Here is a 57,671-nt window from a genome sequence, read left to right as displayed (position 1 = left end):
ACTCTTAACAAATGTGCGGATTTGAATTAAGGTTATGAAAGACAGAAAGGGGAAGATTTCCTTGATTCATACTTGTAAAATTCTATTAGTGGACGATGAAGAAGCGATTATTAAGCTAGTCCGCACGGTCTTGCAAAAAGAAGGCTTTTTACATATAGATGAATGCTTAACAGGAGCAAGCGCTCTTAAAGCAATAGAGAGAAAACAATATGATTTAATCGTGCTCGACATCATGCTCCCTGATATAAGCGGATTTGATCTTTGTCCGCTTATCAAACAAAAAACAGATGCGCCAATCATTTTTTTAAGCGCAAAAAGCAGTGATCTCGACAAATTATCAGGCTTTGCATATGGCGCTGATGACTATATTACAAAACCTTTTAATCCTCTCGAAGTTGCGGCACGCGCTAAAGCCCTGTTAAAGCGCACGATGCCTCAAATCAATCAAAAGACTGCTGCAGAAGAGCGGTATGAGTACGATCGCTTCACACTAAATGTTTCTTCAGCGGAATTAACCGTAGGAAATCAGACGGTCGACTGTTCGGCACAGCTCTTTCAGCTGCTGATTTTCTTCTGCAAGCATCCAAATCGCGTATTTACCAAACATCAGCTTTATGAAAACGTCTGGAATGAACATTACATGGTTGATGACAATACGGTTATGGTCCACATCAGAAAGCTCCGCGAGAAAATTGAAGAAAATCCAAGTCAGCCGCGCTATATTAAAACAATCAGAGGCCTTGGCTATAAGTTTGTAGATAACAGGGTCAAACCATGAACTTAAAAAGAAAGCTAACGCGTTTTTTCATTTTTCATATGATTGTCTGGTTTATTCTGTTTTTAACCATTACCGGAGTATCACTTGCGATCTTGATGTCACAGGATTTCAATAACATGCTTGAAAAAGAAGTGAAACGAATTGACCCGCTGTATATTGGAGATATCTTTCATTTTTCTGATGATAATGCCATATCGCTTGACGAGTCTGCCAGAGATGCAATCAAAAAGCAGAATGGCTGGCTGCAGGTCATTGATGAGGAAGGACACGTTGTCTTTTCATACTTGACACCTTCTTCTATTCCCAAAAACTATTCCCTGGACCATTTCTTTGCAGATGCGGAAAAAGCCTTTCATTATGATCAGACGTATTGGATGCTCCATCAGGAAGAAGAGTCCTATATTGTCCTCTACGGAAAGCATTCTGCTAATACGGACCTAATGACGAAACTTATAGAGAACGGCATTTCTTTCAATCAGGAGCCAGTGCTCTCAAAAGAATTGCAGGCTGAATTTTCAAAACAAAAAGCCTGGCTTGCGGTATATGATTCTGAGTACTCCTTAATTTACTCCCACAATAAACAAAATAAAAATCTGCCGAAATACTTTGAGATCCTGTCTTATAAGAAAGAACCCTGGAATCACAAAACGTCCATATCCACTTATGCAGATCCGGCAACCGGCTACAAATATATCATTGGGTCCCCAAATAAGGAGTACTTCCCGGATGATCAATTTGACAACAGTCTCATGATCTCTTTATTCAAATGGATTATCGTTTTCGTTCTTTTCACTGGAATCTTATTTTTCATTATCTCTATCTGGTATTCAAATAAGCTTGGAAAGCCGCTGCTTCATATGATTCTATGGCTTGAAAATCTTGCGACAGGCAGATATGAGGAACCTCTTTCTAAAAAAGGCGTCCGGGCAAGCTCACGGCAAAACGGAAAATTGAAAAATTCGTTCAGAATCTATCATGATATTATCTATTCACTCAACGTGCTCACCTCAAATTTAATTCAAAAGGATAAAGACCGAGCAATGATGGATGAAAGAAGAGAAGACTGGATTACCGGCCTGTCTCATGATTTGAAGACGCCTTTAAGCTCTCTGTACGGCTATGCTTACATGCTGGAGTCCGAACAATATGACTGGACAAAGGAAGAAGTTCAGGAGTTCGCTTGCATTATGAAAGACAAAGCAAGCTATATGACGTCTTTGATTGAAGACTTCAATTTGACCTATCGCTTGAAAAATAATGCACTTCCGCTTCAGATTGAGACAGAGGAAATGAACGAAACAATCAGAAGATCCATCGTGCATGTTTTAAATGATCCGCAATATCAGGAGCGGGAAATCGATTTTCACCCTTCGGATGATGAAATCTATTTCCCTATCGATAAAAGATGGTTTCACCGTATTATTGAAAACCTTGTCGCTAATGCGTTCAAGCACAATCCTTCTTCAACAGAGGTTGGAATTTCCCTGAAGAAAGAAGAAACATTCTTCTCTGTTCTGATAAAAGACACCGGCAATGGGATGGATGAGGCAACAAAGGATAATCTGTTTGACCGTTATTTCAGAGGAACTAATACAGAAGAATCAACAAAAGGGACAGGACTCGGACTTGCGATTGCAAAGCAGCTGATTCTTGCTCACCATGGCGAGATTGCTGTCTGGAGCGAGCTTGGAAAAGGGACAGTCATTACACTTAAATTCCCGCTTTAATTTCTTTCGAGCAGGTCTGTTCCATCTTATTAAAAATAGAGCAGTTCTATAGCTAAAAAACGTCCGTCTGATGTAAACCAGACGGACGTTTTTTTAATGATAAAAGGTTTATTTGTAAATAATAAAACAATTCTCAATCAAGAAAAAAGAAATCGAAGGGGATAAACAATGGAGAGAAATTATGCAATAGACTTTATTAAATTTTTTGCGATATTTGCTGTAGTAGTGATCCATACTTTTCCATTAGACAGTCAGATTGAATTGTTTATTCTTGATAACCTTTCTAGATTCGCTGTACCTTTTTTCTTTGTTGCTTCTGGCTATTTGTTTGGAAGTAAAATCATCAATACCCGGGAGTCTGTTGTATATTTCAAAAGGTATGTTATAAAAATTGTTAAAGTCTACGTCTGCTGGCTCATTTTTTATACAATATACGATGTTCTCGTCATATATCTAAGTGATTCTAATGTGCTTCAGAAATTAATGAAGTATTTTGATGAATTTACAGTGCTGAATCTATTCTATTTTGGCAAAGGAACCAGCGGATATCAATTATGGTTTTTAACGTCCTTAATTTGGAGTATCATCATTCTATTTATTATTTATAGACTAAAAAAAGTAAATGTCCTATTAACCTTTAGTTTCATTTTGAACATCATTGGCCTGTTCGGACAATCTTATTCAATGTTCTTTAAACTTCCGTTCAGTACCAGAGATGCTGTATTCTTCGGATTATTTTATACAACGTTAGGATTTTTCTTTGCTTTACATTCACAACTGATTAAATCTCTGAAAATAAACACAGCTATTTATTTATATTTATATTTTGTCTTTTCATGTCTCCAAGTGATGGAAGGCTACATTTTAGAAAAGAAATTATCTGGCAGTCACGGAGAATATTTTATCTCCACCATTTTTCTAACCGTGTTTTTATTTTCCTTTGCACTGAATAGCAGCCAGTTAGGAAAAGGTATGCTTATAACAAAAATCGGCAGTAACGCCCTTGGTATTTATATTATCCATGTTTTTTTCATAAAAATAATGGACATGGGAATAAATATTTTGGGACTGAAAAGCATGACAGAAAATTTAATTTGGCCACAGCTTTATTCTCTGTTTATTTTTGTCATTTCGTATCTTGCATATAATGGTATTCAATCTTTAAAATTGGCATTCATAGAGCAGAAATGAAACAAAAAAGAGGTACCAGCAAAGCGGTTTCTCTTAAAAGTGATATCAGGCATTGAAATAAATAGACTACATAGCGATTTGCTCTTAGTTCAGCAAGCTTATACACGCCGAGCTGTCATTAATATAGACAGTTCATTGCTTCTCTGCAAACAATAGGAAGAACCCTTTAATAGAGCTTCGTCAATATACGCTGGGTGGCACATTACTTCAACACAGATATCCCCTTGATAGTTCTCTTTTAATGCAGAAAAATAATCCGGGTTTAAATCATCTCCGTAAAAATCAAACAAAAACACATCTGAAAGCGCCTTGAGCCCCTCTTTTTCCCCTTCCCAAAAGCGTCTGACCGGAAGTTCATACTTATTTGAGAGCTTTTTTATGACTGGTTCAAGAACAGGCCAGGAATGAACGTGATGATGGCTGTCCAAATGAGATGGCGTTAAACCAAAAGACAAAAACCGCTGAATTTGAGTCTCCCATTCTATCTCTACTTCATCCGCGTTCAAATATTGGTTTTGGCTTTGGTTATTTTTTATTCTAAAAAAACCGTTATCATCGATCAATGATGGCACTTGAGTGCTTACAGCCTTTCCGCAAGTCAGGGTTAAATGGACACCCGTCTTAAGCTCGGGGTGGTTTTTAGCAAGCGAAGCTGCGTGAAGTGCGCCTGGCATGTTCACCATCATTGTCGCTGAATTCACAATCCCGTCTGCATGGGCATCAATTATTCCGTAGTTGACTCCTCTTGAATAGCCAAAATCATCTGCATTGATTATAAATTGAGGCATGTTCTTCCCCCTCTGTCATGGACGATTTAATCCTTCTTTGAAATTGAGGCTCCATTTTGTCCTTCCAATCTAAATATACACTTCATTCGAACACCATATGATTCAATCCTCCGAAATCAATAAGTATTCTTCCAATGTAAACTTTGAGAATACAAAAAGCCTAATTTCTCCGGGATTAGAGAGAAATTAGGCTTTCGTTTCTTTTAATTATTTGGATGCCAGAAAGGGAACTACTTTCTATAAATTCCCGATCGAAATAAATTTTGTTTCTAAATATGGTTCAATGCCTTCCGTACCGCCTTCTCGTCCAAGGCCGCTTTCTTTCATTCCGCCAAACGGCACATGAGCAGCAGAAGGAGCTCCATCATTCCAGCCTATAATACCAAAGTCTAAATGTTCACTTAAATAGGTTCCGATTTTGTAATCATTGGTGAAGAAATACGCAGCAAGTCCGTAAGGTGTACTGTTCGCGATTTCTGCAGCTTCTTCAATATCTTTAAAGCTCATAATCGGCGCTACAGGACCAAATGTCTCTTCCTGCATGATTTTCATGTCTTCATGAACATTCTGCAAGACGGTAGGATAGACAAAGAAATAACCCTGTTCCTTGCTTGCGTGGAATTCATTGCCTGTCAGTACTTTCGCCCCTTTATCTAGAGCATCATTGATTTGATCAACAATCTTGTTAAATCCTTTTTCATTGATAATAGGACCAATTTGGGTACCCTCTTCAAGACCGTTGCCCACTTTTAATTCGTTCACTTTCTCTGTCAGTTTTTGAGAAAATTCTTCCATAATAGTTTCATGAACGATAATACGGTTAGCACATACACATGTTTGTCCCGCGTTTCTGAATTTAGAGGCGATGGTTTGCTGAACAGCGAAATCAAGATCTGCATCCTCCGCAATGATGAGAGGAGCATGTCCGCCTAATTCCATTGTGACATGTTTGACCGTATCGGCACTGTTTTTAATGAGGGACTTTCCTACAGGAGTCGAACCTGTAAACGTAATTTTTCTTACATATTCACTTGAAGTAAATAAGTCTCCCACTTCTTTGCCTTCACCGATCACATATTGAATGGCATCCTTTGGAATCCCTGCTTCATGTGCTAGTTCAATTACCTTTATAGCAGTTAAAGGCGTATCTTCTGCAGGTTTCACAATAAAGGTACAGCCGGCTGCAAGGGCCGGGCTGCTTTTCTTGTCATCATTGCGGCCGGGAAATTCCACGGTGTAATCGCAGCGACTAACCCTATTGGCTGTTTGCTTACGATAATTCGTTTTGATTCTGAAGACGCCGGAATGGTGCGGCCATAGATGCGTTTCGCTTCTTCAGCATACCAGTCGATATAGCTCGCGGCGTAGTCGACTTCACCTAGTGATTCCTTTAAAGGTTTCCCGTTCTCTAACGTCATGACTTCAGCGATTTCGCTTTTATTTTCCTGTATTTTTCGCGACCATTCTTTTAACAGCCTTGAACGTTCGTGAGCGTTTATTTTAGACCAGCTTTTAAAGCTTTCATGTCCTTTTTTTAGTGATTGTTTAACTTCCTCTTCAGAATGAATGCTTACTTCTGCAATCATCTGCCCTGTAGCAGGATTATTTACTTTGAACGATTCCGGCATTCGTATTCATCTCTTTTCTATTTTCTTTTGGACTTGTGAAATATAAAACAGCTCCTATCAAACACCATACAGCAAGGATGATCCATTCCATCGGCCAGACAAGTGCGGAAGGCATGCCGGGCAAATAGAAACTTAGAAAGACGATGCTTAATATGATAGCAAGAGTTCCTGTTGTTTTCCAGTATTTCACTTTATACGGTCGTTCTAAATTCGGTTCTGTTTTCCGAAGCTTTAAAAAAGCAAGAGACACGATCAAATAGCCGACGACGATTCCAACCCCGCCTGCATCTACAATCCAAACGAGAGCCGGTCTGCCTAAGAAAGGAGCGATGAAGGCAAGCAGTCCCAGAAAGAGAATGGCGTTTGTCGGAGTTTTATATTTTGGATGGATATGAGCAAACCATTTAGGGATCATATCCCGAATGGCCATCGCATAGAGAATCCGGCTGCCCCCGATAATAAAGGCATTCCAGCTTGTGACGATTCCCGCTACGCCGCCCAGGACAAGAATGGTGCCAAACCATTGATTCCCGAATAAATTGACCATGGCATCAGCAGTAGCTAATTGGGAACTATTAATCTGTGACTCTGTTAACCCTGTTGTAACCCCAAAAACGATAAATAAATAAAACACGACAGACGTGATAATTGAAATAATCAAGATCCGGCCAATAATCTTCGGCGGAGCGTTAATTTCAGAAGCGACCTGCGGAATAACATCAAAGCCAACGAATAAGAATGGAATCATAACCAATACGGCCATCGTCCCTCCGGCTCCATTTTTAAAAAGAGGCTCAAGGTTAGCTGTATTCCCATTTTTAATGGCTCCAAATACTAACAGGAGGCCAACCGCGACAATGGCAACTGTAAAAACAGACTGGAAAATGGCTGCCGGTTTTATCCCAAAGTAATTTAAAGCTGTTAAAAGAACGGCGCCGACAGATCCGATCAGGGCCCAGGTTAAGTAAACATCCCATCCCCCCAATGTCCAAAGAAAAACTTGATGCTGCACGGGATAAATATAATCTAAAACGGTAGGAAGCGCGACGGCTTCGAAGGTGATAACAGAAACATATCCAAATAAAACGGCCCAGGCTGCTACAAATGAACTACGTTTCCCAAAAGCACGCAAGACGAAAACCAGTCCCCCGCCTGTTTCCGGAATAGCTGCTGCAAGCTCTGCATAAGTTAAGCCGATGAAAATAACCAATAGTCCGCCAATCAAAAAGGCGATGATGCTTCCTAAAAATCCTGCTTTAGATACCCATTCACCAGACAGAACAACCCATCCCCACCCCAGCATGGCACCCATGGCTAAAAATAAAACATCTACCTTCGACATTGATTTCGAAAAATTCTTCTCCATCTAATTCCCCCCCATCATTTAGAAATTATTGAAACGCATTTTTCAAAATAGCCAGTCCTTTTGCCAATTCCTCATCCGTAATCACAAGCGGCATAAGGAAACGAATAACATTGCCTTTTAAACCTGCAGAGAGAAGCAATAAACCATTTTCATTTGCGTACTTCACAATTTCTGCTGTCTTCTTCTTGTTAGGCAGCTTACTTACGCGGTCTTCTACAATTTCTACTGCGACCATAGAACCTAAACGGCGAATATCTCCCATGTAATCATGTTCTTCATATAGTTCATTTAAAACGTCTTCCATTTTTTGTCCAAGCACTTCTGCCTTTTCCGCCAGTTTTTCTTCTTCCATAATATCAATTACTGCCAAGGCTGCAGCACATGCGACCGGACTTCCTGCATATGTGCCTCCGAGTTCTCCCGGATCAGCTACATATAACATTTCCGTTTTCCCGACAACACCGCTTAATGGCAAACCGGCTGCCAATGACTTTGATACTGTTATCAGATCAGGGGCTACATTAAAATGCTCAATCGCAAATAACTTGCCTGTTCTTCCAAACCCTGTTTGAATTTCGTCCGCTACGAAAACAATCCCGTTCTCCTGACAAAAATCATATACAGCTTGTACAAATTTAACAGGAGGAATAATAAATCCGCCCTCACCCTGTACAGGCTCCATGACAACACAAGCAACTGTTTCCGGAGCAACTGAAGCAATGAAGAACTCCTTAAATTCTTCAATTTTCATGTTTACGTAGGATTCTTCCGTCATTTCATTTGGTTTTTGATAGAGATATGGAAAAGGAGCCTGATAGATTTCCGGAGCAAACGGCCCAAATCCAAATTTATATGGTTTTACTTTGCTGGTCATCGTCATTGTCAAATTCGTTCTGCCGTGATAACCGCGGACAAAGGAAACGACAGCTTGTCTTCCTGTATAGCGGCGGGCTATTTTGATTGCATTTTCCACAGCTTCAGCACCTGAATTAAATAAAATAGCCTGCTTGTCAAAGCTGCCCGGAGTAATGCGGCATAATTTTTCTGCCAGATTAATATAGCCTTCATACATCATGACATTAAATCCAGGATGCAAAAATTTATCGACTTGCTCTTTCACTGCCTGGGTTACTTTTGGATGACTGTGCCCTACATTCAAAGTGCCGATCGCACCTGCAAAATCTATCCATTCATTCTGATCAATATCTGTAACTGTTGCACCGGAAGCATATTGCGCAATGTTCAAATTTCCATTGCTCACACCTTTCGGGACATACTTCCTTCTTTTCTCTTGTAATTCTTTAGTAGCTGAATGTGCAGTTATCATAATAATCCTCCTTATCAGAATTTATTCATAATTATGATAACTATCTGGTATAATGAAAAGTACCAAATAGAAAATATTTTAGGTACCAGATGAAGAGGGATAAACATGATTAACTTTTCAATTAATAAAAAAATGGATTCCCATTTTATTTATCAGCAAATTTATAAGGGGATAAAGGCCAATATTCTAGAAGGAAGAATGAAGCCGGATGATAAGCTCCCGTCTAAACGAATATTGGCAAAACAATTAGAGGTCAGTGTGAATTCAGTGATGAATGCCTATGATCAATTATTGGCTGAAGGATATATTTATCCCCTTGAAAGAAAGGGGTATTATGTCGAAAATATTACCCAGTTTATCGATCAAAGAGAATCAGTGAAAAATACATTGCCGGCTGATTTAAGGGAAACTATTTCAGGCAGCGAAGATAGATTATCCCTTTCTCATATGACCTCAAGCTTATCGTTATTTCCATTTAAAGAGTGGATGAGATGTCAGGAAAAAGCCATAAAGAATCACTCAAGAGAGCTTTCGGAAATGCCCCATCCTCAGGGGCCCTACTTAGTAAGGAAATCGATTTGCCATTTGATTGCTTTAACTCGAGGGGTCATATGTGAGCCAGAACAAATTGTGATTGGTGCAGGGACAAAAACATTAGTCCGCCAATTAATGGAACTTCATAAAAAAGAGACCATCATTGCCATGGAAGATCCCGGATATTCAAGACTCTATCAATTACTGAAAAAGATGGAATTTGACATTCGCCCCGTTAACATGGATAAAAAAGGGATTAATATAAATGAAGTGGAACGAACCAATGCAAATTTTGCAGTCGTGACACCCTCACACCAATTTCCAACCGGTAAAATCATGCCGATTTCAAGACGAATCGAACTATTAAACTGGTCGATTTCTTCTGACGACCGGTACATTATCGAAGATGATTATGACAGTGAATTTAAATATGAAACGGATCATATTCCCTCTTTGCAAAGCTTAGATCGAAATCAGCGCGTCATCTATACAGGCACTTTTTCAAAAACGATGTTTCCTGGACTGCGGATCAGTTATATGGTGCTACCGCCCAATTTATTAAGGGAACATCGCGAGTATTATGCTGATTTAATTCAATCCAGCAACACACTGAGCCTATTTACTATGCATTACTTTATAGAAAGCGGCGAATACATCCGGCATGTTAAACGGATGAATCACCAGTATGAAATCAAAAGAAAAACGTTAATCAAAGAGCTTCAGCACCGATTTAAACATAAAGTCTCTATTGAAAATGTCCCCGCCGGGCTTCACTTTCTTGCTCATTTTAAAACGCGGCTGGATTATGGGGAAATTGAAAAAAGAGCAATCGAAGAAAACCTGGAAATCTATACAATGAGGCGTTTTATGCTAAAACACAGCATAATAGAAGAAAACAGAATCAGTCTCGTTCTCGGATTTGCCAATATTCAAGAGGAAAAAATAAAAGAAGCGGTGAATCGGCTGTATTTGATATTTTGTTAGAGGTTTTTCTTGTAAGCTTTTAAAAAAAAGGCTGGGACGTAACGATTATCACTTGAATGAAAGCCGAACATTGAATAGTGCGAAAACCTTTAAAAGAAAGGGCTATTTTCGCATAGATTGTTGTTTTTCATGATAAATAATGTCCGTTCCTTTCCGCTCCACTTAAAGTTTCTACCATTTAGTCTGGCAGCAGCAATATTTATTAAAAGAGCCAAAGAAAAAATCCGAACTAAAACGAAATTCAAGTTGGAATTTCACATAATAGTTCGGATTATTCTTTGGCTGAAAACCTTCTGTCCCAGCCTCTTTTGCTTATTATAAGCTCGACTGGCAAGCTACTTGTTTAACAGGGCAGTAATTTCCGGCACCTTTATTTCCTCTGCAATCGAGCGGGCTGTTTCATCTTCACTTGTGGCATAATCAGGATCCGCCCCTGCATTCAACAGCAGTTCGACCATTTTTACATCTTCTTCATATACAGCAGCAGTAAGCGCTGTTTGTCCGTAGCCGTCTTCGAGATTGATATCGGCATTCTTTTCAATAAGCAGTTCAGCTAAATCAAGATCACCTGAATAGATAATATCTACCGTAGCCACGTCACCATTATCTGAAACGATATTCGGATCTGCCCCATTTTTAAGGAGCAGCTCCACCATTTCAGCATTAATGATCAACTCTTCTTCGTACTCATCTGCCGGCGGATAACTTGCGTACATAAGCGGAGTCATGCCTATGGCATCCTGAGCGTTTACGTCTTCCCCGCTTTCTAAAAGCTCTTCTGCACGTTCTAAATCATTCTCTGAAGCTGCAAGCATAAGCTGGGTTGTTTCCTCGCTGTCCAGTACAAAATCACTGTAAAGACTTGTTTTAGCAAGCATTTGAACCAAAAAGACACTGCCGGCTCCGAGAAGCAAGATTAAGGCAAATGCTCCAGCTAATCCCGCTTTAAACAAAGCAGTTGTCTTAAATGAGATGGATGGATCAGACTCGCCAAATTTCACATTTAGGTGATGTATCCTCTTTGGAAGTACAGGGTGTGTAGATAACTTTTCACTGAACCAGACAAACAGGTTCTTCTCACGGCTGCTTTCCTGCAGATAGTCCGTTTCATTAACATGTTTATAAAGCAATGGACCAATCGCAAGGACAGTCAGTGCCCGTTTTGAGGCATCCAGATCTTCCGTATAATAATGAGCGAGAGCATCACAAGTATACTCGCAGGCTCTTGAATAAGCGCTGCCGAGGAACGGCACCCAGTTTCCAAACAGAACGAGGAGATTTTTTAATAGATGATTTCTTTTAATATGTGCAAGCTCATGCGCAATAACAAAATCAAGTTCTTCTTTTCCGCCCTTTACGTGCAGTTCGGCTAATCCCGAATACAGTACAACCATGTTTCTCCCTAAAAATCTTGTCGCAAACGCATTCAGCATGCCTTCTGATTCAATGATAAAAATATCAGGAATCTTCTTCATTTCCATTTTGACAGCAAGATCATTCATCTTGGCAAAAATTTCAGGAAACTGAGAAGGGGTAACCTTCACTCCATTGCCCCGGATCATGCCGATGGAAAGCAAATGAGCAATAAGCGGGATCAGGATAAATGGAATTAAGATTAAAAGTCCGACACCTGTGAAAATAAATAATAAGTACATTGGAATACTGATTAAAAGCAGGATTATGAAATAAATATGTTCTTTTCTGTGTATATGCTTTGACATTTGATCCTCCGGATTATGTAATTTTTATGTGCGATATGAACTATCCTATTTTACCTATTTTTCCGCTTGATGGGAAGGTTATTTATTCATAGAAAAATAGAAAAAGAGGACGACGTTTCGTCCTCTTTTTCTATGCATACATCTGCTCTTCATCTTTCCGGAAAAATCCTTTCATCGCGTGAAACACATCGACTTTTTGTTTGAGGATATAATGGCGGAATCTTTCATCAGAGATATTCTTATAAGCGGACATTAGAGTAGAATGGCGGTTGTACTGATTAACTTCCCCGTATCCAAACATATTGGAAACCTTCATCAGTTCTCCCACAAGCTTCACGCAGCGGGCGTTGTCAGATGTTAAATTATCTCCATCTGAAAAATGGAAAGGATAAATATTATAGCGGCTCGGGTGGTACTTTTCTTCAATGATTTCCAGTGCTTTCCGGTAGGCAGATGAACAGATTGTTCCTCCGCTTTCCCCTTTTGAAAAGAAATCTTCTTCTGAGACGACCTTTGCTTCTGTATGGTGGGCAATGAACTCAATTTCAACTTTTTCATACTTGGAGCGCAAAAATCTTGTCATCCAAAAGAAAAAGCTTCTAGCCATATACTTCTCCCAAATACCCATGGATCCGCTTGTATCCATCATCGCTAAAACGACTGCGCGTGATTCAGGCTTCACCACTTCATTCCATGTTTTAAACTTTAAATCCTCTGGATAGATCGGATGAAACTTCGGTGCTCCTGATATCGCGTTGCGCTTATAGGCAGAAAGCATCGTTCGTTTTTTATCAATATTCCCCATCAAACCTGTTTTTCTAATATCATTGAATTCAATATTTTCTACAACAATCTGATCGAGCTCTTTTCTCTTAAGGTTTGGCAGTTCAAGCTCTTTGAACAGCGCTTCCTCAAGCTCCATCAGCGAAACCTCTGCTTCGTAATAATCCTCGCCGGCCTGATCGCCTGCGCCCTGCCCTTTTCCGGGACCATTTGCATTTGACTGAGAACCATCTCTTGCTACAACATCGCCGACTTTGCTGTCTCCATCTCCCTGACCAACATGTTTGTTTTTATCATAATTGTATCTGATTTTATATTCATCCAGTGACCTGATCGGAATCTTAACAACATCTTTACCGTTTGACATCACAATATTTTCTTCTGTAATTAAATCTGGCAAATTGCTTTTAATAGCTTCCTGAACCTTCTCCTGGTGACGTTTTTGATCGTCGTGGCCTTTGCGATGGAGGGACCAATCTTCATTCGAAATGACAAAGTTGCGCCCATTTCCTTCTATCATCTTATTTTCTCCCCCTCCAAAAATAATTTTGGAATAGATTCACCAAACTGCACCTATATACATAAAATAGCCTTGGGTCTAGATTCGGTATTGTTTAGATTACTCTATCCTATGCTGAAAAAAGAGATAATTGACAAATAATTTAGAAAATTAGGCTGGTCCTCATAAAAAATAGACAAGTTTCATTGTGCATAATTATTTAACGTACATACCGGTTTATTCAACAAAGAGCTTTAATCTTGCGTAGATGAAGGAAACCGTTTTCATACATATGCATTTTCCTTTAATCAAGCATAGTCTTGGTTTAAAAAAGGACAGAAAAAAACTCTCTGACAGTCATATCAGAGAGTTTTATTTTTTATCTTCATGCTGAGCAGGATCAGGTTTTTTGCCGCTTTTTTTCACTTCCTGATTGGTTTTCATATGCTCCATGATCTTAGAATGCTCTACTAAATCCTTCATATTGCGCACCATTGAGCCATTTTCTGTTTCTGTTTCATTTCTTTTTGTCATGGTAAGCACCTCCAGTCTTATTTTTACTTTTCCCGATATTATCCAAATTGAAACCTTGGGCCGGCTGCACCCTGAATAAGGATGGGGATACAGCATTTGTCGAAATTTTCTCCGCTCGGAACGGAAACCGTTCAGCCTCCCCATTTCCACGTTAAAAAGCCGGGCACAATTACCCGGCTTTCGTTTACCGATTTAACAGACTGCCCACGTAACGCAGCAGGTCATTAGCAGATGTTGAGTTATAACCGTGCTCATCAATGAGTCTTTTTACAACCTCATTGATTTTCTTCAGCTGCAGCTCATCAGGTGTTTTCGAGGATGTTGTAATTTTCACTACATCCTTCAGATCAGCAAAGAGCTTTTTCTGAATGGCTTCGCGAAGACGCTCATGAGAGTTGTAATCAAATCGTTTACCTTTACGTGCATATGCAGAGATTCGGATAAGAATTTCTTCCCTGAACGCTTTTTTCGCATTTTCAGAGATTCCAATTTGCTCTTCAATGGAGCGCATCAATTTGTCGTCCGGATTCATTTCTTCCCCAGTCAGCGGATCGCGGATCTTGTTCTTATTGCAATAAGCTTCCACATTATCCAGGTAGTTATCCATAAGCGTTTTGGCAGACTCCTCGTATGAGTAAACGAATGCCTTTTGCACTTCTTTTTTCGCAAGATCATCGTATTCTTTTCTCGCAACGGAGATAAAGTTCAAGTAGCGCTCGCGGTCTTCATTTGAGATGGATGCGTGCTGATCCAATCCTTCTTTTAAAGATCTGAGGACATCCAGCGCATTAATAGAAGGAATTTCTTTTCTGATGATGGTCGAAGAAATCCGGTTGATGACATAGCGCGGATCAATCCCGCTCATTCCCTCATCCACATGCTCCTTTTGCAGCTCTTCTACATCGACGTTATTGTAGCCTTCTACATTTTCGCCATCATACAGACGCATCTTTTTGACGAGGTCGATGTCGCCCCGCTTAGGATCTTTTAATCTGGTCAAAATGGTAAACATGGCTGCAACCCGCATCGTGTGAGGGGCAATATGAACATTTGCGACATCACTCTCACTGATCATCTTCTCATAAATTCTTTCTTCCTCAGAAACTCTTAAATTATATGGAACAGGCATCACGATAATTCTGGAATGCAAAGCTTCATTTTTCTTATTCGAAATAAACGAACGGTACTCCGTTTCATTCGTATGGGCAACGATCAGTTCATCCGCTGAAATTAATGCGAATCTGCCGGCTTTAAAATTGCCCTCCTGGGTGAGCGATAATAAGTGCCATAAGAATTTTTCATCACATTTCAGCATTTCCTGAAACTCCATCATTCCGCGGTTTGCCTTATTCAGCTCGCCGTCAAAACGATAGGCCCGCGGATCCGACTCTGAACCAAACTCCGCGATTGTTGAAAAATCAATGCTTCCTGTTAAGTCTGCAATATCCTGTGATTTCGGATCTGACGGGCTGAACGTTCCGATGCCGGTCCGTTTATCTTCTGAGAAAAAGATCCGCTCAATTAACACATCTTCTATTCTGCCTCCGTACTCCTGCTCAAGTCTCATCAGGTTTAGAGGCGAAAGATTCCCCTCAATGCGAATACCATATTCCTGAAAGAAATCTTCTCTTAGATGGTGGGGAATTAAATGCAAAGGATCCTCATGCATCGGGCAGCCTTTAATCGCATACACTGCACCGCGATCCGTAAGAGAATATGTTTCAAGACCCCTTTTCAGCATGGTCACAAGCGTTGACTTACCGCCGCTGACAGGTCCCATAAGCAGCAAAATCCGCTTCCGGACATCAAGCCGCTTAGCTGCCGGGTGGAAGTACTCCTCAACAAGTCGTTCCAGTGACTCTTCAAGTCCAAACAGCTTATGATCAAAGAACTTGTAGCGCTTCGATCCATTTTCTTCCTCTATACCGGCATCTTTGATCATATTGTAAACTCGTGAGTGAGCCGATTGTGCAACCCATGGTTTCTCTTTTAACATCTCTAAATACTCAACGAAGGTTCCTTCCCACTTCAGTCGCTGTTCATCTTCTCTGTACTTTTCAATTTTTTTTAAGATATCCATAAGGACCTCCTCCATCATTGGTGATACTTGAGCGCGATTAATACACTTTATGCGAGGATGTCCTTTAACATTCTTGTTTAATTTAGAAAAGCGGAACCGACTGTTCAGACCCGACAGACAGATAAGGATTCGGCAGAAAAGGCGCTTTTTGCCTTTACTGCCGAATCCGTTCTGGCCGAGGGGCTAGGAGGTGAAGCTGGACAATGTGAAATGCGGAATCGCTCGTTTAGCTCCGGGAGTCAGATAAGGATTCGGCGTCAAAGGCGCTTTTTGCCTTTGATGACGAATCCGTTCTGGCCGAGGAGTTGAGCGATGGAGCTGGACAATGAGAAAAGCGGAACCGACTGTTTAGCGCAGGCAGACAGATAAGAATTCACCCTGTTAAAAATCAAACAAAAAAGATAATTCAGGAAATGTTCCCATTTTTATTCACATGATATTAGGGATAAGATATAATAGGACTAGCTATGTAAGGGTCATCATTTACATATAAGGGAGGAATCAGCACGATGAAATTGGCATTAATCTTAGGGGTATGCATCACTTTTCTAGTTTCGATATTCACTGCTGGGTACAACGATAAGCCGGGCGTGAAAAAATAAACATAAAAAAAACGGCCTGAGAAGCATGTCTCAGGTCGTTTTTTTGAGTAATCCAGGATAATTCTGCTGTCTTAATGCTTCGTAGATTAAAATCGCAGCGGTGTTTGATAAATTGAGGGATCTCACATTTCCTGTCATCGGCAAACGAAGACATCTTTCCAGATTTTCAGCAATTAAATCTTTCGGAAGTCCTGTCGTTTCTTTCCCGAAAACAAAGAAGGTATCTTCCTCATGATTGCTGTAGTCAAATGTTGTATGCGGTTTTTCTCCGAATTTCGTTATATAGTAGAATTCCCCTTGCGGATAGGCTTCAAAAAGCTCATCTAAGGAATCGTGATAAACAACATTTACAAATTCCCAATAATCAAGTCCTGCACGCTTCAGCATTTTGTCATCCGTTCTGAATCCAAGAGGACGGATTAAATGCAGCGTGGTGTTGGTTGCAGCGCAAGTCCGCGCAATATTTCCTGTGTTTGCCGGAATTTCCGGCTGATAGAGTACGACATGTAATGACACTTTCTTCACCTCATCTAAATCTGTTACCCGTATTATACCACTTATTATTTTTTAGAGCCTGAATCATCCTCGATATGAAAAAATCTATACTTAATGTTCGGCGTGTAAGCTGTTGAGTCTTCATAATCCCAATAACGCATTCGGCTGTTGTACGTATTTGCATTTACAAGAGGCATGTTTGCCTGATCCTTAGCTACAACAATCGTTGTATGATCAAACCTGCCGTCACCTTGAAAATCATAGCAGATGACATCCCCCGGCATTAACACCTCAGGCGCGCGTACAGCTGTCGCCCTCAAGCCTATTTTTGAATTTCCGAGATGCAGGGTGAGGGAATGGGCAACCGTCCAGCTGTAGCTCCAGATATTGTTCTGCATCCACCATCCGCCTGATCGCCCCGGGTACCCTCTCATTGGAGCGCCGCCAGCATGAAGACACTGGGAAACATAGTTCGTGCAGTTCACATCGAAGTTTTTAAACTTGGGATTGTGGGTGTTCCACCATCTTTCAGCATATTGAACGGCAGCGAGCCTGTCGTAGAAAAAAGAAACTCTTTCATTTGAAGAATCTTCACTTTCTGCAATAGGTTCATCATACTCATGCTCGACCTTATAATCCCTGATGATTGTTCCATTTTGGAACTCAGCTATACGGCTCTCCGTTTTTTCTTCGAGATAAAAGGATTCCTTATCTTTATGAAAATATTTATAATGGCACCGGTAGAGAACACGCTGCTCCCGATCAGATACTTTATCCAGCTCCAGCAATTGAACGGAGGCATTTCCTTTTAATATTTCGACATCCCGGTCTTCCAGAATCTTTTTTTTCCGCAGCATCGCTTTGCTGTCTTCTATAATATCAAGTTCTTTAGCACGCCGATTATTGATAAGAAGCTCTAACTTCGCCTTTATTGCAGCTGAAAGATTATTTTTCATCCATGCCTCACCGCCATATTTGTCGTTAGTAAGACCATATGAAAGGAGATTGGCAAGTATGAAACTTACGCTTCTATTAGCGATATTCCTTTTTCGATTTCATTCCGGACTTCTTCGTCTTCTTCAAGCTGAAGAGCTTTTTGCAAGTCGATCAGCCTTTCTTTCTCGCCAATTGAGCCAATTGCCCAAGCAGCAGTTCCGCGAATGACCGGACGCGGATCTTTATGCATCAGCTGGATTAGTTCAGGGATAGCGGTTTGATCTTTAAAGTGAGCGAGCGCAATAATCGTATTTCTCTGAATCGGTTTTTTCCCTCTCCATGACCCAGATACATGTCCAAACTTTTCTTTAAACTCTCTGTTGCTCATGGTAAGCAGGGGCTTCAGCTTCGGCTTTGCAATCTCTGGGTCCGGCTCCATTTCTGCATGAAGATGAAAATCCTTGCCTTTGTTTTCGGGACAAACGGTTTGGCACGTATCACAGCCATATAAACGGTTGCCTAGCTTCTTTCTGTATTTATCCGCTAAAAAGCCCTTCGTCTGTGTTAAAAAGGCGATGCATTTATTTGAATCAAGCTGGCCGCCCTGTACAAGCGCGCCTGTCGGACATGCATCCACACAGATAGTGCAGCTGCCGCATCGGTCTTCCATTGGGGTATCCGGTGAAAATGGAATATTTGTGACGATTTCGCCCAAGTATACATACGATCCAAATTCCGGAGTGATGATCGCACAGTTTTTCCCGCTCCAGCCAATGCCCGCTCTTTCTGCCACAGCCCGGTCTGACAATTCGCCTGTATCAACCATTGATTTAAGCTCAGCATTCGGAACCCTCTCCCGTATATATACCTCGAGCTTATTCAGACGATCTCTTAGCACATGGTGATAGTCCTGTCCCCATGAAGCTCTGCAAAAGATACCTCTTCTATCTTCCTTCGTGCTTCTGGGTGCATCCTTCAGCTTGGATGGATAAGCAAGCGCAATGGAAATAATCGATTTTGCCCCCGGCAGGAGGACATCGGGATTTGTCCGCTTTTCAAGATCAGGCTCTTCAAACCCGGACTGGTATCCATTTTGTTCGTGAACAATAAGCCGCTGCTTCAGTTCATCAAAAATAGAGGCCTGTGCAAATCCGATTTTATCAATGCCGATGCTCTTGCTGAATAAAAGAATATCCTGCTTAAGTTCTTCATAATTCATGTCCTGCACCTCCCTTCGGTTCATATTTTCGAAAAGACATTATCCTATATGGTAAAATAAGTTCATTAAAATGTGGAGGATAAAATGATGGAAATTTCCATAAACCCTGAAATCAAACAGCATTTCCCTGATTTCAAATTGGGCGTTATTGAGTATACAGCAATAAGTGTATCAGAATCTCCTCAAATGCTTAAAGGAAGAATGCGGCTCTTCCAGGAATCAATCTTCTTTGAAATGGAAGACAAAAAAGTACAGGATCTTAAACCGATTGGAGAATGGCGGAGCATTTTTAAAAAGCTTGGCACAGATCCTGGGCGATATCGCCCTTCAAGCGAAGCGCTGTACCGCAGAATTCAAAAGCAGCAGTACCTTGAACCTATCCATTCAGCAGTCGATTTAAATACCTTTTTCTCCCTGCAGCACCAAATCCCATTCGGTATTTACGATGCGGATAAACTGTCAGGGAAGATTGAAATCAGGGTTGGAAATGAAGCGGATGTTTATATGGCCATTAACGGACGGGATGTATCCATGAATGGAAAACTGCTTTCATCAGATGATACTGGTCCCTTCGGAAGCCCTTATGTGGACTCAAAGCGGACCGCTGTCACTGAAGAAACGACAAACGCGCTTCACTTGATCTATCTCCAGCCAAGCATGAATGATGAAAATGCAGATGAAATGTTATCATCATTAACGAAAATGTTCATTCAGATTCATGGCGGGGATGGAAAGTACAGGTTAGTTAAATAATTCAGCGGACATAGCATTTCCTCTCTGTTTTCAGGGAGGGATTTTTTCTTTTAAAAATGAAAAAACGCAATGCCCCGTTTGTCAAAAAACGAAACACTGCGTTGTATATGTATTGGAGCGGGTGATGGGAATCGAACCCACGACATTAGCTTGGAAGGCTAGAGTTTTACCATTAAACTACACCCGCAAGAGATAATAAAGTCATTATAGCAAAAATTGAACCCTTCTTCAACCGGAAACATCACATTTTGTCGAAATAGGGATAAAGAAAAAACAGGAATCCTGTTTTTTCTCCATCGTCTTTTACGATTTAGAAGTCAGGGAATGCCGGTATTCATTTGGTGTAAGGCCAACATGTTTCTTAAATACCTTACTGAAGTACTTTTCATTTTGATACCCTACACCATAGGCCACTTCATATATTTTCAAATATGGATTCTCAAGCAGGTTTTTGGCTTTTTCCATGCGGATATTTGTCAGGTAATCCGTAAGTGTTGCATGATAATCCTGTTTGAATTTCCTCGAAATGTATTCGCGGCTCAGAAAAAAACGGTCGGCAATATCCTGGAGATTGATATCCTCTTGATAATGCTGCTGCAGGAATTCTTCAATTTGCTGCATGTTGTTTTTTTCTTTCTGATACTTCACATTGGACAGAAGCTTAATAAGCTCGCTGAATTCTTTTTTCTTTTCTTCCTTAAATTTTTCAAAAGAAAAAGAACCGTCTTCCTTCCAATAATCCGTGCCTTGATAAAAAACAGGATGGTGATGAACCTCATATTCTTTCATCCAGTTGTTTCTCAGCAAATCAAATTGACTTTCCCAGAGTTTAATCTGCTCTAATGAAAGTGTATGTTCATTAACAAGCTTTATGAAAATCTGCTCCAGCTGTTTTTCGGCCTGTGCCACACTTCCAGATTTAATCGACCATTTCAGTTCGTTTGAGTAATCAAACAGATGCAATAGCGGCTTTAAATCAGTCTCGTTACCCGTCACAATCCTTTTCTGACTCAATAAATGATGTTTTATATATACTTGCTCAGCAGATGTGTAAGCCTCGCTTAAGTCATTCGATTTCTTTCCGAGTGCAAGAATACAATTGATTTTATGAGATTGATAGATGAATGAGCTGATCTCCTCTGCGAGGTACATTACATTCTTATTCTTCCAAAAAAGAATAACAAGCTCTTCTTCCTTGTTGATGTTCCGGAAACAAACACCGTCATTCTGCTTTCTTACTAATTCGTTGCAGATGTTTGTCAGGGTCGAATAGGCAAGCTCATAATCACCTTGGAATGATTTCATGACAATTGATTTTAAAGGAAGAATGGCAACCGTTTTTTCCGCAAGCGACATGGAAATGCCAAATTCTTTTTCAATTTTCTTTTCCGCAGATTCTGATCTTTCTTTTTTTGCACAGAGACCTGACAACAGCCTGTCCCAATAAAGCGGCTTCACTTCGTTCATGACAAGGCTTTCTTCAGCCTGAGAGGTTCTTGACCTGGCCTGCTCTTTCCATTCTGCAACGGCCCGTTCCAGCGTTTCATTTAAAACATCAGGTTCAATCGGCTTAAGAATATAATCAAAGCTTTTATACGCAATCGCATTTCGCATATAATCAAAATCATCATACCCGCTCACCACAATCGTTTTGCTGCCAAAATCAGAGGAATGAAGCCATTTTAACAGACTTATTCCATCCCTCCTCGGCATTCTCATATCTGTAAAAATAATTTCCGGCCTGTGCTCGGTGATCAGCGCAGCAGCCTCTTCGCCGTCTTCTGCTTCAATAATGGTATCAATGCCATGCTTTTCCCAGTCAGCGAGCAGCATGAGCCCTTCACGCACATGCTTTTCATCATCAATTATGATGGCCTTCATTTCTCTCACCTTCCAGCTGGACCGGCAGCCTCATGGTGACCATGAATCCGCCCTCCTCTTTATTTTCAAGAAAAAGCTTTGCTTTGTGATCATAATAAAGCTTCAGCCGCGAATAGACGTTTTTCAGTCCGATATTCGTCTTCGGACCTTTTTTATTCAGCGCATCCGCTCTAAAGTGCTCGTAAATCTCATTCAGCCTTTGCGGTGTAACACCAAAGCCGTTGTCGGTTATTCTCAGCACAAGCTCATTTTCGTCCCTGTAACACCTCAACTCTATGCTTCCAATTCCTTCACGGATATCAAAGCCATGCTTAAAGTAGTTTTCAATGATAGGCTGCAGAATCATTTTAGGGACAAGAATTTGCTGAACATTTTGCTCAACCTCGACATGATAATGCAGATGGTCGCCAAACCGCTCTTTTTGCAAAAGAAGAAAAGCATTTGTGTAGGTAATTTCTTTGCTCAGCGGAACGAGATCTTCCTCCATATTCATCCCATATCTCATAATCTTGGAGAGGTGAGTAATCAATGAATAGATTTGCGGAACTTTGTTTTTCAAAGCAACCGTCCCGATCGACTGCAAAGCATTATAAAGGAAATGCGGATTGATCTGTGACTGAAGCACTTTGATTTGATTTGTCTTGTTTTCAAGCTCAAGCTTGTATTCCCTTGTAATCAGCTGATTAATCCGCTCGATCATCTGCTGAAAGCGGGAGCCGAGTATGCCGATTTCATCCGATCCAAAAGACTGGGAGGCAATCTTCATATTCCCTTTTTCGACCTGTTCGATATTCTGCAGAAGAATTCGGATTGGAGACGTAATTTTAAACGAAACAAACAAGACAGCCAGCACGACGAGCGATAACCCGATGACACCAAAAAGAATGTTGATTTTCACTACGCTGTAGGCGCTGTCATATAGAATATGATATGGTACTCGTTTTACTAGAATCCAGCCTCCAGAGGAATCGGATAACCTGTCATACATCATCACGCCATTAAATGAATTCTCTTTCCACTCCAGAGTGCCTGATGTGCTGTCTGCTTTCATGATGCTGTCTATCCACTTCTGATCATTCTGATGGTCTGAAATCTCTTCTTTTGAACTGTAGATCATTTCCCCTTCCGATGAAAGCAGAAAAAACTCCTCTGATTCACGGTTGTACAAGTTTCTGCTCATGTCAATAATCGTATCCGGAGAGATTCCAAGGGTAATGTAGCCGAGCACTTCGCTTCCGGGAACATTCGTGAGGGCCCTGTGCATCATGATGATGTCTCTTCCTTTTCTCGGACTGTCCTCATGGCTTGCATACACTGGCTCGATATACATGTTGTAGGGACTGCGCTCAGCACTGTTGAAGGCCTCATTCTTTTCGTCTTCAATGCTTGTTGAAAATACAACAGTCGACCGTTTCGTTGCGGAAATCACCCTGTCATCTTTTGCAAAGGAGATTTTCACCTCGTTGATCGTATCCCCTGTATAAAGAATCGTCTGCATCACATTTTTCACAATGCCCACATTTTGATAGTCATTTTTTTCATCAGGCGATCTCAAATAATTAATGAAATCCGGGTTGTTGTATAGTGAGAGGGTCAGCCCGTTGAGCTCATTCAAGTAGCTTTCCAGGTTGATTTTCCCCTGGTACAGCAGGTTGCTGCTTTCTTTGACAACCTGGTCTTCAAGCGACCCTTTCGTATATAAGTACGTTATTAAAATGGAACTGCCGAATGGCACGATTGTTGTAATCATCAATAATATAATCAGCTTATTGCGGATGCTTCTCTTCAGCATGGGGTCTGACCTCCAGGGACTCGCTTATTCTTTAGTATATAACTAGGTTCATAGGCTTAAAAGAACTTTTTGGAATCTTCCTGCAAATACCTTTGGAGTTGATAGAGGGTTTTGTGGATGGCTTTACATGACAGTCGAAAATTGAAATGTATTTGGAAGCAAATTTTTATAGTTAGCGTTGCATAAGCCTTTTGATGCGCCAATCGGCACTTACCCACTCTAGTTCGCGCTGCTAACTCTTTTTTACAACACCTAATTGTGCTTGAACAATCCAGTTCGTGATGCTAATTCCTTTTTAAAACACCTAATCGCTCTTGAACGCTCCAGTTTGTGCTGCTAACTCCTATTTACAACACTTAATCGCTCTTGAACGCTTCAGTTCGTGCTGCTAACTCCTTTTTACAACACTTAATCGCTCTTGAACACTCCAGTTTGTGCTGCTAACTCCTTTTTACAACTCTTAATCATTCTTGAACGCTTCAGTTCGTGCTGCTAATTCCTTTTTACAACACTTAATCGCGCTTGAACACTCCAATTTAGTTAAAACAGCCTATATGAAAAGAAAGCACACCCATAACAGGTGTGCTTTCCATCAGTCTATTACTTCAAGTTATCCCATGAAGATTGGAATCTCTCAAGCAATGTATCATAATCAATTTTGCCTGCAGCGTATTCCTGAATAGCAGCTGCAAATTCTTTATTTGCTCCATCCGGCCATTTGAACCAAGTCCAAGGAATTGTTTTCTCTTCCTTAGAGTAATCAAGGATTGACGTTCCAAGATCGCCAAGACCTGCTGGCTCAATGTTATCAAATGCTGGAATGAATGCAAATTCTTCTGTGATGTAGCGTTTACCAGTTTCAGAAGAAACCATCCAGTCTAAGAATGTTTTAGCTTCTTCAAGATGTTCTGAGTTTTTATTCAATACCCAGTTATTTGGAACGCCTACAGGAAGGTTTCCTGCACTTTCATCATTGCTGATTGGAATTGGAAGGAAGCCCATGTTGATTTCAGGATTGATTTCAGTAATCATGTTCTCAGTCCAGTTTCCTTGTTGAAGCATTGCTGTTTCACCAGAAGCAAAAAGTGTTACTTGAGTGTTGTAATCTGTTGTTAATGGGTTATCGTTTGCATATTTAAGCTCTGTATCAAGTACTTCTTTGAATTCTTTAAATTGCTTGTTGCCAACGATTTTCTCAGATCCATCATATAATCCAGCGATAAATGCTTCTGGATCTTCCTGCTGAGCAAATGGAATGTTAAGTAAATGCTGTCCAATTACCCACCACTCGCCATAACCTGCAGAGAATGGAGTGATCTTTTTAGCTTCAAGCTTTTTCGCAGCTTCTTTTAACTCGTCAATCGTTTTAGGCGGCTCTGTAATCCCCGCTTTTTCAAATAAATCTTTGTTGTAAACAAATCCATATCCTTCAAGGTTTACAGGCATACCATAAAGCTTGCCGTCTGCATCTGTCATTGGCACTTTACCGATTGGAAGAACATGCTCAACCCATGGCTCGCCTGATAGATCAGCTAACTTTTCTTTCCAAAGCTCTAATTCTTTAAATCCGCCGTTGTTGAAAATATCCGGCTCTTCACCTGAAGCAAATTTTGCTTTAAGCGCTGCACCGTAATCGGCACCTCCGCCCACTGTTTCAAGCTTAACTTTAATGTTTGGATGCTCAGCTTCGAATTCTTTAATCATCGCTTGAAGCTGATCCGCAATTTCAACTTTGAACTGGAAGAAATTAAGCGTTACTACTTCATCACCAGACTTAGAATCTCCGCCTGACTCACCATCTTTAGCCGTTTCTTTAGAAGAACAGCCAGCCATAATACCAAATACGAATACTAAAGACATACATAATAACAGAAAGCGTTTCATGAATGGTTTGACCTCCTTGATAACTATAATATTATATAATTTTCTGCATCCATTACATCCAATGAATGCAGAAACTTTATATCTACTTGATTGAGCCTGAAGCAATTCCCTTGATAATGTGCTTTTGCAAGAATAAGAAGAAGATTACTACCGGTGTAATACCGAGCACTAAAGCTGCTAGACCCATATCCCACTGCTTCGTATACTGAGCAAAGAATGAGCTTGCTGCAAGCGGGATCGTCCGCAGCTCTGCATCCTGAAGCACAAGCAATGGAAGCAGATAATCATTCCAGATCCATAGCGTGTTCAAAATAACGACTGTAACAGTAATCGGTTTTAGAAGAGGGAAAACGATTCTCCAAAACACTCCGAACTCGCTGCATCCGTCAATTTTCGCTGATTCTTCAATCTCCACAGGAACTGTCTTTACGAAGCCGTGATATAAGAACAGCGACAGCGGAACACCAAATCCAAAGTACATCATGATTAAGCCTGGAATACTATTTGTGATTCCGAGCGTGCCGCCAAGCTTCATGAGCGGAATCATCACCGTCTGGAACGGGATGACCATGGCAGCTACGAAAAGAATGAAAAGAATCTTGCTGAACTTCCCTGGCGTGCGGACCATTTTCCACGCAGCCATCGAGCTGATGATAACTAACCCAATATTACTGAAAACGGTAATCACAAAGGAGTTCCAGAAAGCGCGCGGGAAGTTAATGATCTCCCACACCTTGGCATAGTTAGAAAACATGAATTCCTTCGGCCAAGCTGCAGCATCAATGAGGATTGCTGCAAACGGCTTAACTGAGTTGACCAGCACGAAATAAAACGGGATAAGGAAAATGAGCGCGACGGCAATCGCTATCAGTTCTAATATAAACGTTCTGCTAGTATACCGGCTGCCCATTATGCCTCAACCTCCCTCTTCTTCGTCATCATAACCTGAACAGTAGTAAAGATTGCCACTACTACAAAGAACAGAATGGACTTCGCTGTACCTAATCCATAACGATTGTTCTGGAAGGCTTCCTGATAAATATTAATCGCTACAGACTGAGTTGAATTAAATGGCCCTCCGCCTGTTAGGGAAATATTCAGGTCAAAGATCTTGAATGCCATTGAAATCGTTAAGAACAGACAAATCGTAAATGCCGGTAAAATTAACGGAATAATGATTTTTGTTAAAAGTGTAAAGCTTGATGCTCCATCCATTTTCGCAGCCTCGAGCAATGAATTATCCACACCTTGAAGCGCTGCAATATAGATGACCATCATATAACCGCTGGTCTGCCATGCAAACACGATGACAATCCCCCAGAACGCTGTCGTTTCATCCCCAAGCCACGGCATTTTGAAAAATTCGATGCCTGTCATGTTTCCAATCGAAGCAAACCCTTTTACAAAAATGAACTGCCAGATAAACCCGAGCAGCAATCCGCCGATAACATTAGGAATAAAAAACACGGTCCGCAATATGTTCTTGGTTTTAAGCGCAGCATTTAAAATCAATGCAAACGCAAAACCTATTAAGTTACTAATAATAACTGCCGCAAACATAAATTTCGTCGTAAACATAAAGGAATTAAAAAAGGCCGGATCGTTCGTAAAGATCTTCTTATAATTCTCAATCCCAACCCACTCAACAGCCGAGCTGACTCCATTCCATGAAGTAAATGAATAATAAAGACCCATTAAGAACGGAAGAATTTGAATAACTAAGAAAAATAAAAGTGCCGGTCCAACAAAGGCAGCGTATGTTAGTAAGCTCTTAAACTTAAATTTCTTTTTAGGTACTGCCTCCAAATGAGATTTCGTGCTTACCGGATTCGTTTGAATTTTCGTTTCCAACCGTATCACCACCCCTTTTATTGTAATCGCTTTCTTTTATTATAATGGTAGCGCTTACTTATATAGGGATACTAAATTGACTAAGATGGTGTATTATTTTGACTAGATGCAGGTACAAAATCTTGTCCTAGCGGAAAAATGACCGATGCAAGACGGTCTTTGGTCACATCTTGAAATTTTAAAGCTTTTAAAAAGAACCGCTAATACTCTTAATAACAATAGACAAGCAGAGGTTCTTTTTAAAACTTGGTAAAAAATAAAGAAGTCCTAGAATGGACTTCTAGGACCTCATTGAATTTCGTATAAATTAATTTGCTCGGAACATCTTTACAGGAACATCTGAAAGAATAGTATCGTTAGGATCTACAACAAAAGTCCAAGTATCGTTAACTGTATTGTTAGGATCTATTCCACCAAGTATAGAGAACGATTTGTGATTTTCATATTCCTGAGTTGAACCTTCAGCGAATGTATAAATAGTTCCTTCAGATTTTGGATCTACCAGTTTCACAATATATATTCCAGGGGTAATTCTTTCTCCAGATTTAAAATCTCCAAGTTCATTGACTTTATAAGATTTATTAGGTTCAAGATTCATAGCATGCTTTTCTGCTTCTGATGGTGCTTCACAAGATGCTAAAGCCGCCTTTGTTTCTTTAAGTTCTCTTTTAGTTGAAGTTAGTTGCTTCTCAAGTTCTTCATATGAAACTTTTTCTTTTCCTTGAATAGCAGCTGGAACAATAGTGGTTGCACCGATTACGATTGCTAACCCTAAACCAAGACTAACAATTACAACTTTCTTTGAATATTTCATAGTTGACCCCCAATATTGTTGTTATTAAAACCTGCCTCCAATGATTTTCTTTGAAGGTAACGGATTTGAAAATATAAGATATAGTGAGAGCGCTCGTAAGCCTTTTTTGTTTCTAACCGCTACAAAAATCCTCTGCTTTCGTTTTGCATTAAACATTGGGTTTTGTGTTTTTATGTTTAAACATAAAGTTAATCCAACTGTAATATTGAATTGAGTCTTAGATTCCTAATTTGGCAATCATCAATAAATAAAGAAAAAGCTGTTTTAAAATCAATTTCCTTTACTACTCATGCCATTTTAAATTTATCTTTGTTTAATGACTGGTACGCACACGATTTTATGTACACGATATTTTTGTAAAAATCGTATATTGGAGATAAATAAAAACGTTCCTTACAAAGTGTAAGAAACGTTAATTTGACAGCTTGACATACTGTTCAATGATACCGGTGGTCGGGGTCGAACCGACACTCCAGAGGAACACGATTTTGAGTCGTGCGCGTCTGCCAATTCCGCCACACCGGCAAATGAAATTGTGATGAAGATGGTGCCGAGGACCGGAATCGAACCGGTACGGTAGTCACCTACCGCAGGATTTTAAGTCCTGTGCGTCTGCCAGTTCCGCCACCCCGGCAAGGGTGATAAATAAAAATTGGAGGCGACACCCGGATTTGAACCGGGGATAAAGGTTTTGCAGACCTCTGCCTTACCACTTGGCTATGCCGCCTCAACTATTGGAGCGGAAGACGGGATTCGAACCCGCGACCCCCACCTTGGCAAGGTGGTGTTCTACCACTGAACTACTTCCGCAAATCGCTTTGTAATGTAGTTTATGCAGGAGCTGCACAAAGATGACTCTTAATGAAAAATGGCTGGGCTAGCTGGATTCGAACCAGCGCATGACGGAGTCAAAGTCCGTTGCCTTACCGCTTGGCTATAGCCCAAAACAAAAATAAAAACCCTATTAAGTAAAAAAAAGGGGCGACTGATGGGAATCGAACCCACGAATGCCAGAGCCACAATCTGGTGCGTTAACCACTTCGCCACAACCGCCATTATACTATATAAGATTAATTAAATTGGCAGGGGTAGTAGGACTCGAACCCACACCGGAGGTTTTGGAGACCTCTGTTCTACCTTTAAACTATACCCCTATATTCTTTTTATGAAAATGGTGGAGGGGGACGGATTCGAACCGCCGAACCCGGAGGGAGCGGATTTACAGTCCGCCGCGTTTAGCCACTTCGCTACCCCTCCACACTGTAAGTGGTGCCGGCAAGAGGACTTGAACCCCCAACCTACTGATTACAAGTCAGTTGCTCTACCAATTGAGCTACACCGGCATTTAAGTGTAAATGGTGGCTTGGGACGGAATCGAACCGCCGACACAAGGATTTTCAGTCCTTTGCTCTACCGACTGAGCTACCAAGCCATTTTATAATTTGTAGTACAATAATGATACATTCTTGAAACCTTCGCCCAAATTTCAGTAAGCTTAGCCAAGGAGCAGCTCAATTTGTGCGCTGATGCTTATGCTTCGAAGCTTATTCGATCGTGCTCTACCGACTGAGCTACCAAGCCATTTTATTCTTTTTTAATTAAGAATGGCGGTCCCGACCGGGATCGAACCGGCGATCTCCTGCGTGACAGGCAGGCATGTTAACCGCTACACCACGGGACCATTTGGTTGCGGGGACAGGATTTGAACCTGCGACCTTCGGGTTATGAGCCCGACGAGCTACCAGACTGCTCCACCCCGCGACAATAATAAATGAAGTTTTTGTGCTGCTGTATTCAGTAAAGATGGTGGAGGATGACGGGCTCGAACCGCCGACCCTCTGCTTGTAAGGCAGATGCTCTCCCAGCTGAGCTAATCCTCCGCAGTGAAAATGATGTTGGTGACCCGTACGGGATTCGAACCCGTGTTACCGCCGTGAAAGGGCGGTGTCTTAACCGCTTGACCAACGGGCCATTTATATAAATAGTGGCGGAGAGCAAGGGATTCGAACCCTTGAGACGGGTTACCGCCTACACGATTTCCAATCGTGCTCCTTCGGCCACTCGGACAGCTCTCCAAAATGGCTCCGCAGGTAGGACTCGAACCTACGACCGATCGGTTAACAGCCGATAGCTCTACCACTGAGCTACTGCGGAATAATATTTTCACTAGCCTGGCAACGTCCTACTCTCACAGGGGGAAACCCCCAACTACCATCGGCGCTAAAGAGCTTAACTTCCGTGTTCGGCATGGGAACGGGTGTGACCTCTTTGCCATCATCACCAGACATAGTGACAAAAATTATTATACTATGAAATCCGAAGATTTCAAGCTTTTTTTTCGAAAGAAGTTATTCTTTCAAAACTAGATAACGTTTGATAACAAGATTCACTTAAATGTTACACTTTATTAGACTGTGGTTAAGTCCTCGAACGATTAGTATCTGTCAGCTCCACACGTCACCGCGCTTCCACCTCAGACCTATCAACCTGATCATCTTTCAGGGTTCTTACTCACTTACGTGATGGGAAATCTCATCTTGAGGGGGGCTTCATGCTTAGATGCTTTCAGCACTTATCCCTTCCGCACATAGCTACCCAGCGATGCCTTTGGCAAGACAACTGGTACACCAGCGGTGCGTCCATCCCGGTCCTCTCGTACTAAGGACAGCTCCTCTCAAATTTCCTGCGCCCACGACGGATAGGGACCGAACTGTCTCACGACGTTCTGAACCCAGCTCGCGTACCGCTTTAATGGGCGAACAGCCCAACCCTTGGGACCGACTACAGCCCCAGGATGCGATGAGCCGACATCGAGGTGCCAAACCTCCCCGTCGATGTGGACTCTTGGGGGAGATAAGCCTGTTATCCCCGGGGTAGCTTTTATCCGTTGAGCGATGGCCCTTCCATGCGGAACCACCGGATCACTAAGCCCGACTTTCGTCCCTGCTCGACTTGTAGGTCTCGCAGTCAAGCTCCCTTGTGCCTTTACACTCTGCGAATGATTTCCAACCATTCTGAGGGAACCTTTGGGCGCCTCCGTTACATTTTAGGAGGCGACCGCCCCAGTCAAACTGCCCACCTGACACTGTCTCCCAGCCCGATCAGGGCTGTGGGTTAGAATTTCAATACAGCAAGGGTAGTATCCCACCAATGCCTCCACCGAAGCTGGCGCTCCGGCTTCCAAGGCTCCTACCTATCCTGTACAAGCTGTACCAAAATTCAATATCAGGCTACAGTAAAGCTCCACGGGGTCTTTCCGTCCTGTCGCGGGTAACCTGCATCTTCACAGGTACTATAATTTCACCGAGTCTCTCGTTGAGACAGTGCCCAGATCGTTACGCCTTTCGTGCGGGTCGGAACTTACCCGACAAGGAATTTCGCTACCTTAGGACCGTTATAGTTACGGCCGCCGTTTACTGGGGCTTCGGTTCAAAGCTTCGCTTGCGCTAACCTCTCCCCTTAACCTTCCAGCACCGGGCAGGCGTCAGCCCCTATACTTCGCCTTGCGGCTTCGCAGAGACCTGTGTTTTTGCTAAACAGTCGCCTGGGCCTATTCACTGCGGCTTTTCAGGGCTATGAACCCTAAAAAGCACCCCTTCTCCCGAAGTTACGGGGTCATTTTGCCGAGTTCCTTAACGAGAGTTCTCTCGCTCACCTTAGGATTCTCTCCTCGCCTACCTGTGTCGGTTTGCGGTACGGGCACCTCTCACCTCGCTAGAGGCTTTTCTTGGCAGTGTGGAATCAGGAACTTCGGTACTAAATTTCCCTCGCCATCACAGCTCAGCCTTATATGAGAAGCGGATTTGCCTGCTTCTCAGCCTAACTGCTTGGACGCGCATATCCAACAGCGCGCTTGCCCTATCCTCCTGCGTCCCCCCATTGCTCAAATGGTGAGGAGGTGGTACAGGAATATCAACCTGTTGTCCATCGCCTACGCCTTTCGGCCTCGGCTTAGGTCCCGACTAACCCTGAGCGGACGAGCCTTCCTCAGGAAACCTTAGGCATTCGGTGGAGGGGATTCTCACCCCTCTTTCGCTACTCATACCGGCATTCTCACTTCTAAGCGCTCCACCAGTCCTTACGGTCTAGCTTCAACGCCCTTAGAACGCTCTCCTACCACTGTTCGTAAGAACAGTCCACAGCTTCGGTGATACGTTTAGCCCCGGTACATTTTCGGCGCAGAGTCACTCGACCAGTGAGCTATTACGCACTCTTTAAATGGTGGCTGCTTCTAAGCCAACATCCTGGTTGTCTAAGCAACTCCACATCCTTTTCCACTTAACGTATACTTTGGGACCTTAGCTGGTGGTCTGGGCTGTTTCCCTCTTGACTACGGATCTTATCACTCGCAGTCTGACTCCCAAGGAGCAAGTCTTTGGCATTCGGAGTTTGACTGAATTCGGTAACCCGATGAGGGCCCCTAGTCCAATCAGTGCTCTACCTCCAAGACTCTCATACTTGAGGCTAGCCCTAAAGCTATTTCGGAGAGAACCAGCTATCTCCAGGTTCGATTGGAATTTCTCCGCTACCCACACCTCATCCCCGCACTTTTCAACGTGCGTGGGTTCGGGCCTCCATTCAGTGTTACCTGAACTTCACCCTGGACATGGGTAGATCACCTGGTTTCGGGTCTACGACCACGTACTAAAACGCCCTATTCAGACTCGCTTTCGCTGCGGCTCCGTCTCATCAACTTAACCTTGCACGGGATCGTAACTCGCCGGTTCATTCTACAAAAGGCACGCCATCACCCATTAACGGGCTCTGACTACTTGTAAGCACACGGTTTCAGGATCTTTTCACTCCCCTTCCGGGGTGCTTTTCACCTTTCCCTCACGGTACTGGTTCACTATCGGTCACTAGGGAGTATTTAGCCTTGGGAGATGGTCCTCCCTGCTTCCGACGGGATTTCTCGTGTCCCGCCGTACTCAGGATCCACTCTGGAGGGAACGAAGTTTCGACTACAGGGTTTTTACCTTCTCTGACGGACCTTTCCAGGTCGCTTCATCTACCCCGTTCCTTTGTAACTCCGTATAGAGTGTCCTACAACCCCAAGAGGCAAGCCTCTTGGTTTGGGCTAATTCCGTTTCGCTCGCCGCTACTTGGGAAATCGCGTTTGCTTTCTCTTCCTCCGGGTACTTAGATGTTTCAGTTCCCCGGGTCTGCCTTCAATATCCTATGTATTCAGATAAAGATACTGTTCCATTACGAACAGTGGGTTTCCCCATTCGGAAATCTCTGGATCAAAGCTTACTTACAGCTCCCCAAAGCATATCGGTGTTAGTCCCGTCCTTCATCGGCTCCTAGTGCCAAGGCATCCACCGTGCGCCCTTCATAACTTAACCTAAATGGTCAGCCGCATCTAAGATGCGTTTCGCATTTCGTTGTTTGTTTAGACATAAATGTCTAGAAAATCACTAATTATGGTAAGCGTAAATCTCAGTGAATTACTTGTTATCAATTACGTTATCTAGTTTTCAAAGAACAACCGACAAATCAGAAGATTTGTCTTCTATCATATAGAGAGAATGATCTCTCAAAACTAAACAAAAACCAAAAGCGTCCTCATATATTCCTTAGAAAGGAGGTGATCCAGCCGCACCTTCCGATACGGCTACCTTGTTACGACTTCACCCCAATCATCTACCCCACCTTAGGCGGCTGGCTCCTTGCGGTTACCCCACCGACTTCGGGTGTTGCAAACTCTCGTGGTGTGACGGGCGGTGTGTACAAGGCCCGGGAACGTATTCACCGCGGCATGCTGATCCGCGATTACTAGCGATTCCAGCTTCATGCAGGCGAGTTGCAGCCTGCAATCCGAACTGAGAATGGTTTTATGGGATTGGCTAAACCTCGCGGTCTCGCAGCCCTTTGTACCATCCATTGTAGCACGTGTGTAGCCCAGGTCATAAGGGGCATGATGATTTGACGTCATCCCCACCTTCCTCCGGTTTGTCACCGGCAGTCACCTTAGAGTGCCCAACTGAATGCTGGCAACTAAGATCAAGGGTTGCGCTCGTTGCGGGACTTAACCCAACATCTCACGACACGAGCTGACGACAACCATGCACCACCTGTCACTTTGTCCCCCGAAGGGGAACCTTCTATCTCTAGAAGTGGCAAAGGATGTCAAGACCTGGTAAGGTTCTTCGCGTTGCTTCGAATTAAACCACATGCTCCACCGCTTGTGCGGGCCCCCGTCAATTCCTTTGAGTTTCAGTCTTGCGACCGTACTCCCCAGGCGGAGTGCTTAATGCGTTAGCTGCAGCACTAAAGGGCGGAAACCCTCTAACACTTAGCACTCATCGTTTACGGCGTGGACTACCAGGGTATCTAATCCTGTTCGCTCCCCACGCTTTCGCGCCTCAGCGTCAGTTACAGACCAGAGAGTCGCCTTCGCCACTGGTGTTCCTCCACATCTCTACGCATTTCACCGCTACACGTGGAATTCCACTCTCCTCTTCTGCACTCAAGTTTCCCAGTTTCCAATGACCCTCCCCGGTTGAGCCGGGGGCTTTCACATCAGACTTAAGAAACCGCCTGCGCGCGCTTTACGCCCAATAATTCCGGACAACGCTTGCCACCTACGTATTACCGCGGCTGCTGGCACGTAGTTAGCCGTGGCTTTCTGGTTAGGTACCGTCAAGGTGCGAGCAGTTACTCTCGCACTTGTTCTTCCCTAACAACAGAGTTTTACGATCCGAAAACCTTCATCACTCACGCGGCGTTGCTCCGTCAGACTTTCGTCCATTGCGGAAGATTCCCTACTGCTGCCTCCCGTAGGAGTCTGGGCCGTGTCTCAGTCCCAGTGTGGCCGATCACCCTCTCAGGTCGGCTACGCATCGTTGCCTTGGTGAGCCATTACCTCACCAACTAGCTAATGCGCCGCGGGCCCATCTGTAAGTGACAGCCGAAACCGTCTTTCCAACTTGAACCATGCGGTTCAAGATACTATCCGGTATTAGCTCCGGTTTCCCGGAGTTATCCCAGTCTTACAGGCAGGTTGCCCACGTGTTACTCACCCGTCCGCCGCTAACCTGCTGGAGCAAGCTCCAGCAAGTCCGCTCGACTTGCATGTATTAGGCACGCCGCCAGCGTTCGTCCTGAGCCAGGATCAAACTCTCCGAAGAAAATTTGTGACTCAATTTGTTGCTGACTTAAAATTTAAAACGTTTGGTACGCTTTTGGTTTTGTTTAGTTTTCAAAGATCATTTTCGCTCTTGAAGCGACCTTCTTAATATACCATTTCGTCAACTCAGTGTCAACATTTTTTTAAGAAGTTTTTTTAGTTGAAAGTCGCTGTCTGCGCCGTCATGATTGAACTTGCTTCAGCAGCGACGCTTATTAATATATCACCGTAAAAAACTAAAGTCAATACTTTTTTGTAACAGAATATCCGCGATGGAAAATTCTCTGTCCTTTCGTTTCAATCTTAACAACTTCAACGAAATTTTTATCTACAAGAAACTCTAATAACACACTTAAATCTACCGAATAATATTTAGCTTCCGGATGCTCGAGAAGTTCTGCATAATGCCATACTTCTTTTTCAGAAAGAATGCCAAGCAGATGTCCCGCTCCAATTTCTGATTTAGAGTGAATCAGGAAATCACTCGCCAAAAAGAGAAGCTCGAGTCTTTTTTCTAATGACTCTTCACTTTCAACCAGCTCTTTATACAGCTTATAAACCTGAGGTTCCATCTGTCTCACTTGATTCCAGACCGTAACCTCCGGATAAAATCCGTGATCAATCACTTCGAGTCTTGCCAGATGATGAAGGGCGTGCACGATATGATTGTATGCATCGAGGAACTGTTTTGACTCAAAAAACACCTTGCCTTCCAAGTATCTTCTAATAAGCTTGCCATACTCGAGGCCGATTTTTAATCTGCGCTCTGAGAAAGGAAACATTTTCAGACGGTCAAGAAGCTTGCCGAGGTATTCATTTCTGTCAAATAGAACTTTCCCGTTTAAAATCCATTCTACAATGCGGCGGTTCGTTCCAAGCAGGATCCATTGCTGAATCTGTTCATCAGTCACTATATTCAGTGAAGCTTTTTGATTGTCAAATTCATAATGTTTAATATAAACAGGCTGCTTAGCTTCTTTTACAATCACAAGCAGCGCGACATCCAAGTTATCTGTAAGCGGTGATGTTTGGTTTCTCTTTTCAATCATGACGATTGCTAATGTGTCTGGATGACTTGCTCTCTCTTGATAAATAGGACGGAGAAGATTTTCCATTGTGATTCCCCCATTTAATTTATGACTATATATCAGAATTCTACATAGGAGATAAAATCCCTTTCAAATACAGCACTTCAAAATTATAAGGGAATGATGAGAGAGAATCTATTATTTTCTGAGATTTCCTGTCGTTTTTATTTAAGGCACCTTTGGATATTTTCTGCGAAATCCCTTACATTTGTGCTATATTGGTATTCGGGAGGTTGGAATAATGGCAGCGAAATATTCTAGCAAGATTAATAAAATCCGCACGTTTGCATTGAGCTTGGTTTTTATTGGATTTTTTATTATGTATATCGGTATTTTCTTCAGAACTTCTCCGATTGTTATGACAATATTCATGATGCTCGGGTTATTATCTATAGTAGGAAGCACGGTGGTTTACTTCTGGATCGGCATGCTCTCGACTAAAGCTGTCCAAGTAACATGCCCTTCATGCGGCAAAACAACGAAGATTCTCGGCAGGGTTGATATGTGCATGTACTGCAATGAGCCGCTGACTCTGGACCCAAATCTCGAAGGCAAAGACTTTGATGAAAAGTACAATCGGAAAACAGTAGAATAAATAAGCGGAGTGCAGGATGTGCACCCCGCTTATTTTTTTACACAAAAAAAGACTGAATGCTTATAAAGACATTCAGTCTGATCAATGCGTTTCTTTCTTTTCGCAGCTGCCGCACACTCCGTAGATTTCCATGCGGTGGTGACTTACATTAAAACCTGTCACGTGTGAAGCAAGATGTTCTACCTCATCTAATCCCGGATAATGAAAATCTACAATCTTTCCGCATTTTTCACAAATAACATGGTAATGCTCGGTTGTGACAAAATCAAATCTGCTCGAAGCATCCCCGTATGTCAGTTCCTTCACAAGGCCTACCTCGCGAAAAACACGCAAATTGTTATAGACCGTAGCAACGCTCATATTTGGAAATTTGCTTTCCAGAGATTTATAAATATCATCAGCTGTAGGGTGAGTCATAGATTGAATAAGGTATTCTAAAATGGCATGACGCTGTGGAGTAATGCGCACTCCGGTCTGCTTCAGCGTGTCAAGTGCTTCTTTTAACTGATGTTCAGACATCCGCTATGCACCTCTTTCCTGAAAAACATTCTTACTTTATAATATTTATAAATAGTGTACATTGTGACTGGGACTTTTGTCAATTGCGGTTAGACAGCCTTCTTTTTATTTTAATCCTCAGTATCCTTGTTTTAGATCGATTGTATTTTCCATGGATGAATAATCTCCATTTATATAGAACGCCAAGTTTCTCTTAAAGATATCCATCGCTCTTGGCAGATAGTTCTCAGTTATGCCCGACAAATGCGGTGTTACTGTGACATTCTTCATGCCCCAGAATGAATGATCTTCTCTCAATGGCTCCTCTTCGAACACATCAAGCACTGCATGCTTTATCTTTCCCTCATTTAACGCTTTTACTAAATCCGTTTCGCATACAGCATCTCCGCGACCGATATTAATAAATATGCCTTCTGGTTTCATCCAGCTGAATGCTTTATAATCCAGCAGCCCTTTTGTTTCTTTTGTACTAGGGAGAACAGAAACAACAAAGTCTGCTTTTCTCATTCCTGCTTCTAAACCATTGTATGTATGGATTTCATCAAAATATTCAACGATTCTGCCGGATCTGTTCATTCCTTCTGTTTTCATCCCGAAAGCTTTAGCGAGTCTTGCAATTTCAGTTCCGATGGCACCCGCCCCTAATACAAAGACCGTTTTCCCATGGAGTTCGTGCATTTTGACTCTGCGGTCCCATTTTCTCTCCTGCTGATTCTTATATAGCTGCTGTGACTCTCTTGAAATTTGCAGCATCATTGAAATGGTATATTCCGCCATTGGAATCTTATGCACGCCTTTAGAGTTGGTGACCAGTATATTTTGGTGAATTAAAGCATCAAAAGGGAGCTTATCCATCCCTGCAGACGCGACCATCAGCCATTTCAGTTGTTTTGCTTGTCCAACAATGTCAGCTGTCAGATCTTCCCCGTATGTCAAAATCACTTCAGCTTCTTTTATTTCATTAAGGACATCCTTTATCCTGTTGTCAAAATTAAAATCCACAATAGGAAACTCATTTACTAATTCTTCCTTTAAATAACCGGGCAGCTTAACTGTTGATAAAATCTTCAAAACCAATTTCCCCTTTTTCTTTTTATTTTACCAAAAATAAGAAAAGCGCAAGCGCCCGTTTAGCGCAGGCATGACAGATAAGGATCCGACAGAAAAGGCGCTTTTTGCCAATACTTTCGGAGCCGTTCTGGCCGAGGAGTTGGGCGATTCCGCTCGCCATCGAAGCGCAAAATTTTATACTTTCTTAAATATTAAAAAGAGTGCAGGAACTTTGGTTCCTGCACTTAATTGCGCTAACGAATGAGGAGGTTATGCCTTCTTTACAACATACTCCGGGTTCTGAATTTTTGTCTGGACGTTTTACTCAGTTCCTTAAAAAAAGGCCATTTATGAAATATTTTCTTTCAAATATTGAAGTGCTTCTTCAACATGGCCTTTCACTTTTACTTTACGCCACTCTTTGACAAGCTCGCCATCCTTATTGATAAGGAAAGTTGAACGTTCAATCCCCATATATTCTTTTCCGAAGTTTTTCTTAAGCTTCCATACTCCGTATTTTTCAGCAGCTTCGTGTTCTTCGTCAACCAATAAAAGAAAAGGAAGATCATACTTGGCTTTGAATTTTTCATGTTTGCTCTGTGCATCTGTACTGACTCCAAGGATGACAGCATCAAGCTCCTCAAAGCTTTTGTGCTGATCTCTGAAATCACATGCTTGCGTTGTACAGCCAGGAGTCATATCTTTTGGATAAAAATAAAGAATGACACGCTTACCTTTAAACTCTGAAAGCTTCACTTTTTCCCCGTTATCAGCTGTCAGTTCAAAATCTGGTGCTGTTTGTCCGATTTGAGTTGTCATGCTATCAGCCTCCGCAAAAAATTGGTTTAGTTTAAGACTACCCAATTCCTGCGAATGATACAACTTATGACCCTTTATCGAGTCCCCATACTGTTCTTGCAACAAATACAGCAGGCAGTACATACCCTATAAGAGCCTCAAGAACAGCAAGCAGTCTGCCAAACCCAATCGGAATGACGTCCCCATACCCTAAAGAAAAAAGAGTAACGGCGCTGAAATACAGGCAAGTATGCAAACGCTCAAGGTAGCTTCCTTCCATAATAACCCCATTATCAACAAGCACATCAAACCCGCCGGAGTCCAAAATCAAGAAAATCATACTGAATCCAATTAAAATGGAAAGATATAAGAAGATGACAATTAACAGGGTATCTATAGAAAGAAAATTTCGTTCCTTAAATGTGCGGATGAAGATGTTAAAGCTCATCAGTAAACAAAGCGATACAGCTAAAGCAAATAACCCTCCCATATATATGCAGCACCCCATGTCCAAAACACGTAATGGTACAATATATACAAGAAGGTTTTTATTATTCGGACTGTCTTAAAATTTAGCTTGCTATTAGACTAAATGTTAAAAACCCTTAGTGGATGGCAGCGGATAAACCTGACCCCTGCGGGAAATAGAGCAATGTGGGAGACCCCAAAGGCAACGCCGAGGAGGTTCCCATGCTCCCCGCGGAAAGAAACGGACAGCATTTATCATCAAAGCAACAATCCATGCGAAAACAGCCTAAAATTCTCACCGCATCTATTTTCTTATAAGCTGGACTGCGAGCAAAAGACTGAACGAAAGCAGCACTAACGCTCCCGCCCAAAGCCAGGCCATCGTCATATCTCCTGAATCAATTGCTACATAGATAGCCGTTGCAGCCGTCTGCGTTTGTCCCGGAATATTACCGGCAAACATCAGGCTTGCCCCAAACTCACCGAGGGCTCTTGTGAACGCAAGAACAGCCCCCGTGACAAGTGACGGGAGTGCAAGCGGAATCGAAACATACCTCAAAACCTGTCGATCATCAGCCCCGTCCACCCTTGAAGCATCCTCGATTTCACGATCAATCATTTGAAACCCAAGCTTTGCAGCCTGATACATCAGCGGAAAAGAAACAACGCATGCGGCAATAACGGCGGCCCACCAAGTGAAAATGACTGGAAAGCCTGAAATGCTTTCAATCAATTGACCGACCGGGCTGTTCATTCCAAAAATCACAATCAGCAGAAATCCAACAACTGTAGGCGGAAGGACAAGCGGCAGCATGAGAAACGTCTCAATCACCGTTTTCCCTTTAAAAGAGGTTCTTGCCATGATCCTCCCAATAAACGTTCCGCTTATTATGACGATTAAACTGGAGATTACTGCAACCTGAAGGGAAAGCGCAATAGGCTGACTGAATTCACTCCACATCACGGTCACCTTTATGAAACACCTCAAACCCCTGCTGTTCAAATACTTCTAACGATTGTTCTTGCAGCAGAAAGCGAAAGAAAGCTTCTGCTTCATTACCTTGTTCCGTTTCATTCAAAACGCCGGCTGGATAAATAATGCTATCATATTTGTCCGGTTCTATAGGGGTCTGATTTACCTTTTTTGAAGTCATAGCATCTGTCTTGTATACAATTCCTGCAGGAACATTGCCTGTTTCAACATAGGAGAGCACTTGCCGAACATCTTTAGCAAATACCATTCGTTTTTTATTAGGTTCCCACAAGTCATCATGTATAAGAGCTTCTTTCGCATATTTGCCCGCAGGAACTGTTTCCGGTGTGCCTATTGCTAATTTTCCAAAGTCTTCAGAAGCAAGATCCTCCATCTTTAATGATTCATTCTCTTTATTTGTAATAAGCACTAAGCTATTGCCTAAATAATCCATTTGCAGAGTTTGGTTGATCAACCCTTTTTTATTAAGCTGTTCAAACAGATCTTTTGAAGCGGAGAAAAAGACATCTACCGGAGCCCCCTGTTCAATTTGACGCTGCAGAGCGCCAGTTGAACTGAAGTTATAGCGCACTTCAATAGAAGGGTTCTCTTCTTCAAATTGTTTTTTTATTTCATTCAATGAATCTTTTAAACTCACTGCAGCCGAAACGAGCAAAACGGTTTTCTTTTCAGAGCCGTCCTCCCGAGGGACGCATGATGTTAAGACAACTATACTAATAAGAAGAATCAGGTATTTTTTCAGCACTGGTCAGCGTCCATCCTTTACTTACAGAATCATCATATTCATTCTAATATACTTAATGAATGCGCAAAAGTTTTTCATCTTTTTTAAACATGGTAGAATAGATTTTAGAACTTTTTTTTCAGGAGGAAGACATGAAATTCACTAAATCTGAAGAGCTTCACGAAGAAGCGTTGCAGCATATTGTCGGAGGGGTTAATAGTCCTTCCCGTTCTTATAAAGCGGTCGGCGGCGGATCTCCAGTCGTAATGGAACGAGCAAAAGGAGCTTATTTCTGGGATGTTGACGGCAATAAATACATTGATTATCTCGCAGCATACGGACCGATCATTACCGGACACGCCCACCCGCACATTACAAAGGCCATTCAAAAAGCGGCAGAAGATGGCGTACTTTACGGCACTCCGACTCCACATGAGGTGAAGTTCGCGAAAATGCTGAAACAGGCTATGCCTGGAATGGACAAGGTCCGTTTTGTCAACTCAGGAACGGAAGCCGTCATGACAACAATTCGTGTTGCACGGGCATATACAGGCCGGGACAAAATCATTAAATTTGCAGGCTGCTATCACGGTCACTCTGATCTTGTGCTTGTTGCGGCAGGCTCCGGCCCTTCCACTCTAGGCACACCTGATTCTGCAGGGGTTCCAAAAAGCATTGCAAAAGAAGTAATCACGGTTCCTTTCAATGATATTGAACCTTTTAAAGAAGCACTTAAGAAATGGGGAGACGAGGTTGCAGCTGTTCTGGTTGAACCAATTGTAGGAAACTTCGGGATTGTTGAACCTTATCCAGGCTTTTTAGAAGCAGTTAACGAGCTTACTCATAATGCCGGAGCTCTTGTCATTTATGATGAAGTCATCACAGCCTTCCGCTTTATGTACGGAGGAGCACAGGACATGCTTGGTGTCACACCCGACTTGACTGCCCTTGGCAAAATCATTGGCGGAGGTCTGCCAATCGGTGCATACGGCGGCAAAAAAGAGATCATGGAACAAGTTGCACCTCTTGGTCCTGCTTACCAGGCCGGAACAATGGCCGGCAATCCCGCTTCAATATTATCAGGCATTGCCTGTCTTGAAGTGCTGCAGGAAAAAGGCGTATATGAAAACCTTGATAAACTTGGACAAATGCTTGAAGAAGGCATTCAAAAACATGCTGAAACCTATCAAATTCCAATTACAATGAACCGCTTGAAAGGCGCTTTGACCATCTACTTTACGACAGAGAAGGTTGTCAATTACGAACAGGCAGAAAGAACCGATGGCGAAATGTTCGCCAAATTCTTCAAGCTGATGCTTCATGAAGGGATTAATCTTGCTCCATCCAAATACGAGGCATGGTTCCTGACAACAGCTCATACAGAAGAAGATATCAAGGATACACTGCTTGCAGTCGAGCGTTCATTCAAGCAATTGCAAAATGTATAAATATACAATTTATTCAAACAGGGATTTTAGTCCCTGTTTTTTTTATTATTTGAATAATGTTGAAAACGCTTCCATTTAAGCGTTGTAAATGATTTTGAGAATATTTTAACTTTTCAAACTTGTATGCCTCTCCCAAAACCATGCATAAATAATTGAATTTTCTCAATCTAAATGATATGATAAGTATTACATTTCTGAAAATTTTGTTATTAAATCTCACAAGGCAATCTATAGTTTTTAAATGATAGATTCATATTTTATCGGGAGGTGAAGGCTATAAGCGGGAACACATCCCCCTTTCAAGCCGCTTTTATGAAAGAAAATTGGAGCCCAAGTAAGTTTAAGGAATATTACAACGCAGAGCATGACGCTTGCGGCATCGTATCAGTCATCGAAAAACGGAACGTGCCGACTAAAGAAAACATCGATTTATGTATAAATGCATTGATTACGATGAATCACCGCGCCGGGTTTATTAACGGCGAAGGAGACGGTGTCGGCATTCATATTGATATTCCAAGAGCTCTGTGGAAGCAGAAGCTTGCTGACGCAAAGGCTGATCAGCAATTAGCCGAACGAGGCGATTTTATCGTCGGACACCTCTTTTTATCTAAAAATGAAAATCCTGATAAATTGAAGAAAGAAATCAGAACCCTTCTATCCGAAAAGAATTTCGAACTTGTTTTCGAAACAGACAAAGTTACAACATCATCTGCATTAGGACCCATCGCCCTGCAAGAAGAACCTCTCTTTTGGCAATTTGCCATGATTCCAGCTGGAAAACATGATTCTCTTAATAAGGATCTTTTTGAGCTGACGATTCAGATTGAGAAAAACCTCCATGTTCATGTCGCATCACTCAGTCAGCATGCTGCTGTTTATAAAGTTATGGGCGCTGGAGATGTTCTTCCAAAGTTTTACCATGATCTTGCAGATCCGCTTGCAGCATCAACAATGACTCTGGGACATAACAGGTATTCTACTAATACATTATCTACTTTTTTTCGTGTGCAGCCATTTAGCCTGTTAGGCCATAACGGTGAAATCAATACAATTGCAAAGCTTCGCGACGAAGCAAGAATGATGAATGTTCCGCTTACTGACGGCGGAAGTGATTCTCAAGACTTGAACAGAACGATTGAAACATTGGTTGCTAGGGACGGATACAGCCTGTTTGAAGCACTGGATGTTCTTTTCCCGCCGATTGTTAATGAAATCAAAGCATATCCTGACCACCTTCAGGACTTATACACATATATCCGTGAAGCTTGGGGCCATTTTGCTCAGGGTCCTGCAGGCATAATCTCGAGATTTGCAGATGAAGCGGTTTTCAGTGTAGATGCTCTTGGACTTCGTCCGTTATGGAAGGTAGAATCAGAATCTTCCTATATATTTGCTTCTGAACCGGGTATCATTCCAACTTCTCTTTATGCCGGCGATCCTAAGCCGCTTGGACCTGGCGAAAAGCTTGGCCTTAAATGGAACAAGGATAATATTGAACTGTTTGAGTACCCTTCTCTTCAGGAGGAAGTCTATAAAAGAGTTGCAGACAGAACCGATATCGGCGGCTACCGCAAACGACTGGCTCATCCAGTCAGCAAAGGCAAATGTTCAGCATCTCCTATCTTCAAAGTTCACAATGGTCATTACGCTGCATTCGGCTGGGATCGCGAACATATTCAGCTGCTTGAACAAATGGCTGAAAAGGGAGCAGAGCCTATTCGCTCACTCGGTCATGATGGTCCGCTTGCGGCCATCCATCCAGACCGGAAAAACATTGCTGATTTCATTAAAGAAAGTGTTGCTGTTGTTACCAATCCGGCGATTGACCGCGACCGCGAGTCAGAGCATTTCTCCATTCGCTCAGTGATCGGGAAACGTCCTTCACTGACAGTGCATCATGAAAAAACGGCAATGATCGAACTGCCATCACCTTTATTGCTTGAAGGCAAGCTTGGCATAATGGCATCTGAACAGATTGATCAGCTGCCTTATGAAGAAGTCATCGATACATTCTCAAAGGAAAAACAGCTTCATGTTTTATCCACTGTCTTCTCTGAGAGTGAAAGCCTGAAGGACGCTCTTGACCGTCTGAAGCTTGAAGCCATTCAAGCTGTAAATGATGGCGCTGTATTACTTGTGCTTGACGATCAGGAAGCCCATCAAAACGGGAACTTGTGGATTGATCCGCACTTGATTACTTCCGTTATTGATCAGGCATTGGTTAAAGCAAGCCTGCGGAGAAACTGTTCAATTGTACTGCGCACAGGGGCCATCAGATCCCTTCATGACATTATGATTGCATACGGTCTTGGAGCAAACCTGATTAGTCCGTATATTCTTTTTGCAACTGTTGCGGAGGAAGAATCCGCAAAACCTGCTGTTAACTTATATGAATCATTAAACAAAGGACTTGAGAAGGTCATTTCAACAATCGGCATTCATGAGCTTAGAGGATACGGACGACTCTTCTCTGCTATCGGATTAAATGAAGAAATTGAGAAAGAGCTTAACATTGTAAACTTCTTAGGCTCCCGTTCTCTTAAATTTAACTTTGAAAGCCTGAAAGCAGATGCACTTGAACGCAGCCAGGACTTTGATAATGAAAAAGCCCGCCCGAGCAAGACGTTCCACATTTTCCCGAGAATCTGGAAAGCAATTGGCGATGTGGCAAAAACGGGCAGCTATGACGGATATCGTGAAAAATTGACAGAGCAAGAAGAAAGCAATCCAATTACCATTCGTCATTTAACTGATTTGAAAACGGCTAAATCTGCCGTGCCAAAAGAAAAAGTAAATATCGGAGTCGGAGAGCACAGTCTTCCATTCGTGATTGCCTCCATGTCTTTCGGTTCACAAAATGAAGTAGCATTCCGTGCATACGCTGAAGCTGCTGAACAATTAAATATGGTGAGCCTAAATGGTGAAGGCGGAGAAATCAAAGATATGCTCGGCAAATATCCGCGCACACGGGGACAGCAAATCGCATCAGGAAGATTCGGAGTAAATGCAGAGCTGCTTAACTCGTCCAACCTGCTGGAAATTAAAATCGGCCAGGGAGCGAAGCCTGGTGAAGGCGGTCACTTGCCGGGTTCAAAAGTAACAGCGAAAATCGCCGAATCCAGAAATGCCACAATCGGCTCAGATCTCATCTCGCCGTCAAATAACCACGATATTTACTCGATTGAGGATTTGGCGCAAATGATTTCTGAACTGAAAACAGCTAATGATCAGGCAAAGGTTTCTGTTAAAGTCCCAGTTGTTCCCAACATCGGAACGATTGCAGTCGGAATTGCAAAAGCCGGAGCGGACATCATCACGCTGAGCGGGTTTGACGGCGGTACTGGTGCTGCCCGCATCCATGCCCTTCAGCATGTTGGGCTGCCTGTTGAAATCGGTGTTAAAGCGGCACATAACGCATTGCTTGAAGCCGGACTGCGTGAAAAAGTAGAGCTTTGGGCAGACGGCGGAATAAAAAGTGCACTCGACGTGATGAAAGTCGTGCTGCTTGGAGCAAACCGCGTCGGGTTTGGAACATTATCGATGATTGCCATCGGCTGTACAACATGCCGAGGCTGTCATTTAGATACATGTCACGTGGGAATCGCCACTCAAATTGAATCAGAAGCACAGGCAAAAGAGCATGGCTTAAGACGCTTTGTTCCTAGAAAATACGATCCGGCTGTGCAGGGCCTTGTTAATATGTTCAGCGCATTCGGTTCAGAACTTCAGGCTTTAACAGCTTCACTTGGATTTACAAATCTTCAGGATCTTGTCGGAAGATCTGACTTGCTTGAGCAGACGCGCGGCAAAGAAGAAATGGATCTGTCACTCTTGCTTGAAACATTGGATATTCAGAATCTATCTCATAAAGAGGTTGCTGCAAGCCTAGAAAGCAAACGTCTCGCTGTTGCAGCAGGAGCTGAGTATTTGGATTATGATGACAATGAACTTCATGATTCAAGAGAATTCCGAAGCGTCACTTCTGAACAGCGAATCCTTGGCAGCCGGGTTTCCTGTCACAGAGTGCGCGGCCGTCTTGATGGCTCGTACAAGAAACTGGATGACGTTGAGCTTTATTATAAAGAAGGTTCAATTCCAGGAAACGGTCTTGGCGCCTACAACTCAAGCGGCATTCATATCCGTGTTGAAGGCGGAGCACAGGACGGCACCGGAAAAACGTCATTCGGAGGAACCATTCAAGTATTCAAATCTAAAGGAACTGACGGCAAGTACTACAACGGTTCTGTTGGTAAAGGATTCGGGTATGGCGCGCAAAGCGGTCTGTTGTTAGTACAGGGAAATGCAGATGCACGTGCTGGTATTCGCCTCTCAGGAGCTGATATGATTATTGGCGGCAAGATTGATAAGCCAATTCCTGCAAATGAGAAGGGCAATATTGGTGTAAACGCCAATATCAAAGGATTCGCGTTTGAATACATGACGAACGGCAGAGGGCTCGTCCTTGGAGATCCAGGACCATGGATTTGCGCAGGTATGACCGGCGGAGTTGTGTATGTCAGACATCAGCCTGAGCTTGGATTAACAAAGCAGGCTCTAGAACGCCGAATTGCAAAAGGCGCTAAAATTGAAATTTCACCTTTAAATTCAAAAGGCCAGAGTGATGTATCAGAATTGCTTAAAACATACATCGAGGCACTAGAGCGACATGGTCAGAATGATGAAGCAGAAGAATTGAAACCTCTTTTGCAGGATTTAACAAATAACTTTATTCAGCTGGTCCCTGTTAAAGAGCAGGCAGATCCGTCTGTATCAACTGAATAATCTCTACTTCCAAATAACACCTGCCTGTCAGGTGTTATTTTTTTTACCAAAACGGGAAAAAGTAACTTGAATAATTTGTTTAAACGTTGTATAGTCATTAATTGTTTAATAAGAAGGCTATTTGCAAAGATTGTTCTTTTTCCGGAAATTCGTGTAAAATAGCCAACAACAATCAGTAAAGAAGGGAATGTCCATACACACCCCATGAAACTTGGTGCCCGCATTATAAAAACGGGGATAGCCATTACGCTGGCTCTATACTTGGCCACGTTATTAAAAATACCGTCTCCCGCGTTTGCAGGTATCGCAGCTATTTTTGCGATCCAGCCAACCATTTATCGCTCTTATTTATCCGTCATTGAGCAAGTACAGGCAAATATCATCGGAGCAGCCTTTGCCATTCTGTTCGGGCTGATCTTTGGTCCCCATCCGTTTGTTATCGGTCTAACCGTCATTATTGTCATTGCGATTAACTTAAAAATAAAAATCGAAAATACGATTCCTGTTTCCATTGTTACTGTAATTGCGATTCTGGAAAGCCCAGGGGAAGATTTCATCGAATTTTCTCTGATCCGTTTTGGAACGGTTCTGCTGGGAGTTTTATCGGCTTTCATAGTTAACTTAATTTTCATCCCGCCAAAGTATGAAACTAAGCTTTACTACAGAATTGTAGATAATACAGAGGAAATCATTAAATGGATCCGCATTAACATGAGGCAGGTATCCGAATACAGCGAACTGAAAACAGACATCGAAAAAATAAAAGATAAAATGATTAAACTTGATCAGCTTTACTTGCTGTACAAGGAAGAACGTGCTTATTTCAAACGAAATATTTATGCAAAATCCCGCAAGCTCGTATTATTCAGACAAATGCTTGTAACAACAAATCGTTCCTTGGATACTCTGAAAAAGCTCCACAGGCTGGAAAATGAATTGCATCACCTTCCAGAAGATTTTAAAGAGATTCTTGCAAACGAGCTCGACTATTTGATCGATTTTCATGAAAGAAGCCTTCTGAAATTTATAGGCAAAATTAAACCTCAGTCAACAACAGATCTTATTAAGGAAGGTCAGTTTAACAAGCAGGAGCTCGTCGATACTTTCATGAAATTTAAAGGCAGCTGCATTGATCAGGAGTGCTTCTATCACCTGCTTCCTCTCATCGCTGTCATTATCGACTACAGCGAGCAGCTCGAGCATTTGGACACTCTAATAAACAGCTTCCACAATTATCATAAAGAAGAAAATGAACTGCAAATTAATGAACTGGAAGAGAGCAGCTGATTTTCATTTAAAGAAAGGACTAACCGATGATGGTTAGTCCTTTTCTCTATCTCTTTATTTTCCAGATGGGCCGGGCGATTTTTTTGCTGTGTGTCTGAGGACTGACCAAGTTTGACACCCTTAATCGAGGAAAATCCGATGTTTGGGTACTTATAGTGACCGTATGACACAGGCTTAAGAACATATTATTCAGTCTTCTCTAACTCACTCTCTGTCACCCATTTATGATTTTTCACTTTTTCCCCGCCGCCTTCAGGTGTGTAATCAACCATGTAAACTGTTGTTTTTTCGGCAGTATCAATGACAGCTTCCGCACCTTCCATACCTTCCATATGGCTCGCCTCAACAGTTACTTCATCTCCTGCTTTAAACGGTTCTTCAGGAGCATCCTTGATTTCTTCATGAATGATCCATTTGTGATTCTCAACAGGCTCACCCCCGCCTTCAGGAGTATAAGAGATGGAATAAACAGTTGTATCATATGCTCCCGAAATTGTTGCTTCTGCCCCGTTCATGCCTTCCATATGATCTGTCTTGATGATTGCTTTGCTTCCAACTTCATAAGCAGGATCCATAGCCTCTTTTAACCCTTCAGGCACTTCTCCAGAGCTCGAATGATTCATACTGCCATGGTCCATGTGCTCCGAATCTTCCTTTTTCTCTCCCTGATCACCGCCGCTGTTTCCGCAAGCACCAAGAGACAATGAAACAGCTGCAACAAGCGATAAAATCAATTTCTTCTTCACCATATAAATCATCCTCCCATAAGCTTTGACCCTATGATACAAAAGAATTGTGCAGAATTTGTGCAACCCCGAAAAGCGGAATCGCCCGTTTAGCTCCGACAGACAGATAAGGATCAGCCAGTGAAGGCGCTTTTTGCCTTTGCTGGATGAGCCGTTCTGGCCGAGGAGCTGGGCGATGGAGCTAGACAACACGAAAAGCGGAACCGACTGTTCAGCTCCGACTGGCAGATAAGGATTCGACAGAAAAGGCGCTTTTTGCCTTTACTGGCGAATCCGTTCTGACCGAGGAGTTAGGAGGTGGAGCTAGACACCACGAAAAGCGGAATCGCCCGTTTAGCTCCGACAGACAGATAAGTCTCAGCCAGTGAAGGCGCTTTTTGCCTTTGCTGGATGAGACGTTCTGGCCGAGGAGTTGGGCGATGGAGCTAGACACCACGAAAAGCGGAATCGCCCGTTTAGCTCCGACAGACAGATAGGGATCAGCCAGTGAAGGCGCTTTTTGCCTTTGCTGGATGAGCCGTTCTGGCCGAGGAGCTGGGCGATGGAGCTAGACACCACGAAAAGCGGAACCGACTGTTCAGCTCCGACAGGCAGATAAGGATTCGACGTTCTGGGCGAGGGACTAAAAGGCAGAATACAAAAAGTCCAAATCTCACAGGATCTGGACTCTTCATGTATATTCCTTTATCAATGCTTGCCTTTAGGATCAAGTGCATCCCGAAGTCCGTCACCCATTAAGTTAAACCCAAGAACGGTGAGCATGATGGCAAGGCCGGGAAAAAACAGGGTCCACGGGGCCTGAACAAGATATTGCTTGGAATCGGCAAGCATTTTTCCCCATTCCGGATTTGGAGCCTGAGCGCCAAGTCCAAGGAATCCAAGGGCAGCTGCTTCTATGATGGCAGTAGCAATCGCCAGAGAAGCTTGTACAATAATCGGCGAAAGACTATTTGGCAGCACATGAACAAGCAGAATTCTCGTATCACTTGTTCCTACTGCTTTTGCTGCGTGTATGTACTCTTCTTCTTTTACACTAAGCACTTTCGCTCTGATCAGTCTGCCGAAGTTTGGAATGTTAATGACAGCAATGGCAATCAGTGCATTCTGCAGGGAAGGTCCTAAAATAGCAACGATCGCTATAGCAAGCAGAATGCTTGGAAAGGCAAGCATAATATCAAAAATTCTAGAGATGATCGTATCAATGACTTTTCCGTAATAACCGGCCATAATACCAAGCAGTGTTCCGACTATTGCTGATCCAAGAACCGAGAAAAAGCCGACCCACAATGAAATTCTGGCACCAAACAGGACCCTTGAAAAAATATCACGGCCAAAGTCGTCCGTTCCAAACCAATGCTCTGATGAAGGAGGAAGCAGTCTCTTTGAGAGCTCCTGCTCATCAATGCCTTGAGGGGCAATCAGAGGTGCAGCGATTGCAATAACAATAAAGAAAAGGACGAGAAAGCTTCCTGCGATAGCTAATTTATTTTGTAAAAAGACGCGCAGCTTCTGCTGAAATGGAGTGACAACCTTCTCCTGTTTTATAATGGCAGTCTGCTGCTCCTGCAGCGATGGTAGTGACATAGCAGTCTCCCCCTTTTCTAATATTTAATCCTTGGATCAATGGCAGCATATAAGAGATCCACAATCAGATTAATAAAGACAAATATTGTAGCGATAATTAAAATTCCGGATTGAATAACCGGATAATCACGATAGCTGATGGCATCAAAAATATACCTTCCCATCCCCGGCCAGCCGAAAATGGTTTCCGTCAAAATAGCTCCGCCTAATAATAATCCTGTCTGAAGTCCAATAATCGTTAAGATTGGAATAATGGCATTTTTTAAAGCATGCTTATAGACAACCCAGAACATGTGAAGACCTTTAGCACGTGCTGTCCGGATAAAATCAGACTCCATAGCTTCAATCATGGTTGAGCGGGTAATCCTTGCAATAATCGCCATTGGAATTGTCGCGAGCGCAATTCCCGGCAGAAGAATATGCTTAAGAACGTCTATAAATTGATCGAACCTGCCCTGCAAAAGCGTATCGAGCAAATAGAGATTTGTGATTGAATCAACAGGATTTCGAATTTCCTCCCGGCCTGTCGTTGGAAGCCAGCCAAGCTGAATGGAGAAGACATATTGCTCCATTAATCCAAGCCAGAAAATCGGCATCGACACTCCAATCAATGCGATAACCATTGCCGTATAATCAAACCACGAATTTCGGAACCAGGCACTGATGATTCCTGCATTGATTCCAACCACGATAGCAATCATCATGGCGAAAATCGTCAGTTCCATTGTTGCAGCCAAATAAGGAGTCATCTCCTGGCTGATTTGGGCTCCTGTTCGGATAGACTGGCCCAGATCACCTGTCAGCAGTCCCCCGACATAATCAAAATATTGTATGTACCAAGGCTGATCAAGACCAAGCTGCTGCGTTAATTTTTCAATCGCTTCCTGTGTAGCGCGCTGCCCGAGAATGACCTGTGCCGGGTTGCCCGGAATGGCTCGGATTATAGAAAAAACGACCAGTGTCATCCCAATTAAAACCGGTATGAGCAATCCAATTCTTCTTACTGTGTATGAAACCATCGTCTCACCTCGCTTTTATTTCTGAAGGCTGTTTTCGCATAGATTGTTGTATTGTGTATTCATATTGTTCAAATATAGAAGTCCTGTCGTGCAATAAGTTTACGAAAAGAGCCTTTCTGAAAAAAGGAGGAGGACAAGTCCTCCTCCTTCAAGATTACTTAAATTCAACCTTTGTTAAAATGTCAGATCCAGTTGGATGCGGCATGAAGCCTGTAATACTGCTGCTTCCAGCAAGGATTGGCGTTGAGTGAGCAAGTGGGATCCATGGTGCATCTTCTTTAATGATTTCCTGCGCTTTTTTATAGAGCTCATTTCGTTTTTCCTGATCCGAATTTGATTGTGCTTCAATCAGGATGTCATGTAATTCATCATTGCTGTAGTACGTGTAGTTATTGCTGCCGATGCTGTCTTTATCTAAAAGAGTATAAATGAAGTTATCTGCATCTCCATTATCACCAGTCCAGCCGAGCATAAAGGAATCTGCTTCCCCTTTGCTTGCTTTGTCTAAATAAGTTGCCCAATCATAAGTTTTGATTTCGGCTTCAACACCGATTTTTGCAAAGCTTGATTTAAGAACTTCAGCTACTTTCATACCTTCTGGCATATATGGACGCGGTACAGGCATTGCCCAAAGCTCCATTTTAAAGCCATCAGGATGACCAGCTTCAGCAAGAAGCGCTTTTGCTTTTTCTAAATCATATGGGTATGGTTCGATATCATCGTTATAGCCTTCTAATGAAGGAGGCATTGGATTCTTCGCCGGCTCAGCAAGGCCGCCATAGAAAGAATCAATGATTGCCTGTTTGTCTACTGCATGGTTCAATGCTTGACGAACAAGTTTGTTATCAAGAGGCTTACGGTTAGTTGTTAATCCAACATATCCTACGTTCATGGACGGACGCTCAAACGTTTGTAAGTCTTTATTGCTTGTAATAGATTCAGTATCAGATGGATTCACTCCATCCATTAGATCAATCTCGCCTGTCTGCAATGCATTTAAGCGAGCTGAGTTTTCCGGAATTGATTTAAAGATAACCTGATTTAATTTCGGGTATCCTTTCATCCAGTAGTCTTCATTTTTCTCAAGAACGATTCTGTCGTTTGGCTTCCACTCTACAAATTTAAATGGACCTGTTCCAACAGGATTTTCTCTGAATTTATCTCCGTGCTTTTCAACAGCAGCAGGACTTGCAATTCCAAATGGTGACATCGCAAGGTTCTTTAAGAACGGAGCTTGAGGACGTTTAAGTGTGAAGACAACTTTATTGTCGCCGTCTGCTTTTACTTCTTTAATGACGTGGCCTTCATCGTTTTTGAACCCGCCAAACATTGTATAGTAAGGGAATTTATCGGCATCCCCATTCATCCAGCGCTCGAAGTTGAATACAACAGCTTCAGCGTTGAAGTCTGTGCCGTCATGGAATTTCACGCCTTCTCTTAAAGTAAGAGTATACGTCAGGTTATCTTCAGAGACTTCCCATTTTGTTGCAAGACCTTCCTGAACAGTTGTATCCTGCTCACCGTAATTCAATAGTGTTTCAAATACGTTGACCGTTACTTTAAATGCTTCTCCCTCTGTCGTTGTAATTGGATCAAGTGAAGTTGAATCCCCGCCGCGTCCAAAAACCAGGCTGTCCTGTTTCTTATCGCTGCTTCCGCCTTCTGATTTGCCATCTGATGAGGTGTCATTTGAACTGCATCCCATCAATGCCGCTGATAACAGCAGCACAAACATAATTGAGACCAACAGGCTTTTCTTTTTCACGCATACATCCCCCTATTTCCTATTTATCAATCTATCAATCACATCTGTGCCATTATTGATATAAATGGCACGCGACATAATGACCTTCTTTTACTTCAGTCCATTCGGGCTTTTTCACTTTGCATGGTTCAAAGCACGCAGGACATCTCGTATGAAAAGCACATCCTTTAGGCGGATCAGACGGACTAGGAAGATCGCCTTTTAAAACAATCTGTTCTTTAACTGCCTCAGGATCCGGCAGAGGCACGGCTGAGAGCAGCGCTTTTGTATAAGGATGCAATGGTTCAGCGTACACCCTCTCGCTCTCTGCAAGCTCTACTAAACTTCCCAAATACATCACTCCAAGCCTGTCGCTGATGTGGCGAACGACTCCGAGGTCATGGGAAATGAAAATATACGTTAATGAAAATTCCTTTTGCAGGTCTTTTAATAGATTCAGAATTTGAGATTGAATGGAAACATCAAGAGCAGAAACGGGTTCATCTGCAATGATCAGCTTCGGATTCGTCATCAGTGCTCTTGCAATCCCAATTCTTTGGCGCTGTCCTCCGCTGAACTGATGGGGATACCTTTTGCCGTATGCTTCATCAAGCCCGACAATTTTCAGCATCGTTTTTACTTTTTGCCTGCGCTGTTCCTTGTTTCCTATTTTATGTACGATAAGCGGCTCTTCAAGAATACGCTCAACCGTCATTCTCGGATTAAGTGATGCATAAGGGTCCTGAAAGACCATCTGCAGCTCCCGCCTCATCTTTCTCATCTCTTTTGGAGACTTGGTGAGCAGCTGTTCTTCCTGAAAAGAAACCGAACCTTCTGTAGCCTCAATCAGTTTCAGCAGAAGCCGTCCCATAGTTGACTTTCCGCAGCCGGATTCACCGACGATTCCAAGTGTTTCTCCTTCATATACTTCAAAAGACAAATCATTTACTGCCTTGACCGCACCGACTTTTCTGCCAAACACGCCGCCATTAATCGGAAAATGCTTTGACAGCTTATCCACTTTAAGCAAAGGCTTCGTCATGCTGAATTGCCTCCTCTCGTGCCAGAAAGCATCTTGATTGATGGGAATTCTCTAACTTGTACAGCGGCGGTGCATCATTCAGGCACTCAGCCATTGCATACTCACAGCGGCCTGCAAACAGACATCCTTGCTGAACAGTGCCAGGGCGCGGCACCTGCCCTGAAATGGAATATAATCTGTCATTTTTATGCCGGATATCCGGAACTGATTTCATAAGCCCTTTTGTATAAGGATGCTTTGGATTTTTAAAGATCGTTTTAACGCTTCCCTCTTCCACGACTTGTCCTGCATACATGACCATGACGCGGTCGCACATTTCCGCTACTACACCAAGATCATGTGTGATAAAGACAATGGACGTTTCAAGCTTTTGATTGAGGTCTTTCATTAATTTCAATATTTGTGCTTGAATCGTTACATCCAGTGCAGTTGTCGGCTCATCCGCAATCAGCACCTTGGGATCACAAATCATTGCCATCGCAATCATGACACGCTGCCTCATACCCCCTGAGAGCTGATGGGGATATTCCCCGTATAACTCTTCAGGTCTCGGCAGTCCGACAAGCTTCAGAATTTGAATAACCCTGTCCTTTGCCTGTTTTTTAGTCAAATTCTGATGAACACGGAGAGACTCTTCAAGCTGGTTGCCTATTTTAAATAATGGATTAAGTGAGGTCATTGGCTCCTGAAAGACCATCGCAATTTCATTTCCGCGCATTTTTCGGAGTGATTTTTCATTCAGCTTCAGAAGATCCTTTCCTTGAAACAATACTTCTCCTGTAAGCTTAGATGTTTTCTTTGGCAATAACCCCATAATCGAAAGCGAAGTCACACTTTTTCCGCATCCCGATTCTCCTACGATTCCTAACACTTCTCCCTTATGTACGTCAAAGCGAATCGAGTCCACAACTCGCGTTTCTTCTTTGCTTTGCATAAATGTGATGCTTAAATCTCTGATTTCCAGTATTTTTTCCCGTGACAGACCGCTCACCCCCAGTGAGGATACTCTTTTACCAACACCTTAAAAACATATGATGCCGGATCATCCCCTATGCTCTCTCTTGATATTTCTGTAAGATACTATTCAAAATACAAAAAAATTGGATATGTACAAATTATAGACTAAAAATTCTAAATATTAAAATAGTTCTTTGTGCCTAAATAGTTTTATTGCATTACATTAATAAAGTGATTATGTTAATTAAACTCGTGTCTTTTTAATCATAAAAAATAAGCAATCCAGAAAGGATTGCTTATTTTTACTTATTATGGAATTCAATTTGCCTAAAAAAGTGATTTTATTATGATAGAAAAACATGGTCTAATCTAATTGCTGAATTTGGAAGAGAGAATAATAATGGCCTTGTTTCTCCATTAGTTCCGCATGAGTTCCCTGTTCTGCAATTTTCCCGTTTTCTACGACAACAATTTTATCAGCATGGGTAATCGTTGATAGACGATGAGCTACGATAAACGTAGTCCTGTCTTCAGCAAGCTTCTCAAGCGCTTCCTGTATGAGATGCTCACTTTCCAGATCAAGGGCAGATGTCGCTTCATCGAGTACAAGAATAGGCGGATTCTTTAAGAATACTCTTGCAATCGCAAGTCTTTGTTTTTGACCGCCGGAAAGTTTAACGCCGCGTTCACCGACTTTCGTATCATAGCCTTCTGGAAAACCTAAAATGAAGTCATGCGCATTTGCTGCTCTTGCCGCTTCAAACACTTCTTCATCCGACGCTCCAGGCTTGCCGATCAGAATATTTTCTTTGACGGACTGGCTGAATAAAAATGTATCCTGCAGCACCATGCCAATTTGATCTCTCAGGCTTTGCGCACGATAGTCTCTAATATCTGTTCCATCAAGAAGAATGCGTCCTTCCGAAACATCGTAAAAACGCGGAATTAAGCTGATGAAGGTCGATTTTCCGCCTCCGCTCATTCCAACCAAGGCAACCGTTTCCCCTCTGTTCACTTTTAACGAGACATGATCAAGGATCATCGGTTCTTTCTCCTCATATTTGAACGACACTTCTTCAAATTCAATTGTGCCATTTACCGCTTTGGCTTCAATCGCATTTGGTTTGTCTGTAATATCATACTTTTCATCAATCAGTTCAAATACACGGTCCATAGATGCAAGGGCCTGAGTAAGGGTGGTTGATGAAGTAACAAGACGTCTTAGCGGATTATACAGCTGATCAATATAAGCAATAAATGCTACCATTGTCCCAACTGTCATGTTCCCATGAATAACCTGATAAGCCGCAAATGAAATAACAAGCAGCGGGGCAACATCCGTAATAGTATTCACAACGGCAAACGTCTTCGCATTCCAGCTTGTATGGTCGAGCGCTTTCGTTAAAAAGTTATGGTTTTCTTTATCAAATTCTGCCTGCTCATGATCTTCAATGGCAAAACTGCGGATGACAGGCATCCCCTGTACCCGCTCATGAAGATGTCCCTGAACCTGTGCCAAGGCTTGAG

Annotated in this window: 40 protein-coding genes, 17 tRNA genes, 3 rRNA genes and 1 pseudogene (2 of these 61 running past the window's edge); 10 read left to right on the top strand and 51 right to left on the bottom strand. The window is 42.4% G+C overall.

Going from position 1 to position 57,671, the window contains the following annotated elements:
- The 4 genes from AC3ISE_RS03505 to AC3ISE_RS03490 form a co-directional block, all read left to right on the top strand.
- Positions 1–8: the final stretch of a hypothetical protein gene (locus tag AC3ISE_RS03505; protein ID WP_489223046.1), read on the top strand. The gene continues 178 nt to the left of window position 1, outside the view; only the last 8 of its 186 coding nucleotides appear in the window; its start codon lies off the left edge, out of view; its stop codon occupies positions 6–8.
- Positions 9–64: 56 nt separating this feature from the next.
- Positions 65–778, top strand: a complete 714-nt coding sequence (locus AC3ISE_RS03500) for a response regulator transcription factor (protein WP_489224255.1) — start codon at positions 65–67, stop codon at positions 776–778.
- The gene (locus tag AC3ISE_RS03495; protein WP_489223045.1) at positions 775–2,505 is read left to right on the top strand and encodes a sensor histidine kinase; all 1,731 of its coding nucleotides are present in this window, start codon (positions 775–777) and stop codon (positions 2,503–2,505) included. The genes AC3ISE_RS03500 and AC3ISE_RS03495 overlap by 4 nt, the downstream gene beginning before the upstream one ends.
- Positions 2,506–2,673: 168 nt before the next feature.
- The gene (locus AC3ISE_RS03490) at positions 2,674–3,696 is read left to right on the top strand and encodes an acyltransferase (protein ID WP_489223044.1); all 1,023 of its coding nucleotides are present in this window, start codon (positions 2,674–2,676) and stop codon (positions 3,694–3,696) included.
- A 98-nt stretch (positions 3,697–3,794) separates the two neighbouring features.
- Here AC3ISE_RS03490 and chbG read toward each other — a convergent pair whose 3' ends face one another.
- From chbG to gabT, 4 genes and pseudogenes are all read right to left on the bottom strand, one after another.
- Positions 3,795–4,484, bottom strand: coding sequence for a chitin disaccharide deacetylase (chbG, locus tag AC3ISE_RS03485; protein ID WP_489223043.1), 690 nt, complete (start codon positions 4,482–4,484; stop codon positions 3,795–3,797).
- Positions 4,485–4,721: 237 nt separating this feature from the next.
- A pseudogene (locus tag AC3ISE_RS03480) lies at positions 4,722–6,112 on the bottom strand (NAD-dependent succinate-semialdehyde dehydrogenase).
- Positions 6,087–7,478 carry an APC family permease gene (locus AC3ISE_RS03475; protein WP_489223042.1) on the bottom strand — a complete coding sequence of 464 codons (1,392 nt, stop codon included), beginning with the start codon at positions 7,476–7,478 and terminating at the stop codon, positions 6,087–6,089. Before AC3ISE_RS03475 ends, AC3ISE_RS03480 begins: the two are co-directional and overlap by 26 nt.
- 25 nt (positions 7,479–7,503) lie before the next feature.
- Positions 7,504–8,805: a 4-aminobutyrate--2-oxoglutarate transaminase gene (gabT, locus tag AC3ISE_RS03470; RefSeq protein WP_489223041.1), complete on the bottom strand. Its 1,302-nt coding sequence runs from the start codon at positions 8,803–8,805 to the stop codon at positions 7,504–7,506.
- A 105-nt stretch (positions 8,806–8,910) separates the two neighbouring features.
- Here gabT and gabR point away from each other — a divergent pair, with 105 nt between their 5' ends.
- Positions 8,911–10,323: a MocR-like transcriptional regulator GabR gene (gene gabR, locus AC3ISE_RS03465; protein ID WP_489223040.1), complete on the top strand. Its 1,413-nt coding sequence runs from the start codon at positions 8,911–8,913 to the stop codon at positions 10,321–10,323.
- Positions 10,324–10,658: 335 nt separating this feature from the next.
- Here gabR and AC3ISE_RS03460 read toward each other — a convergent pair whose 3' ends face one another.
- From AC3ISE_RS03460 to queG, 7 genes are all read right to left on the bottom strand, one after another.
- Positions 10,659–12,044, bottom strand: a complete 1,386-nt coding sequence (locus tag AC3ISE_RS03460) for a M48 family metallopeptidase (protein WP_489223039.1) — start codon at positions 12,042–12,044, stop codon at positions 10,659–10,661.
- A 130-nt stretch (positions 12,045–12,174) separates the two neighbouring features.
- Complete coding sequence (yhbH, locus tag AC3ISE_RS03455) at positions 12,175–13,347, bottom strand: sporulation protein YhbH (protein ID WP_070877215.1); 1,173 nt, start codon at positions 13,345–13,347, stop codon at positions 12,175–12,177.
- Positions 13,348–13,698: 351 nt separating this feature from the next.
- Positions 13,699–13,860, bottom strand: a complete 162-nt coding sequence (locus tag AC3ISE_RS03450) for a hypothetical protein (protein ID WP_154317796.1) — start codon at positions 13,858–13,860, stop codon at positions 13,699–13,701.
- A gap of 184 nt (positions 13,861–14,044) precedes the next feature.
- Positions 14,045–15,940: a PrkA family serine protein kinase gene (locus AC3ISE_RS03445; protein ID WP_251625066.1), complete on the bottom strand. Its 1,896-nt coding sequence runs from the start codon at positions 15,938–15,940 to the stop codon at positions 14,045–14,047.
- Between the two features lie 632 nt (positions 15,941–16,572).
- Positions 16,573–17,058: a tRNA (uridine(34)/cytosine(34)/5-carboxymethylaminomethyluridine(34)-2'-O)-methyltransferase TrmL gene (gene trmL, locus AC3ISE_RS03440; protein WP_489223038.1), complete on the bottom strand. Its 486-nt coding sequence runs from the start codon at positions 17,056–17,058 to the stop codon at positions 16,573–16,575.
- A 44-nt stretch (positions 17,059–17,102) separates the two neighbouring features.
- Positions 17,103–17,993 (bottom strand): amidase domain-containing protein, encoded by an 891-nt coding sequence (locus tag AC3ISE_RS03435; RefSeq protein ID WP_489223037.1) that lies wholly within the window; start codon positions 17,991–17,993, stop codon positions 17,103–17,105.
- 65 nt (positions 17,994–18,058) lie between these two features.
- Positions 18,059–19,192 (bottom strand): tRNA epoxyqueuosine(34) reductase QueG, encoded by a 1,134-nt coding sequence (queG, locus tag AC3ISE_RS03430; RefSeq protein WP_489223036.1) that lies wholly within the window; start codon positions 19,190–19,192, stop codon positions 18,059–18,061.
- A gap of 87 nt (positions 19,193–19,279) precedes the next feature.
- Here queG and AC3ISE_RS03425 point away from each other — a divergent pair, with 87 nt between their 5' ends.
- Entirely contained in the window at positions 19,280–19,945 is a 666-nt protein-coding gene (locus AC3ISE_RS03425; protein ID WP_489224254.1) for a B3/B4 domain-containing protein, read from the top strand.
- Positions 19,946–20,058: 113 nt separating this feature from the next.
- On the opposite strand, the gene AC3ISE_RS03420 is transcribed toward AC3ISE_RS03425, so the two are convergent.
- From AC3ISE_RS03420 to AC3ISE_RS03290, 27 genes are all read right to left on the bottom strand, one after another.
- A tRNA-Gly gene (locus tag AC3ISE_RS03420) sits at positions 20,059–20,132 on the bottom strand.
- A gap of 116 nt (positions 20,133–20,248) precedes the next feature.
- Positions 20,249–21,826, bottom strand: a complete 1,578-nt coding sequence (locus AC3ISE_RS03415; RefSeq protein WP_489223035.1) for a response regulator transcription factor — start codon at positions 21,824–21,826, stop codon at positions 20,249–20,251.
- Positions 21,807–23,618: a cache domain-containing sensor histidine kinase gene (locus tag AC3ISE_RS03410; protein WP_489223034.1), complete on the bottom strand. Its 1,812-nt coding sequence runs from the start codon at positions 23,616–23,618 to the stop codon at positions 21,807–21,809. Before AC3ISE_RS03410 ends, AC3ISE_RS03415 begins: the two co-directional genes overlap by 20 nt.
- A gap of 600 nt (positions 23,619–24,218) precedes the next feature.
- On the bottom strand, positions 24,219–25,502 hold the full coding sequence (locus AC3ISE_RS03405) for an ABC transporter substrate-binding protein (protein WP_133312194.1): 1,284 nt from the start codon (positions 25,500–25,502) through the stop codon (positions 24,219–24,221).
- An 82-nt stretch (positions 25,503–25,584) separates the two neighbouring features.
- Positions 25,585–26,412, bottom strand: a complete 828-nt coding sequence (locus AC3ISE_RS03400) for a carbohydrate ABC transporter permease (protein WP_070879345.1) — start codon at positions 26,410–26,412, stop codon at positions 25,585–25,587.
- Complete coding sequence (locus tag AC3ISE_RS03395) at positions 26,412–27,353, bottom strand: carbohydrate ABC transporter permease (protein ID WP_070879344.1); 942 nt, start codon at positions 27,351–27,353, stop codon at positions 26,412–26,414. Before AC3ISE_RS03395 ends, AC3ISE_RS03400 begins: the two co-directional genes overlap by 1 nt.
- A gap of 307 nt (positions 27,354–27,660) precedes the next feature.
- A complete protein-coding gene (locus AC3ISE_RS03390; protein WP_489223033.1) occupies positions 27,661–28,167 on the bottom strand; it encodes a hypothetical protein in 507 nt (168 codons plus the stop codon).
- Between the two features lie 444 nt (positions 28,168–28,611).
- Positions 28,612–28,692: transfer RNA gene (locus tag AC3ISE_RS03385), tRNA-Leu, on the bottom strand.
- 20 nt (positions 28,693–28,712) lie between these two features.
- Positions 28,713–28,801: transfer RNA gene (locus tag AC3ISE_RS03380), tRNA-Leu, on the bottom strand.
- A gap of 19 nt (positions 28,802–28,820) precedes the next feature.
- A tRNA-Cys gene (locus AC3ISE_RS03375) sits at positions 28,821–28,894 on the bottom strand.
- Positions 28,895–28,902: 8 nt separating this feature from the next.
- Positions 28,903–28,977, bottom strand: a tRNA-Gly gene (locus AC3ISE_RS03370).
- 59 nt (positions 28,978–29,036) lie between these two features.
- A tRNA-Gln gene (locus tag AC3ISE_RS03365) sits at positions 29,037–29,111 on the bottom strand.
- A 36-nt stretch (positions 29,112–29,147) separates the two neighbouring features.
- Positions 29,148–29,220 (bottom strand) — tRNA-His (locus AC3ISE_RS03360).
- Positions 29,221–29,247: 27 nt separating this feature from the next.
- Positions 29,248–29,321, bottom strand: a tRNA-Trp gene (locus AC3ISE_RS03355).
- An 18-nt stretch (positions 29,322–29,339) separates the two neighbouring features.
- A tRNA-Tyr gene (locus tag AC3ISE_RS03350) sits at positions 29,340–29,424 on the bottom strand.
- A gap of 10 nt (positions 29,425–29,434) precedes the next feature.
- Positions 29,435–29,510 (bottom strand) — tRNA-Thr (locus tag AC3ISE_RS03345).
- Positions 29,511–29,523: 13 nt separating this feature from the next.
- Positions 29,524–29,599: transfer RNA gene (locus AC3ISE_RS03340), tRNA-Phe, on the bottom strand.
- Positions 29,600–29,772: 173 nt separating this feature from the next.
- Positions 29,773–29,848 (bottom strand) — tRNA-Asp (locus AC3ISE_RS03335).
- Positions 29,849–29,851: 3 nt separating this feature from the next.
- Positions 29,852–29,928: transfer RNA gene (locus tag AC3ISE_RS03330), tRNA-Met, on the bottom strand.
- Positions 29,929–29,971: 43 nt separating this feature from the next.
- Positions 29,972–30,047, bottom strand: a tRNA-Val gene (locus AC3ISE_RS03325).
- A 16-nt stretch (positions 30,048–30,063) separates the two neighbouring features.
- Positions 30,064–30,138 (bottom strand) — tRNA-Glu (locus tag AC3ISE_RS03320).
- Between the two features lie 14 nt (positions 30,139–30,152).
- Positions 30,153–30,242 (bottom strand) — tRNA-Ser (locus AC3ISE_RS03315).
- Between the two features lie 4 nt (positions 30,243–30,246).
- Positions 30,247–30,321: transfer RNA gene (locus AC3ISE_RS03310), tRNA-Asn, on the bottom strand.
- A 15-nt stretch (positions 30,322–30,336) separates the two neighbouring features.
- Positions 30,337–30,452: ribosomal RNA gene (gene rrf / locus AC3ISE_RS03305) — 5S ribosomal RNA — on the bottom strand.
- A gap of 129 nt (positions 30,453–30,581) precedes the next feature.
- Positions 30,582–33,512: ribosomal RNA gene (locus tag AC3ISE_RS03300) — 23S ribosomal RNA — on the bottom strand.
- A gap of 235 nt (positions 33,513–33,747) precedes the next feature.
- A 16S ribosomal RNA gene (locus AC3ISE_RS03295) occupies positions 33,748–35,297 on the bottom strand.
- Together the 16S, 23S and 5S rRNA genes with 16 tRNA genes alongside form the textbook arrangement of a ribosomal RNA operon.
- Before the next feature lie 241 nt (positions 35,298–35,538).
- Positions 35,539–36,411, bottom strand: coding sequence for a nucleotidyltransferase-like protein (locus AC3ISE_RS03290; protein ID WP_309193876.1), 873 nt, complete (start codon positions 36,409–36,411; stop codon positions 35,539–35,541).
- A 214-nt stretch (positions 36,412–36,625) separates the two neighbouring features.
- On the opposite strand from AC3ISE_RS03290, the gene AC3ISE_RS03285 reads away from it, so the two are divergent.
- Positions 36,626–36,979 (top strand): YgzB family protein, encoded by a 354-nt coding sequence (locus AC3ISE_RS03285; RefSeq protein WP_070877017.1) that lies wholly within the window; start codon positions 36,626–36,628, stop codon positions 36,977–36,979.
- A gap of 81 nt (positions 36,980–37,060) precedes the next feature.
- On the opposite strand, the gene perR is transcribed toward AC3ISE_RS03285, so the two are convergent.
- From perR to modA, 6 genes are all read right to left on the bottom strand, one after another.
- Positions 37,061–37,498, bottom strand: coding sequence for a peroxide-responsive transcriptional repressor PerR (gene perR / locus AC3ISE_RS03280; RefSeq protein ID WP_070877016.1), 438 nt, complete (start codon positions 37,496–37,498; stop codon positions 37,061–37,063).
- Positions 37,499–37,615: 117 nt separating this feature from the next.
- Positions 37,616–38,569 carry a D-2-hydroxyacid dehydrogenase gene (locus tag AC3ISE_RS03275; RefSeq protein ID WP_489223032.1) on the bottom strand — a complete coding sequence of 318 codons (954 nt, stop codon included), beginning with the start codon at positions 38,567–38,569 and terminating at the stop codon, positions 37,616–37,618.
- A 327-nt stretch (positions 38,570–38,896) separates the two neighbouring features.
- Complete coding sequence (gene bcp / locus AC3ISE_RS03270; RefSeq protein WP_489223031.1) at positions 38,897–39,367, bottom strand: thioredoxin-dependent thiol peroxidase; 471 nt, start codon at positions 39,365–39,367, stop codon at positions 38,897–38,899.
- Between the two features lie 64 nt (positions 39,368–39,431).
- Positions 39,432–39,836 carry an ion channel gene (locus AC3ISE_RS03265; protein ID WP_133313118.1) on the bottom strand — a complete coding sequence of 135 codons (405 nt, stop codon included), beginning with the start codon at positions 39,834–39,836 and terminating at the stop codon, positions 39,432–39,434.
- Positions 39,837–40,118: 282 nt separating this feature from the next.
- A complete protein-coding gene (modB, locus tag AC3ISE_RS03260; protein WP_489224253.1) occupies positions 40,119–40,775 on the bottom strand; it encodes a molybdate ABC transporter permease subunit in 657 nt (218 codons plus the stop codon).
- Positions 40,765–41,553 (bottom strand): molybdate ABC transporter substrate-binding protein, encoded by a 789-nt coding sequence (gene modA / locus AC3ISE_RS03255; protein ID WP_489223030.1) that lies wholly within the window; start codon positions 41,551–41,553, stop codon positions 40,765–40,767. Before modA ends, modB begins: the two co-directional genes overlap by 11 nt.
- A 131-nt stretch (positions 41,554–41,684) precedes the next feature.
- Here modA and AC3ISE_RS03250 point away from each other — a divergent pair, with 131 nt between their 5' ends.
- The 3 genes from AC3ISE_RS03250 (at position 41,685) to AC3ISE_RS03240 (ending at position 49,052) form a co-directional block, all read left to right on the top strand.
- Positions 41,685–42,980 (top strand): glutamate-1-semialdehyde 2,1-aminomutase, encoded by a 1,296-nt coding sequence (locus AC3ISE_RS03250; protein ID WP_489223029.1) that lies wholly within the window; start codon positions 41,685–41,687, stop codon positions 42,978–42,980.
- Positions 42,981–43,292: 312 nt separating this feature from the next.
- Positions 43,293–47,765: a glutamate synthase-related protein gene (locus AC3ISE_RS03245; protein ID WP_489223028.1), complete on the top strand. Its 4,473-nt coding sequence runs from the start codon at positions 43,293–43,295 to the stop codon at positions 47,763–47,765.
- A gap of 204 nt (positions 47,766–47,969) precedes the next feature.
- Positions 47,970–49,052 carry an aromatic acid exporter family protein gene (locus AC3ISE_RS03240; RefSeq protein ID WP_309193869.1) on the top strand — a complete coding sequence of 361 codons (1,083 nt, stop codon included), beginning with the start codon at positions 47,970–47,972 and terminating at the stop codon, positions 49,050–49,052.
- Between the two features lie 185 nt (positions 49,053–49,237).
- On the opposite strand, the gene AC3ISE_RS03235 is transcribed toward AC3ISE_RS03240, so the two are convergent.
- From AC3ISE_RS03235 to AC3ISE_RS03205, 7 genes are all read right to left on the bottom strand, one after another.
- A complete protein-coding gene (locus tag AC3ISE_RS03235) occupies positions 49,238–49,810 on the bottom strand; it encodes a YdhK family protein (protein ID WP_489223027.1) in 573 nt (190 codons plus the stop codon).
- 675 nt (positions 49,811–50,485) lie between these two features.
- Complete coding sequence (locus AC3ISE_RS03230) at positions 50,486–51,382, bottom strand: ABC transporter permease (protein WP_070879737.1); 897 nt, start codon at positions 51,380–51,382, stop codon at positions 50,486–50,488.
- A 17-nt stretch (positions 51,383–51,399) separates the two neighbouring features.
- Entirely contained in the window at positions 51,400–52,401 is a 1,002-nt protein-coding gene (locus AC3ISE_RS03225; RefSeq protein WP_489223026.1) for an ABC transporter permease, read from the bottom strand.
- 154 nt (positions 52,402–52,555) lie between these two features.
- Positions 52,556–54,166 (bottom strand): ABC transporter substrate-binding protein, encoded by a 1,611-nt coding sequence (locus AC3ISE_RS03220; RefSeq protein WP_489223025.1) that lies wholly within the window; start codon positions 54,164–54,166, stop codon positions 52,556–52,558.
- Between the two features lie 52 nt (positions 54,167–54,218).
- Positions 54,219–55,187, bottom strand: a complete 969-nt coding sequence (locus tag AC3ISE_RS03215; protein ID WP_489223024.1) for an ABC transporter ATP-binding protein — start codon at positions 55,185–55,187, stop codon at positions 54,219–54,221.
- A complete protein-coding gene (locus AC3ISE_RS03210) occupies positions 55,168–56,169 on the bottom strand; it encodes an ABC transporter ATP-binding protein (protein WP_133313377.1) in 1,002 nt (333 codons plus the stop codon). The genes AC3ISE_RS03215 and AC3ISE_RS03210 overlap by 20 nt, the downstream gene beginning before the upstream one ends.
- 339 nt (positions 56,170–56,508) lie before the next feature.
- A protein-coding gene (locus AC3ISE_RS03205; RefSeq protein ID WP_489224252.1) for an ABC transporter ATP-binding protein crosses the window boundary here: on the bottom strand, positions 56,509–57,671 show its 3' portion. The gene runs 559 nt beyond the window's last position; only the last 1,163 of its 1,722 coding nucleotides appear in the window; the start codon falls outside the window, past its right edge; it ends in the stop codon at positions 56,509–56,511.

This window comes from Metabacillus sp. KH_069 (assembly GCF_057838075.1).
This window is presented reverse-complemented; position numbering and strand designations above follow the sequence as displayed.

What these genes read in the sequence shown, in the direction of transcription:
- AC3ISE_RS03495 (WP_489223045.1), top strand. Translation starts at nt 775, where the DNA reads ATGAACTTAAAAAGAAAGCTAACGCGTTTTTTCATTTTTCATATGATT.
- AC3ISE_RS03490 (WP_489223044.1), top strand. Translation starts at nt 2,674, where the DNA reads ATGGAGAGAAATTATGCAATAGACTTTATTAAATTTTTTGCGATATTT.
- chbG (WP_489223043.1), bottom strand. Translation starts at nt 4,484, where the DNA reads ATGCCTCAATTTATAATCAATGCAGATGATTTTGGCTATTCAAGAGGA.
- AC3ISE_RS03475 (WP_489223042.1), bottom strand. Translation starts at nt 7,478, where the DNA reads ATGGAGAAGAATTTTTCGAAATCAATGTCGAAGGTAGATGTTTTATTT.
- gabT (WP_489223041.1), bottom strand. Translation starts at nt 8,805, where the DNA reads ATGATAACTGCACATTCAGCTACTAAAGAATTACAAGAGAAAAGAAGG.
- gabR (WP_489223040.1), top strand. Translation starts at nt 8,911, where the DNA reads ATGATTAACTTTTCAATTAATAAAAAAATGGATTCCCATTTTATTTAT.
- AC3ISE_RS03460 (WP_489223039.1), bottom strand. Translation starts at nt 12,044, where the DNA reads ATGTCAAAGCATATACACAGAAAAGAACATATTTATTTCATAATCCTG.
- yhbH (WP_070877215.1), bottom strand. Translation starts at nt 13,347, where the DNA reads ATGATAGAAGGAAATGGGCGCAACTTTGTCATTTCGAATGAAGATTGG.
- AC3ISE_RS03450 (WP_154317796.1), bottom strand. Translation starts at nt 13,860, where the DNA reads ATGACAAAAAGAAATGAAACAGAAACAGAAAATGGCTCAATGGTGCGC.
- AC3ISE_RS03445 (WP_251625066.1), bottom strand. Translation starts at nt 15,940, where the DNA reads ATGGATATCTTAAAAAAAATTGAAAAGTACAGAGAAGATGAACAGCGA.
- AC3ISE_RS03435 (WP_489223037.1), bottom strand. Translation starts at nt 17,993, where the DNA reads ATGAAAAATAATCTTTCAGCTGCAATAAAGGCGAAGTTAGAGCTTCTT.
- queG (WP_489223036.1), bottom strand. Translation starts at nt 19,192, where the DNA reads ATGAATTATGAAGAACTTAAGCAGGATATTCTTTTATTCAGCAAGAGC.
- AC3ISE_RS03425 (WP_489224254.1), top strand. Translation starts at nt 19,280, where the DNA reads ATGGAAATTTCCATAAACCCTGAAATCAAACAGCATTTCCCTGATTTC.
- AC3ISE_RS03415 (WP_489223035.1), bottom strand. Translation starts at nt 21,826, where the DNA reads ATGAAGGCCATCATAATTGATGATGAAAAGCATGTGCGTGAAGGGCTC.
- AC3ISE_RS03410 (WP_489223034.1), bottom strand. Translation starts at nt 23,618, where the DNA reads ATGCTGAAGAGAAGCATCCGCAATAAGCTGATTATATTATTGATGATT.
- AC3ISE_RS03405 (WP_133312194.1), bottom strand. Translation starts at nt 25,502, where the DNA reads ATGAAACGCTTTCTGTTATTATGTATGTCTTTAGTATTCGTATTTGGT.
- AC3ISE_RS03400 (WP_070879345.1), bottom strand. Translation starts at nt 26,412, where the DNA reads ATGGGCAGCCGGTATACTAGCAGAACGTTTATATTAGAACTGATAGCG.
- AC3ISE_RS03390 (WP_489223033.1), bottom strand. Translation starts at nt 28,167, where the DNA reads ATGAAATATTCAAAGAAAGTTGTAATTGTTAGTCTTGGTTTAGGGTTA.
- AC3ISE_RS03290 (WP_309193876.1), bottom strand. Translation starts at nt 36,411, where the DNA reads ATGGAAAATCTTCTCCGTCCTATTTATCAAGAGAGAGCAAGTCATCCA.
- AC3ISE_RS03285 (WP_070877017.1), top strand. Translation starts at nt 36,626, where the DNA reads ATGGCAGCGAAATATTCTAGCAAGATTAATAAAATCCGCACGTTTGCA.
- perR (WP_070877016.1), bottom strand. Translation starts at nt 37,498, where the DNA reads ATGTCTGAACATCAGTTAAAAGAAGCACTTGACACGCTGAAGCAGACC.
- bcp (WP_489223031.1), bottom strand. Translation starts at nt 39,367, where the DNA reads ATGACAACTCAAATCGGACAAACAGCACCAGATTTTGAACTGACAGCT.
- AC3ISE_RS03265 (WP_133313118.1), bottom strand. Translation starts at nt 39,836, where the DNA reads ATGGGAGGGTTATTTGCTTTAGCTGTATCGCTTTGTTTACTGATGAGC.
- modB (WP_489224253.1), bottom strand. Translation starts at nt 40,775, where the DNA reads ATGTGGAGTGAATTCAGTCAGCCTATTGCGCTTTCCCTTCAGGTTGCA.
- AC3ISE_RS03250 (WP_489223029.1), top strand. Translation starts at nt 41,685, where the DNA reads ATGAAATTCACTAAATCTGAAGAGCTTCACGAAGAAGCGTTGCAGCAT.
- AC3ISE_RS03245 (WP_489223028.1), top strand. Translation starts at nt 43,293, where the DNA reads ATGAAAGAAAATTGGAGCCCAAGTAAGTTTAAGGAATATTACAACGCA.
- AC3ISE_RS03240 (WP_309193869.1), top strand. Translation starts at nt 47,970, where the DNA reads ATGAAACTTGGTGCCCGCATTATAAAAACGGGGATAGCCATTACGCTG.
- AC3ISE_RS03235 (WP_489223027.1), bottom strand. Translation starts at nt 49,810, where the DNA reads ATGATTTATATGGTGAAGAAGAAATTGATTTTATCGCTTGTTGCAGCT.
- AC3ISE_RS03230 (WP_070879737.1), bottom strand. Translation starts at nt 51,382, where the DNA reads ATGTCACTACCATCGCTGCAGGAGCAGCAGACTGCCATTATAAAACAG.
- AC3ISE_RS03225 (WP_489223026.1), bottom strand. Translation starts at nt 52,401, where the DNA reads ATGGTTTCATACACAGTAAGAAGAATTGGATTGCTCATACCGGTTTTA.
- AC3ISE_RS03215 (WP_489223024.1), bottom strand. Translation starts at nt 55,187, where the DNA reads ATGACGAAGCCTTTGCTTAAAGTGGATAAGCTGTCAAAGCATTTTCCG.